Source organism: Magnetospirillum moscoviense, from assembly GCF_001650635.1.
In the GTDB taxonomy this organism is placed as follows: domain Bacteria; phylum Pseudomonadota; class Alphaproteobacteria; order Rhodospirillales; family Magnetospirillaceae; genus Magnetospirillum; species Magnetospirillum moscoviense.
Genome location: NZ_LWQU01000152.1, coordinates 57,672 through 115,342 on the forward strand (window position 1 = coordinate 57,672; position 57,671 = coordinate 115,342).

Here is a 57,671-nt window from a genome sequence, read left to right on the forward strand (position 1 = left end):
GTTCGCGCCATCTACGATTCGGTCCGGCTGGGCCACCCGCTGCCCGAGGCCACTCGGCCGCCGACCGATTCCGCCTCGTGCGTTTGGCGTGAAATGACCGGCCGCGAGGACGACATCGTCACCCGCCAGGCCAGGCTGCACGATCTGATTGTCATGGCCCGCCCGATCGACCACGATTCCGCCGCCAGCAATTCGCTCAACACCGTACTGCTAGATAGCGGCAAGCCGATCTTGCTGGTGCCGTCGGACAAGCGCACCGAAATCGCCCGCCACGTCGCCATCGCCTGGAACGGCAGCGCCGAGGCGGCCCGCGCCGTCGCCTATGCCCTGCCATTGCTGGCGGTCGCCACCAAGGTCACCATCCTGACGGCGGCCGAAAAGGGGGCCGAGGCGAGCGCCGGCCAGGAACTGGCGGACTCGCTGGCCTGGCACGGCCTGGCGACCAATGTCCACACCGTCGATGCGGCCCACCATGCCGGGCCGGCCCTGCTGGACGGTGCGCACGCCGTGGGGGCGGACATGCTGATCATGGGCGCCTACACCCACTCGCGCCTGCGCCAACTGATCCTGGGCGGCGTCACCCGCCACGTCATCGGCCACGCCACCTTGCCGGTGCTGTTGTGCCATTGATGGCAACGCGATGAAAAAAGGCCGTCCCGGGAAACCGAGACGGCCTTTTTTCTTGGGCTTTTGAAACCTCAGGCGTTGGCCTGGTTGCCTTCCTCGCCGTCGGGACCGGTCTCGCCGTCGGACTCGCCGTCGCCTTCGCCGTCGCCGTCACCCTGCTGGCCCTCGCCGTTCTCGTCGTCCTCGCCGGTCATTTCCTGCTGGTCGCCCGCCGGGGTCGGCAGGTTCTGCGGGCGGCGCTGGCCGTTGCTCTGGTTGTAGGCGTTGATCAGCCGGAAATAATGCTCGGCGTGCTGATAGAAATTCTCGGCGGCGACGCGGTCGCCCTGCGACGAGGCGTCACGCGCCAGCGCCAGGTACTTTTCCATCACCTGATGGGCGTTGCCGCGAATCCGACCCTCGGGACCGTTGGAATCGAAAACCTGGGTGCGGACGTTGATGTGCCGGGGCGCGCCGCCCGAATGGCCACCGCCACCGGTATGGGTGCGATTGGGATTGCCGCCATTGCCGCGGCCGCGGGAGCGTTGCTTGGGATTCACGTGTCCTGCCTTTTCAAATTCAACGTCATGATCTTGCTCATGCGACCACCCCTGCGGACGTCATCGTCCGGAAGGGTCGACAATCCTCGATTTACCGATCGGGAACGTCTGGATCGGCGAAGGCGGAGCGGTAAGCTCGACGCCTGCGGCCTTCAACCGCAGGCACCCTAGCGGGAGTAGGGCTTCTTTCCAATCATTTTTTTTACGCAGCCGCAATAACGCAGCGGCCGATTCCGGCAAGGTCGGCGACCACATCAGCTGCGCACAGGCCGGCTTGTTCCATCAACCGGGCGACGGCGCCATCCTGCCCCTGGCCGACCTCGAAGGCGACGATGCCGCCGGGCGCGGCCAAGGCCGCCATCTGCGGCGCCAGCAGGCGGTAGCAATCCAATCCGTCGGCACCGCCGGCCAAGGCGCCGCGCGGTTCGAACCGGGCCACTTCCGGCTCGAGCGCGTCGATGTCGCCATCGGGGATATAGGGCGGGTTCGAGACGATGACGTCGAACGGCCCGGCCAGGCCTTGGCTCCAGTCGCCCAGTTGGAAACCGGCGCGGCCGTCAAGATGGTTGGCCCGCGCGTTGGCCGCCGCCACCGCCAGCGCGCCGGCCGAGCGATCGATGCCTAAGCCGGTGGCGTTGGGCAACTCGCTCAACAGCGCCAGCAGGATGCAACCGGTGCCGGTGCCAAGATCCAGCAGGCGCAGGGGGGCCGTGCGATCGGCGATGCGGGCCAGCACCGCCTCGACCAGGGTTTCGGTGTCCGGGCGCGGCGCCAGCGTGTCCTGGGTGACCGCCAGATCCAGGGTCCAGAAGCCGCGATGGCCCAGCACATGGCTCATCGGCTCGCGCGCGGCGCGCCGGGCGGCCAGTTCCTCCAGCCGGGCGGCCTGGGCTGGGCTGACGGCGGTTTCGGGAAAGGCGGTCAGCCGACCGGGGGTGAGCCCCAGCACTTCGGCCACCAGCAGGCGGGCATCGAAGCGGGAATCCGATATGCCGGCGGCGGCGAAGCGCTCGGCCAGGGCCGCCACCCAGGCGCCGGCCAATATCATCTGTTCCCCCTGCAATCCGTCACCCCCGGGCTTGACCCGGGGATCGACAGTGGCGGCATTGGTGCCGACGGGGTTATGGATGGCCGGATCAAGCCCGGCCATGACGGAAAAAGCAGGATCAATCGCCCATCTCCGCCATCCGCTCGGCCTGGTCGGCGGCGATCAGCGCCTCGACCACCTCGTCGAGCGCGGTGCCGTTCATCACCTCGTCGATCTTGTAAAGGGTCAGGTTGATGCGGTGGTCGGTGACGCGGCCTTGCGGGAAATTATAGGTGCGGATGCGTTCCGAGCGGTCGCCCGATCCCACCTGGCTCTTGCGGTTGGCGGCGCGTTCGGCGTCCTTGGCCTCGCGCTCCATCTCGTAAAGGCGGGACCTGAGCAGCTTCAAGGCGGTGGCCTTGTTCTTGTGCTGGCTTTTTTCCTGCTGGCAGGCCACCGCCAGGCCGGTGGGAATGTGGGTGACGCGCACCGCCGAATCGGTGGTGTTGACCGACTGTCCGCCCGAGCCCTGGGACCGGTAGACGTCGAAGCGCAGGTCTTTTTCGTCCAGCTGGATATCGACATCCTCGGCTTCCGGCAGCACCGCCACGGTGGCGGCCGAGGTGTGGATGCGCCCGCCAGATTCGGTGGCCGGCACCCGCTGGACCCGGTGGACGCCGGATTCGAACTTCAGCCGGGCGAACACGCCGCGCCCGGTGATGGTGGCGGTGGCTTCCTTCATGCCGCCGATGCCGGTGTCGTTGGAATCCATCACCTCGAAACGCCAGCCCCGGCCCGAGGCATAGCGCTCGTACATGCGAAACAGCTCGGCGGCGAACAGGGCCGCTTCCTCGCCGCCGGTGCCGGCGCGGACTTCCAGGATGGCGTTCTTTTCGTCGGCCTCGTCCTTGGGCAGCAGCATCAGCTGCACCTCGCGCTCAAGCCCGGGCAGGCTTTCCTTCAGCGCGTAATATTCCTCGGCGGCCAACTCCTTCATGTCGGGATCGGCCATCATCTGCTCGGCCTCGATCATGTCGGCCCGGGCCTTCTTGAGGGCGCGCACGGCGTTCGCCACCGGTTCCAGATCCGACAGTTCCTTCGACAGCTTGGCGAACGAGGCGCCATCGCCCGCCGCCAGCATGGCGTGCAGTTCGTCGTAGCGGTAAAGGACCTTGTCCAGTTGGGCTTCCAGGTTCATCTCGTCTCAATCCAATCGGAACAGGGCTTTCAGCGTCTTTTCCATCGCCTTCCACTCGGCGCCTTCGGCCGCCGCCCCCTTCATCGCCTCGGTCGGCGCATGCAGCAGGCGGTTGACCAGCAGGCGAGTGGCCAGGGCAGCATCGGTGCCGGCTTCAGCCAGCACCGCCTCGCGGCTTTCCTCGAAGCGCTGGCGCAGGGCGACGATGGCCGGCACCGCGGCGCGGCCGGCCCGGCCCTTCAGGAAGCCGTTGATCTCATTGTCCAGCACGGTGCGCGCCGCGCGCGCCGCCTGCTCGCGGCCCGAACGGCCCTCAAGCGCTACCCGCTCCAGGTCGGACAGATCGTACAGGAAGGCGCCGTCCAGGCGGTTGACCGCCGGCTCGATGTCGCCGGGAATGCCGGCATCGACCAGAAAGACCGGCTTGCGGCGGCGCTTCTTCAGGGCGGCGCCGATCATGTCGGTGGTCAGCTGGACGGTGCGCCCGCCCATGGAACAGACGACGATGTCGGCCTCGGCCAGCGCCTCGCGCAAGGTCTCGAACGGCATGACGTGGGCGTTCAGCGCTTCGGCCAGCGTTTCGGCCCGGCTGGCCCGGGGCGCGGTGACCGCCAGCCACGACAAGCCGGCCGCCAACAGGCTTTCCGCCACCAGTTCGCCCATGTCGCCGGCCCCGACCAACAGCCCCTTGGCACGGCCCAGCTCGCCATGGACTTCGCGCGCCATCTGCACGGCGGCGGCGGCGATCGACACCGGGCCTTCGCCGATGCGGGTCTCGCTGCGCACGATCTTGGCGGCGCCATAGGCGGCCTGCAGCACGGTTTCCAGTTCCGGGCCGACCGTACCGGCATCGCGGGCCAGGCGGTGGGCGGTCTTGACCTGCCCCAGCACGTGTGGCTCGCCGATCACCAACGAATCCAGCGAGGCGGTGACGGTGAAGACATGGCGAACGGCGTCGGGGCCGGCCCATTCGTAAAGCTGGCCGGACAGCGCCGCCGGGGACAGCCCGGTGCGGGCGGCAAAGGCCTCGGCCACCAGGCGGGCGCACAGATCGTCGTCGTGATGCGACGCCCACACCTCGACCCGGTCGCAGGTGGACAGCACCAGCGCCTCGTGCAGGCCGGCCGCCTTCAGTCCCCCCAGGAAGGCGCCCACCATGGCATCGTCGATGAACATCTGGTCGCGCAATGACAACGACGCCGACCGATGGTTGGCGCCCACGACAAGCAGGCGGGGGGCGTGGGCCTGGCTCATCGGGCCAGCAGATGCTCCGTCAGACGGTCCAGCGCCACCTCGGTCTGGCTGCCGCTGTCCAGGTCGCGCACGGTGGCGGCGCCGCGCGCCATCTCGTCCTCGCCCAGGATCACCACCGCCCGGGCGTCGGCCTTGTCGGCGCGGGCCATGCGCTTCTTCATATTGCCGGAAAAGCCCAGCTCGACACTGATCCCCGCCGCGCGCAGGCGGTCGGCCAGCACCATCGCCTGGGGGGCGTTGCCCATGGGAACGATGGCCACCGGACGGTCGGTGGCGGCGATGTCGCCCACCAGCATCGACAGCCGCTCGACGCCCGCGGCCCAGCCGATGCCCGGGGTGGCCGGGCCGCCCATCTGGCCGATCAGGCCGTCATAGCGGCCGCCGGCCAGCACGGTTCCTTGGGCGCCCAAAGCCGTGGTGGTGAACTCGAAGGCGGTGTGACAGTAATAATCCAGGCCACGCACCAGCCGGGGATTGACGGTGAACGGCACGCCGATGTCGGTCAGACCCTGGCACAATTGATCGAAATAATCCTTGGCCGACGGCGTCAGGCAATCGGTCATCAAGGGGGCGGCGGCGACGATCTTCTTGTCGCCCTCATCCTTGGAATCCAGGACCCGCAGCGGGTTCTTGTCCAGCCGGGCGCGGCTTTCCTCGGACAGGCCCGAGCGGAACGGGTCGAGATAGGCGATCAGGGCGTTGCGATAGGCCTCGCGGCTTTCCTGGTCGCCCAGGGTGTTCAGTTCCAGCGTCACCTTGTCGCCCAGCCCCAGCGCTTCCAGGAAGCGGAAGCCCATGGACACCGTCTCGATGTCGGCCAGGGGGTCGGCGACGCCCAGGAACTCGACGCCGACCTGGTGGAACTGGCGCTGGCGGCCCTTTTGCGGGCGCTCGTGGCGGAACATCGGACCGCGATAGAACAGCTTCAGCGGCAGTGACTGGGCCAACCCGTTCGAGATGAAGGCCCGGGCCACGCCGGCCGTGCCCTCGGGCCGAAGGGTGATGGATTCCCCTTCCTTCATCGAGAAGGTGTACATCTCCTTGGTGACGACGTCCGAGGTCTCCCCCAGGGTGCGGGCGAAGACTTCGGTGAATTCGAAGATGGGCGTGACGATCTCGCCATAGCCGTAACGGCGAACCAGCTGAAAGGCGGTGTCCTCGACGTGGCGGTGGCGCCGGGAATCGTCGGGCAGCAGGTCGTGGGTTCCGCGAACGGGTTGCAGGCCGGCCAAGATGTCACCCCTTTTGTTTCGCCGCGTCCAGGGACGCCGCCTTACGTTCCACCAATTCGACGATGTGGTCCAGCATCGCCGGACTGTCGATCTTGTGATCGGGCGTACCGGCGACATAGACCATGTGCGCCTCGCCGCCGCCGCCGGTCAGGCCGATATCGGTCTCGCGCGCCTCGCCGGGGCCGTTGACGACGCAGCCGATGATCGACAGCGTCACCGGGGCGGTGATGTGGGCCAGACGCTTTTCCAGCGCCTCGACCGTCGAGACCACGTCGAAGCCCTGGCGCGCGCAGGACGGACACGAGACGATGCGCACGCCCCTGGCCCTGATGCCTAAGCTTTTCAGGATTTCATAGCCGACCTTGACCTCTTCCTCGACCGGGGCCGACAGCGACACCCGGATGGTGTCGCCGATGCCGGCCCACAGCAGGTTGCCGATGCCGATGGCCGACTTGACGGTGCCGCCGATCAGGCCTCCGGCCTCGGTGATGCCCAGGTGCAGCGGATAGTCGCAGGCCGCCGCCAGCCCTTGATAGGCCGCCACCGCCAGGAACACATCGGACGCCTTGACCGAGATCTTGAACTCGAAGAAATCGTTGTCTTCCAGGATGCGGGCATGCTCCAGCGCGCTTTCCACCAGCGCTTCCGGGCAGGGCTCGCCGAATTTTTCCAGCAGATGCTTTTCCAGCGAGCCGGCATTGACGCCGATGCGCATCGAGCAGCCATGGTCCTTGGCTGCCTGGACGACCTCGCGCACCCGGTCGGCGCTGCCGATATTGCCGGGATTGATGCGCAGGCAGGCCGCCCCCGCCTGGGCCGCCTCGATGGCGCGGCGATAGTGGAAATGGATGTCAGCCACCACCGGCACATGGACCTGGCGGATGATGTCGGCCAGGGCCTTGGTGGAATCCTCGTCCGGGCACGAGACGCGGACGATATCGACGCCGGCCGCTTCCGCCCGATGGATCTGGGCGACGGTGCCGGCGACGTCGGTGGTCAGCGTGTTGGTCATGGTCTGGACGGTGATGGGCGAATCGCCGCCCACCGGCACCGAGCCGACATGGATCAGACGCGACTTGCGACGATTGATCTGACGATAGGGGCGCGACGACATCGGTTGATCTGACACCTGCGGGGAAGGCCGGGCGCTTGATATAGCGCATTTGGCCTTGGAAAGTCACCCCAGAGCAGGCAGGTCGAAGGTGAAGCGGCTGCCTTGGCCGACTTCGCTCTCCACCGTAATGGCCCCGCCATGGCGCTCGACGATGCGCTTGACCACCGCCAGGCCGACACCGGTGCCGGAATAGACCTCGCCGTCGCAGGCACGCTGGAAGATCACGAAGATGCGCTGATGGTTGTCAGGCGCGATGCCGATGCCGTTGTCGGCCACGCTATAGAAGCAGCGGCCGTCATCCTGATGGCCCGAGATCACCACCTGGGCCGGTTGCCCCGGCTGACGATATTTCAGGGCGTTGGCGACCAGGTTCTGCATCAGTCGTATCAACTGGCCGCGATCGCCGATGGCCGGCGGCAGGGTCCCTTCGACGCGGACCTGCCCGCCTTCCTCCTCGATCGCCAAGGACAGCACCACCAGGACCTCGGCGACCAGTTGGTTCATATCGACCGGGGCGAACTCGCCGCCCCTGGTCTCGACGCGGGACAAATCCACCAGATCGGAAATCATCCGGCTCATGCGCTGGGCGCCATCGACGGCGAAGCCCATGAACTCCACCCCGTCCTTGTCCAGACGGTCGGAGTAACGCCGTTTGATCAGGCCGAGATAGGCGCTGACCATGCGCAACGGCTCTTGCAGGTCGTGGGACACCACATAGGCGAAGTCCTGCAGATCGCGGTTCGAGCGGGTCAGGCGTTCCATCAATTCGCCGGTCAAACGCTCGCTTTCAAGCCGTTCCGAAATGTCGTCGAACACCACCACCGCACCAAGGATCTCGCCATCCTCGACCACCGGGGTGGTGCGCAGGCTGACCGCCAATTCGCGACCGTCGGCGCACAGCAGCCGCTCGGTCGAGGTCTGGCGGGCCTTGCCGGAATGGATGGTGGCGCATCCCTTGCCGTCGCCGGGACAGAAATGATCCCCCCCTTCGCCGCACAACAGCAACTTGGACAGCCCCTGGCCCCGCACCTGGTCGGCCGACCAGCCCAGCAGATGCTCGGCCGCGGGATTGAAGAACGTGATGACGCAATGGGGATCGATGCCGACGATGCCCTCGCCGACCGATTGCAGGATCAATTCGTTGTGGTGCGACAGGCGCCTGAATTGACGGTCCTCCTCGACCTCTTCTTCCAGGCGGCGGCGGGTGCGGCTGCCTGCAAACGCGATTCCGGCGACACCCACCACCCAGATGGCCCCATGGGTGGTGAATTGGGCGCGCTCGGCCTTGGCCTGGATGGCGTAGAACCCGTCCATCGGCAGGGTGACGCCAATGCCGCCCCGGATATCGCCGGCCTGATAGCCTTGGGCGGCGTGGCACTTCAGGCAACCGGGCTCGGTGATCATCGCCCGCATCAGCCGCAATTGCGGCTGGCCGTCGATGGTGACCAACTCGAGTACCTCGTCGACCTCGAAACGCGCGAACTTTTCGAGCGCGGCGCGTTCCCACGGGTCGGGCGCATTGCTGGGATTCAACGGCCTTAAGCTGGTGATGCGGCCGCGCACACCATAGGCGTCCGAGAACTCATCCATCATCTGGCGGACCATATAGGCCGGATTCATCAAGGTCAGCATCCGCCCGGACGGCAATCTCACCTCGCGGTCGGCCATGTCGGGCAGGTACGGATTGGGGGGCGTGCGTTCGTCGATCGGCACATAGACGCCGCCATGGCGCGTGCCCCAGCGGCGGAAGGAATAGTCCTTGTTGAAATGGACGCGGGCCTCGCGGGTGGCCACGTCCAGGGTCTGACGCGCCTCGTTGTGCAGGTTCCACGCCAACGAACCGCCAACCAGCGCCGACCACCCGGCCAACAGGCCGACGATCAGCGCCCGCAAGCGCCGCAGACCAGGCCCTCCCTGCCGTTCATCGAGTGAAGCCATCGTGACCCCCTGCCACGCCCCTCATTTCAGCCAGATTACGCCTTTTGTATGAGCTTCGAAAGGGGCATCGACCCTAGATGGCGACAATGAACGCTGACACCAACACGGATAACAATCAACGCACAATAAGAACATTGATATAAAATTGGATAAAATTTTATCTTATTGCCTTTTTAAATAAAACGTTCTTGAGTATTAATTAGTACAGTACTTATTCATTTATATTTTTGTTGCAACACATTCACTTATGGCATATTTTCAATATCACGGTAGTCATGAGTACACGGAACAACCCAAGTTATTCACGACACACCACCGGGGGATGGGCCTCAATTCCGAGCCCTCCGTAGAAAAGGAGAAAAGCCATGTTCATGTTCCGCAAGATCCAGAAGGACGAGTCGGGCGCCACCGCCATCGAGTACGGCCTGATCGCCGCCCTGATCAGCGTTGTCATCGTCACCGCCGTGACGGCCGTCGGCGGCGGATTGAACACCGCCTTCACCGCCATCCAGACTGCCTTGGGCGGCTGATGGCCGGGACGGGCGAAGCCGGCGGCGCCAAACGCGCGCCGCCGCCGCCCGCGAGTGGGACAGACCCTTCTGACCCTCAACTCCCCGGCCTTGGGCTTGCTCGGGGAGTTTTCTTTTTGTGAGATGGAAGCTTAGGGATGGGCGATCTCCTCACAATCGGCGCGGAAGGCGCCTTCGTGGCCATGATGCTGGCCGCGGCGTTCATCGACGGATGCAGCTTCCGGCTGCCCAATCCGCTGACCGCTGTGGTAGCGCTGGCCTTCCTGCCGTGGGCATGGATCCGTTTCGACGACCCGTGGCTGCTGCTGGTGCACCTGGCCGCCGGCCTGGCGATCATGGCGGTGGCGGCCGTGGCTTTCGCCCGCAACATCCTGGGCGGCGGCGATGCCAAATTGCTGGCCGCCTGCGCCTTGTGGACCGGCTTCGACGAACTGGGCCGGTTCCTGATCACCACCAGCCTGGCCGGGGGCGTTCTTGCCCTGGCCGTCTTGTGCCTGCCCCCGGCCGGAGAATCCCGCCGGCTGCCTTACGGCATCGCCATCGCGGCGGGTGGGCTTGATTTCTGGCTGCGCAACAGCGCGGTCCTGTAGCGGGAGGAAGCCATGCGCCCCGTCACCTTGTTCCTGGTCGTCTTCGCCCTGGCCGTGGCCGGCCTGACCGCCTTCCTGGCCAAGCGCTTCCTGGACCAGAACAACCGCCCCGTCGCCGCCGAACGGGTGCTCGAGCCGGCCAAGTCGGTTCTGGTCGCCGCCCGCGACGTCGTCGCCGGAACGGCCTTGGCCTCGGCCGACGTGAAATGGCAATCCTGGCCGGTCGATGGCGACGACACCCGCTTCCTGGTCAAGGCCGAAGGCTCGGCCGACCCGCTGGCCGCCGCCATCGGCCAGCATGTCCGCCGGCCGCTGGCGGCGGGCGAGCCGATCCGCCGCGAGCTGCTGTTCAAGCCCGGCCAGGCCGGGGTGATGGCCGGCATGCTGACGCCCGGCGCCCGCGCCGTCGCCATCTCGATTGGCGCCAACAACGCCGCGTCCGGCTTCATCTTGCCGGGCGACCGGGTCGATGTGGTGCTGACCGCCGACCTGTCGCGCCTGACCGGAGCCACCCAGCCGCAGCCCGGCATCGCCGCCAAGTTCGCCGCCGAGACCATCCTGACCGACATCCGCGTCCTGGCCATCGACCAGGCGGTCAAGCCCGGCCAGGCCACCGACACCGCCCTGGTCGGCAAGATCGCCCTGTTGGAAGTCACCCCGGACCAGGCCGAGCAATTGGCCACCGCCGGCATGATGGGCGCACTTAGCCTGTCGCTGCGCAGCCTGGCGGTCGCTCAGGAATCCGCCCCGGCGACGGGGCGCCACTACACCTCGGACACCAGCCTTTCCAAGGCGCTCTCAGCCTATGCCGGCGGCCGCCCGCAACAATCGGGTGGCGGCAGTGGAATCCGCGTCAATCGCGGCGGCAAGCTTTCGGTCGAAGGGAACTGACCATGACCCGCACGCTTCCCCTGATGGCGTTGGCGTTGCTTCTGAGCCTGCCGGCTTCGGCCTCGGAACAGCCGCCCGCCCCCCTTGCCGCCCCGCGCCCCCAGGTCAACCAGGCGCCCTTGTCGGTCATCGCCCTGAAGCCCGGCCAAAAGACACCTGGCGGCCCGGCCCGCCAGGCCCCGGAAGTGATCGGCGTCGCGCTGAACAAGACCACCCAGATCGACCTGCCGGCCGCCGTGCGCGACATCATCGTCGGCAACCCCGAGGTGGCCGAGGTGCTGGTGCGTTCGAACACCCAATTGTTCCTGCAAGGGCGCAAGATCGGCGACACCAACCTGTTCGTGATGGATTCCGCCGGCCACCTGATCCGCCGGATCGAGGTCAACGTCCATCCCGACACCGACGCGGTCAAGGACGCCCTGGCCCGCCTGCTGCCCGACGACCGCCTGGACGTGGTCGGCACCGGCGACACCCTGGTCCTGTCCGGCTCGGTGCGGTCCGACGGCGTCGCCGCCCAGGCCCGCGCCATCGCCCGGCGCTTCGTGTCGGCCGACGACAAGGTGATCAGCATGATCAAGGTCGCCGCCGACCAGCAGGTGCTGCTGCAGGTCCGCGTCGCCGAGATGCAGAAGTCGGTGCTGAAGGAACTGGGCATGACCAACACCCTGACCTCGACCGGTCTGGGCGGCGGCTTGGCCGGCTCCTTGGCGCTGTCGACCACGCCCGTCGGCCTGGGCACCGAGATCGCCGGCGTGGTCACCGCCTCGGCGCTGAACAACCTGACCAACTCGTTGCGCATGCTGGAAAAGCAGGGCCTGGTCAAGAACCTGGCCGAGCCCAACCTGATGGCGGTGTCGGGCGAATCGGCCTCGATGCTGGCGGGCGGCGAATATCCGATCCCGGTGCCCGACAAGGACACCATCAAGATCGAGTACAAGCCGTTCGGCGTGTCGCTGTCCTTCCTGCCGGTGGTGCTGGATTCCGGCGCCATCTCGCTGAAGATCGCCACCGAGGTCTCGGCCCTGTCCTCGACCAACTCGGTCCAGGTGCCGTTCAGCACCGGTACCATCACCATCAAGGCCTTCACCGTGCGCCGGGCCAATTCCACCGTGGAATTGCCGTCGGGCGGCAGCGTGATGATCGCCGGCATGCTGCAAAACGACATCGTCAGCGGCCTGAACGGCATGCCCGGCGCCATGGACATCCCGATCATCGGCTCGCTGCTCAGGTCGTCCAGCTTCCAGCGCGCCGAGACCGAGCTGGTGGTGATGGTGTCGGCCATGCTGGCCAAGCCGGTCGATCCCAAGCAGATCGCCCTGCCCACCGACGGCTTCGCGCCGGCGTCCGACATGGATCAGATCTTCCTCGGCAAACTGCACGAGGTCTACGTCAAGCGTCCGCTCGACACCCGCGGCGGCAACCCGCTGCAGGGGCCGGTCGGCTATATCGTGGAGTGACCGTCATGAAGCGCTTTCTTGTCCCGCTCGCCGCCCTGACGCTCGCCGCCTGCGCCCAGCCGGTCGATCTGGCCGACTTCGACACCCGCCTGGCCCATCCCGTCAGCGTCCACCGCACCGAGGCCCGCCTGGTGGTCCAGACGCCGCTGCCGGTCGATGATGCCCGCCGCCTGTCGGCCTTCGCCGCCGATTACCTGCGCCGGGGCGCCGGCCCCTTGGAACTGGCCGTGGTGGCCGCCGGCGAAGACGATCCCCAGGCCCGGGACAGCGCCGAAAAGCTGGCCCAGGAATTGATGGCGCGCGGCGTGCGCGCCGCCGAGATCAAGGCCCGCCTGGTGTGGGATTCCAAACCCGGCGATACCGGCATGGCGGTGCTGTCCTATCCGCACCATGTCGCCAAGGCGCCCGAATGCGGCAGTTGGACCAACCCGCTAAACTGGAACAACGGCAACCGCAACACCGACAATTTTGGCTGCGCCGTCCAGCGCAACATCGCCCTGATGGCCGCCGACCCGCGCGACCTGGAATCGGCCCGGCCGGTCTCGGGCCGCGACGGCGAGCGCGCAGCCGACATCCTGGGCAAGTACCAGAAGGGCCAGACCATCGCCGCGCCCAAGGAGGTGGGGTCCTACACCACCACCACCACCCAGACCGGCAACACCACCAGCGGCAAGTGACGAGGTTCGCCATGATCCCCAAGCTCACCCTTGACGCCTTCGCGCTTTCGCCCGCGACATCGGCCGCGCTGGAATATTTGCCGGGCGACCGCGCCTTCCTGCGCACCACCCTGGCGATCCAGACCGGCGGCATCCAGGCCGCCACCGCCCATTACGGCCGCCATCCCTCGCCCGATATCCTGGTGGTGGAATCGGGGTCCGATGCCGAAGGCTTGATGGCCGAACTCGAGGCCTTGGCCGAAATGGTCGAGCCCGGCCTGAAGGTCGTGGTCATCGGCACCGTCAACGACATCGCCATCTATCGCCGCCTGATCGGCCAGGGGGTCGCCGACTATCTGCTGGCCCCGGTCGATGGCCCCACCCTGGCCGCCAGCGTCAAGGCGCTGTTCCGCGACCCCGCCGCCGCCCCGCGCGGCCGCCTGATCGCCACCATCGGTGCGCGCGGCGGCGCGGGCGCCAGCACCGTCGCCCACAATGTCGCCTGGGCGCTGGCCGACGGCGCCGGCCAGGACGTCGTGCTGGTCGATCTGGACCTCGCTTTCGGCACGGCGGCGCTGGCCTTCAACCTGGAACCGCGCCAGTCGGTGGCCGAAGCCCTGTCCCAGCCCGACCGTCTGGACGGCGTGCTGCTGGACCGCTTCATGGTCGAACGCGGCGACCATCTGAAGGTGCTGTCGACCGCCGGCAACCTGCGCGACTTCCCGGTGGTGACGGTGGACGCGGTGGAAAAGCTGGTGGACCTGGCGCGCCAGTCGGCGCCCATGGTGGTGCTGGACCTGCCGCATCTGTGGACCGACTGGACCGTCGCCCTGCTGGCCCAGGCCGACGAGGTGCTGGTGGTGGCCCGTCCCGACCTTGCATCCTTGCGCGATTGCCGCAACCTGCTGGACCAATTGTCCGCCCGGCGCGGCGGCGAGACCGGCCTGCGCCTGGTGCTGAACCAGCGCGACGCCGCCCGCAAGGTCCAGTTGACCGCCGCCGATTTCCAGGACACCTTGAAGATCAAGCCGACCGCCTGCCTGGCCTATGAGCCGCAGGCCGTGGGCGAGGCGGCCAATGCCGGCCAGATGATCGCCGAAAGCTGCGGGCGCAACCACCGCTTAAGCCAGGCCTTCACCGATCTGGCCGCCACGATCGCCGGCCGCCCCCTGCCGGCACGAGCCGCCAAGGGTCTGTCGGCCGACCGTCTGAACGAGTTGTTTCGCCGCCTGATCCCCGCCAAGGCCACCGCCTGATCGAAGGATTTCATCGATGTTCGGCCGCCGCGCCAGCCCCGCCCCCTCTCGACCCGCCGCGCCGGTGCGCGACGACAAGGTCGTGGCGGCGGCGCCGGCTGCGGTGGCGGCCGAGCCCGACCAGCGCCTGCAGGCCCTGAAGGCGACCGTCTTCGCCGACCTGATCGACGCGGTCGATGTCGCCGAACTGGCCCGGCTGGATCGCGGTTCGGTGCGCGAGGAAATCGGCGACATCATCGCCGAGATCATCACCATGCGCCAACTGACGCTGTCGGCGGCCGAGCAGCACAGTGTGGTGGCGGAAATCTGCGACGACGTGCTGGGCCTGGGGCCGCTGGAGCCGCTGCTGGCGCGCGACGACATCGCCGACATCATGGTGAACGGCTATGACAAGGTCTATATCGAGACCGACGGCCAGATCCAGCTGACCGACATCAAGTTCCGCGACAATGCCCAATTGATGAATATCTGCCAGCGCATCGTCTCGGCGGTCGGCCGGCGCGTCGATGAATCCAGCCCGATCTGCGACGCCCGCCTGGCCGACGGCTCGCGCGTCAACGTCATCGCGCCGCCCTTGGCCATCGACGGCCCGACGCTGACCATCCGCAAGTTCAAGCGCGACAAGCTGACCTTGGAAAAGCTGGTGGGCTTCGGCTCGATCAATCCGGCCGGGGCCAGGCTTTTGCAGATCATCGGGGCGTGCCGCATCAACACCATCGTCTCGGGCGGCACCGGCTCGGGCAAGACCACGCTGCTCAACTGCCTGACCCGCTATATCGACGAGGGCGAGCGCATCGTCACCTGCGAGGACGCCGCCGAGCTGCAATTGCAGCAGCCCCACGTGGTGCGCCTGGAAACCCGTCCGCCCAACCTGGAAGGGGTCGGCCAGATCACCATGCGCGACCTGGTCAAGAACTGCCTGCGCATGCGGCCCGAACGCATCATCGTCGGCGAGGTGCGCGGCCCCGAGGCGTTCGACCTGTTGCAGGCGATGAATACCGGCCATGACGGGTCGATGGGCACCATCCACGCCAACAACCCGCGCGAGGCCATCAGCCGCATCGAGAACATGATCGCCATGGGCGGCTATAACCTGCCGGCCAAGACGGTGCGCGAACACATCGCCGGCGCCGTGCAGGTGATCGTCCAGGCCGCCCGCCTGCGCGACGGCTCGCGCCGCATCACCCACGTCACCGAGGTCATGGGGATGGAAGGCGAGGTGGTGACGCTGCAGGACCTGATGGTGTTCGAAATCACCGGCGAGGACGCGCAAGGGCGCATCCTGGGCCGGCACCGTTTCACCGGCCTGCGTCCCGGTTTCTGGGAACGGGCCCGCTATTTCGGCCGCGAGCGCGAACTGGCCGAAGCGTTGGAGGACAGCCATGCCTGACCGCCAAGCCAACATGGTGCTGGACAGCCTGATCGAGGTGCTGAGCCTGGTGCCGACCTCGGTGCTGATGCTGGTGTTGGTCCTGTTGGCGGCGCTGATCGCGGCCGGCGCGCTGATGGTCCAGCACCTGACCGGGCCGCGCGCGCGCCTGAAGCGGCGCATCGGCGCCATTACCGGTCAGGGCGACAAGGCCCGCCCGCTGGCCGCCGGCCCCAGGAAACGCAACGTCGCCGCCAAGCTGAAGGCGGTCGAGGAAACCCGCCAATCCACCAGCCGCACCGGCCGCCTGCGCCAGGCGCTGATCCATGCCGGCCTGACCATCACGCCCGCCCGCTTCGTGGTGATGTCCATCGCCGCTGGCCTTAGCTTGACCGCATTGTGGTGGCTGGCCCGCCTGCCGGCCCTGGGCCTGCCGCTGATCCTGGTCTCGGGCCTGCTGGGCCTGCCGAAACTGACCTTGAGCATCCTGATCAACCGCCGCCGCGCCAGCTTCAACGCCTTGTTCGCCGACGGGCTGGACATCATCATTCGCGGTGTGCGTTCGGGCCTGCCGCTGGGCGAGTGCCTGATCATCGTCGGCCGCGAGATGCCCGACCCGGTCGGCGAGGAGTTCCGCCTGATCACCGAGGGCGTGCGGCTGGGCCTGACGCTGGATGAATGCCTGGCCCGCACCGTCGATCGCATGCCGACGCCGGAATTTCGTTTCTTTTCCATCGTGCTGTCGATCCAGCAGACCACCGGCGGCAATCTGGCCGAGACCTTGTCCAAGCTGGCCGACGTCCTGCGCAGCCGCAAGAAGATGCGCGACAAGGCCCAGGCGATGTCGAGCGAGGCCAAGGCCTCGGCCGGCATCATCGGCTCGTTGCCCATCGCGGTGGGCTCGCTGCTGGCGGTGATCGCGCCGCAATATATCGGCCTGCTGTTCACCACCAATGCCGGCAACCTGATGCTGGCCGGCGGCGGCCTGATGATGTTCATGGGCGCGCTGGTGATGCGCCGCATGATCCACTTCGACATGTAGGAGGCGGCGATGTCCCTGACCCTGCCCGACCTGATCACCGCCCTTTCCTTCCTGGCCGCCTTTTCGTCGGTGCTGGCGGTGGGCCTGCCCTTGCTGATCCGCAGCCAGCGCGGCTCGCGCCTGAAGGCGGTGGCCGCCCAGCGCGAGACCTTGTCGCAATCGCGCCTGGCCGGCTTCAACACCCGTGCCCGCCTGCAGCCCCATCGCCATGAAGGCCTGGTCAAGGCCTTGCTGGCCCGGCTGAAGCTGTCGGCCTGGCTGGACGACCGCAATCTTCGCCGCCGCCTGGCCCAGGCCGGCTGGCGCGGGCCGTCGACCATGCTGAACTTCCTGTTCGCCCGCCTGGCCTGCCCGGTCGGCTTCCTGGCTTTGTCGCTGCTTTATGTCTCGGGGGTGTTCGCCGACAAGCCGACCATCATGAAGCTGGCGATGGTGGCAGGCGCCACCTGGTTCGGCGCGGTGCTGCCGGCGATCTTGCTGACCAACGCCATCCAGAAGCGCCAGCAGGTGCTGACCCGGGCCTTCCCCGACGCGCTGGACCTGATGGTGATCTGCGTCGAGGCCGGCCTGTCGATCGAGGCCGCCTTCGCCCGCGTCACCGCCGAAATGGCCGACAGCAGCCCTGAAATGTCGGAAGAGATCGGCCTGACCGGGGCGGAACTGGCCTTCCTGTCCGACCGCCGCCAGGCCTTCGAGAATTTCGCCGACCGCACCGGCCTGGCCGCGGTGAAAAGCCTGACCACCACCTTGCTGCAGGCCGAGAAATACGGCACGCCGGTTTCGGTGGGCTTGAGGGTCTTAAGTCAGGAAAACCGCGACGCCCGCCTGACCGCCGCCGAGAAGAAGGCGGCGGCGCTGCCGGCCAAGCTGACGGTGCCGATGATCCTGTTCTTCCTGCCGGTGCTGTTCCTGGTCATCGCGGGGCCTGCGGGGATTCAGGTGGCGGGGATGATGAAATAAAGGGGTTCGGCAGAACGCCCCCCCTATTCCCGCGACATCCCCGCCGGCGGGAAACGGTCGCGGATGTGGCGCCACAATTCGTCCCGGACCTGGCGATAGGCGTCCAGCCGGGTCTCGCGGCTGCCTTCCACCGCCGTCGGGTCGAAGGTCGGCCAGTATTCCACCTCGCAGGCGAAGTGGCGGACCAGATCGACCGCCTTGTGCTGGGCCTCTGGGCTCAGCGACACCACCACGTCGAAGCTGGAATCCTCAAGATCGTCGAAGGTCCGGGGCTTGTGGCGCGAGACGTCGATGCCGATCTCGTCCATCACCGCCACCACGAAAGGGTCCAGCTCGCCATGCTTGACGCCCACCGAATCGATGAAGATCCGCTTGCCGTGCAGGCGTTTCATGATCCCCTCGGCCATCGGCGAGCGGACGGAATTAAAGGTGCAACAGAACAGGACGGCGCCTGGAAGGTCTGCCGCCATGACTATCCTCGGATATGCAGAACGCAGATCAACGTGAACAACCGGCGCGCGGTGTCGAAATCGACATCGATCCGCCCGGCCAGGCGGTCGCGCAGCAATTCCGAACCCTCGTTGTGCAGGCCGCGCCGGCCCATGTCGATGGCCTCGATCTGCGACGGCAGCGCCGTCTTGATGGCGCTGTAATAGCTTTCGCAGACCAGGAAGTAATCCTTCACGATCGACTGGAACTGCCGTAGCGGCAGCGGCACCTGGGTCAGCGGCTGGTCGTCGGGCTGGCGGACGTCGAAGATCAGCCGGTTGTCCTCGAGCCGAAGATGCAGATGATAGGGACCCGTGAAGTCGCCGCCCTGGGGAGCGAAATAATTCTCCTCCAGCAGGTCGTAGATGGCGATGTTGCGCTCGTGCTCGACCTCGGGCTTCCTGCGCACCATGGTCTTTTCGTCGAGCTGGATGTGACCCAGCCGTTGCCGATGCGGCATTTGGGTCAGCTCCTGGGAATGTTCAGGCGCAGCGCCACAGACAGGCCGTGGGCGCCCAAGCCCTCGGCCGCCGCCAGCGCCACCGCCGCCGGGCCGATGGCCCGCAACGATTGGGCGTCGCAGCCCAGCAGCGTGGTCCGCTTCATGAAGTCGTGCACCCCCAGCCCCGACGAGAAGCGCGCCGAGCGCGCCGTCGGCAGCACATGGTTGGGGCCGCCGATATAATCGCCGACCGCTTCCGGGGTATAGCGGCCCAGGAAGATGGCGCCGGCATTGGTGACCTTGGCGGCCAGGGCGTCGGGGTCGGCCACCGCCAGTTCAAGATGCTCGGGCGCGATGCGGTCGATCAGGGCCACCGCCTGGTCCAGGTGGGACACGGTGACGATGGCGCCGTGGGCGTTCCAGCTTTCCCGCGCGATGGCGGCGCGCGGCAAGGTCGCCAGATGGGTCTCGACGGCAGCGGCGACGCGCTCGCCGAAGGCCGCATCGTCGGTGATCAGGATGCTTTGGGCGGCGGTATCGTGCTCGGCCTGGGAGAGCAGATCGGCGGCGATCCAGGCCGGGTCGTTGGCGCCATCGGCCACCACCAGGATTTCCGAGGGGCCGGCGATCATGTCGATGCCGACCGCGCCGAAAACCTGGCGCTTGGCGGCGGCGACATAGGCGTTGCCGGGACCGACGATCTTATCGACCAGGCGGATGGTCGCCGTGCCATAGGCCAGGGCGGCCACCGCCTGGGCACCGCCGATGCGGTAGATCTCGTCGATGCCGGCCAGCCGGGCGGCGGCCAACACCAGCGGGTTCAACTGGCCGTCGGGGGTGGGAACCACCATCACCAAGCGGCCGACACCGGCCACCTTGGCCGGGATGGCGTTCATCAGCACCGAGGACGGGTAGGCGGCGGTGCCGCCCGGCACATACAGGCCGGCGGCCTGGACGGCGGTCCAGCGGCAGCCCAGCCGTACGCCGGCCGCATCGGTGTACTGATAGCCCTCGGGCAATTGGCGGCGGTGGAAGTCGCGAATCCGCTCGGCCGCCAGTTCCAGCGCGGCCATCAGCTCGGCCGGCACACGGGCCAGGGCGGCATCGACCTCGGCGGCGGGGATGGCCAGGCCCGAGGGCGTCAGGCCGGGCAGCCGGTCGAAGCGGGCGGTATAATCGATCAGCGCCTGGTCGCCCCGGGCGCGGACATCGGCGATGATGGCGGCGACGGAATCATTGACGTCGGCGGCGGTCTCGCGCTTGTCGTCCAGCAGGGCGGCGAAGGCCTGCTCGAAGTCGGCGGCGGCCGCGTCAAGCCGCTGCATCACGGCCCTCGCAGGCATTGCGGAAGGAATCGATCCAGCCGGTCATCTCGGCCGGACGGGTCTTCAGGGCGGCGCGATTGACGATCAGCCGGCTGGTCACCTGGGCGATCACCTCGACCTCTTTCAGGCCGTTGGCCTTCAAGGTCGATCCGGTCGAGACCAGATCGACGATGCGCGAGCACAGCCCCAGCGACGGCGCCAACTCCATGGCGCCGTTCAGCTTGACGCACTCGGCCTGGACGCCATGCTCGGCGAAATAGCGCCGGGTCACTTCCGGGTATTTGGTGGCGATGCGGACATGGCTCCAGCGGCGGGGATCGTCGGTCAGGGCCAGATCCACCGGCTCGGCCACCGACAGGCGGCAAGCGCCGATGCCCAGGTCCAGCGGAGCATAGATTTCCGGATAATCGAATTCCATCAGCACGTCGTTACCGGCGATTCCCAGATGAGCGGCGCCGAACGCCACGAAGGTGGCGACGTCGAACGAGCGCACGCGGATGATGTCGATATGGGGATGGTTGGTGGCGAACCGCAACAGGCGGGTCTTGGGATTGTCGAACTCGGCCTCGGGCTCGATTCCGGCGGCGCGCACCAGGGGCATCGCTTCGTCGAGGATGCGTCCCTTGGGCAGGGCAATCACCAGCTTGTCGTCCATCACCACGGTCACCTGACTCCAAAAAGGGGAGGTATTCTTACCTTTAATCCAAACGCTATACCAGTCCCGCGAGGCGTTCGGCCAGCCAGCGGCCGATCTTGGCCGCCCCTTGCGGAGTGTTGTGCAGGCGGTCGTAGAAGTCGCCTTGCTCGAACACCAACTCGCGGGCGAGGTCCAGGCACAACAGGCCTTCGTCGCGGCACACCTGCACGGTGGCGCGGTTCATCTCGGTCAGCAGGCGGTAATGATCGATCCCGTTCAGTCCGTCGGCGGCGGCCAGGCCCTGCACCTTGCCTCCGACCACCCGGTAATCGCCGCGCGGCTGGGTGACGAAGACCGGCACCGCCCCCATGGCGTGGATGCGCTCGGCCAGCAGCGCCAAGCGCTTGCGGTAGGATTCTGGATGCGAGGCGGTCTGATCGGACCGCCAATCGGGCTTGTTGGGCACGTCGGTCCATTGTGCCTTGGACCAATCGACCGGCTCGTGGGTCAGGCGCGCCCGTTTGGCGGCGACCAGCCCGGTCAATCGGTCGATCAGGCCCAGCACGGCGCTTTGCTGGCGGATGATCTTGACCAGCGATTGCTGCTTCAGGTCATCGACCCACGCCCCGGTGATGTGGATGTCGTTGATGCCGGCATAGACGATGACGAAGCGCGGCTTCAGGCCCGGCACATGGGGCAACCATTCCTCCATGGCCTTGAGGTGGCCGATGGTGCTTTGGCCATCGATGCCTGCATTGGCCACCACCACGCCGTCGCGGCCCAGTTCGACCAGACGCCGTTCCATCACCGCCAGCCAGGTCTGGTCTTCCGGCAAATAAAGCTGGTTGGTGGTGCTGCCGCCGATGGTGACGATGTTGACCCGGGCCGGATCGACCTCGCCGCGAAAGCCCCAGCGGTCACGGCGGAACGGGTGGGTGCCGCCGCCGGCATAAAGGCTGGAGGCATCGACGGTCGTCGCCACCCCGCGCGGCAGGCCCAGCTTGTCCAGCGGATCCGAGGACAGCCACGTCCCGAACCACAGCTCGGCCGCCGCCACCAGGGCCAGCAGCACCAGCAGGTTGATGGCGACGATCTTGAGTATCTTGGCAGCCTTGGCGAACATCGCCGGGTTATACCGCCGATGGGGGCCGTGGGCAATCGGGCTGGGCGGTGGGGCCTATTTCTCGATCAGTTCGAGATTGGCCTCGAAGTTCAAGGTCACCGGGCAGGGCGAGCGTTCCTCGCCGCCGACCTTGCAGATGGCCGGCCAGGCCCCGGCATTGCCGACGTCCAGTTTCAGGTATTGCGCCAGCTTGCACGAATAGATCCGCTCGATCGACTGGCCGGGGGCCACCTCGGCGGTCGGGATCAGCCACGAATTCAGCGGCACCTTATGGCTGTCGAAGGTGTGGATCATCAGGAACAGGCCGACCTTCTCGGTGCCGGTGTTGAAGGCGCGGGCCAACAGGCGGCACGCGCTGCGTTCCGGCACGCCGGGATAGCTGACCTGGGTGATGGCGACGCGGAAGCCGCCGATCGGGTCAAGCACGGTGGGGGCCGGCTTCAGCATCCGCTTCTGGATGGCGATCGAGGGCGGCGCCGGCTTGTCCGCTCCGCCGCCACCACCCGCCGCCCAGCCGGACATCGGCAGCAAGGTCGCCACCAGGACCGCGATCCAGGCGGCGGACCCGCGCATCAGCGCTCGTCCTCGTCGACTTCGGGACCGGCCTCGACATCGATGGGGATGCCCGGCTGGTGCTTGGAATTGCGGATGGCCAAGCTGCTCTTGACGTGGCTGATGTTGGGAGCCGCCGTCAGCTTGGTGGTCAGGAAACGCTGATAATCGTCCCAGTCATGGGCGACGATCTTCAAAAGGAAATCCGTCTCGCCGGCCAGCATGTGGCACTCGCGCACCTCGGGCCAGGCCAGCACCAGTTCCTCGAACGCCTTGAGATCGGCCTCGGCCTGGCTGTTCAGACCGACATGGGCGAAAACGGTGACGTTGAAGCCCAGGGCGTGCGGCTCGATCTCGGCGTGGTAGCCACGGATGTAGCCCGCCTCTTCCAGGGCGCGGACACGGCGCAGGCAGGGCGGCGCGGAAATGCCCGCACGCCGCGCCAATTCGACGTTGGTCATCCGACCGTCGGCTTGCAGATCCGCCAGGATACGGCGGTCGATCCGGTCGAGCTTGACCCGTTGCATTCAAGGGACTCCAAAAGGACGGTGTTTCACGAAATTATATTACCAAGCCTTCGCGCATCCGCCAAGCCCGCGATTCCGCCGACGCGAACTATTCCAACAAAGCCCGGGAAAGGTCGCTTCGACGGAAAGGTCTACCCAATCAGGGGATGGGAGCCACTTTACAATCATTCCACCTTGTACAACCACCGCGACCCAGCTAGATTATCGTCTCTGAATTCGCTTAACCCCATTTTGTATATGGAGACCGAAGGATGTCCGACGCCGTCAATCCGCTGAGCCTGGTGACCAAGGCCGCCCCCGACTTCACCGCGCCCGCCGTCATGCCCGACAATTCGATCGAGCAGGCGTTCAACCTGAAGTCCTATCTGGCCGGTTCGTATGGCTTGGTGTTCTTCTACCCGCTGGACTTCACCTTCGTCTGCCCGTCGGAAATCCTGGCCCACGACCACCGCGTCAAGGCCCTGGCCGAAAAGAACTGCAAGGTCGTCGCGGTGTCGGTCGATTCCCACTTCACCCACCTGGCCTGGAAGAACACTGCCGTCGAGAAGGGCGGCCTGGGCAACGTCCAGTTCCCGATGGTCGCCGACCTGACCAAGTCGATCGCCAAGTCCTATGGCGTGCTGATCAACGACGCCGTGGCGCTTCGCGGTTCGTTCCTGATCGACAAGGCCGGCAACGTGCAGGTCGCCCACGTCAACAACCTGCCGCTGGGCCGCAATGTCGACGAGATGCTGCGCCTGGTCGACGCCCTGCAGTTCCATGAAGAGCATGGCGAGGTCTGCCCCGCCGGCTGGCAGAAGGGCAAGGCCGGCATGAAGGCCAACCCGGCCGGCGTCGCCGAATACCTGGCCAAGCACGCCGGCGAGCTGTAATCCCCCTTTCAACAAGGGTCGATCCGAAAGGGCGCGAGTCACTCGCGCCCTTTTTTGGTTGTGCGCCGGCTTGCACGGACGCCGCCCTCGACTTATTCTCAGGCGATAAATCAAAGGGAATATCCATGGCTACCCATCGCACCAAGGTCCTGATTCTCGGTTCCGGTCCGGCCGGCTGCACCGCGGCGATCTACGCCGCGCGCGCCAATCTGGAGCCCATCCTGGTCGCCGGCCTGCAGCCGGGCGGTCAGTTGACCATCACCACCGATGTCGAGAATTTCCCCGGCTTCGCCGAAGCGGTCCAGGGCCCCTGGCTGATGGAGCAGATGCAGGCCCAGGCCGAGCATGTCGGCGCCCAGTTCCTCTACGACACCATCGTCGAGGTCGATCTGTCCAAGCGCCCGTTCGTGGCCAAGGGCGATTCCGGCGACGAATATATCGGCGACACCTTGATCGTCTGCACCGGCGCCACCGCCCGCTGGCTGGGCATCCCGTCGGAAAAGACCTATCAGGGCTTCGGCGTGTCGGCCTGCGCCACCTGCGACGGCTTCTTCTTCCGCAACAAGGAAGTGGTGGTGGTCGGCGGCGGCAACTCGGCGGTCGAGGAAGCCATCTACCTGTCGGGCATCGCCTCGAAGGTGACCTTGATCCATCGCCGCGATTCGCTCCGCGCCGAAAAGATCGCCCAGGACCGCCTGTTCGCCAACCCCAAGGTAGCCGTGGTGTGGGACAGCGTCGTCGATGAGATCCTGGGCTCGGGCACACCGCCGGTGGTCACCTCGGTCCGCCTGAAGAACGTCAAGACCAACGCCACCAGCGAACTGTCGTGCGACGGCGTGTTCGTCGCCATCGGCCATTCGCCCAACACCGAATTGTTCAAGGGAAGGGTGACCATCGACGACGAGGGTTATATCATCACCACCCCCGGTTCGACCGCCACCAACCTGCCCGGCTTGTTCGCCGCCGGCGACGTTCAGGACAAGGTGTTCCGCCAGGCGGTCACCGCCGCCGGCACCGGCTGCATGGCTGCGCTCGAGGCGGAACGCTTCCTCGCCGCACATGGACATGGGTCTTAAGTTCCGGCACAGTGTTTCCCTAACCGGCCGGCCCCATCCATGGGACCGGCCGGCAATAACGACAAGTCAGGCCGGGGGGCCTTCCAGGGATCATGGATTGGGATAAACTCAGGGTCTTCCACGCCGTGGCCGAAGCGGGCAGCTTCACCCACGCCGGAGAGGTCCTGAACCTCAGCCAGTCGGCGGTCAGCCGCCAGATCAGCGCGCTGGAAGAAAGCCTGAACCTGCCGCTGTTCCATCGCCACGCCCGCGGCCTGATCCTGACCGAGCAGGGCGAGCTGCTGTACAAGACCGCCCGCGAAATCTTTTCCAAGCTGGCCATGACCGAGGCCCTGCTGACCGAAAGCCGCGAACGGCCGCAAGGCCCGTTGAAGGTCACCACCACCGTCGCCTTCGGCAGCCTGTGGCTGACGCCGCGCATCAAGGATTTCCTGGACCTATATCCCGACATCGCCCTGACCATGGTGCTGTATGACGGCGAGTTGGACCTGGCAATGCGCGAGGCCGATGTCGCCATCCGCATGATGCCGCCGCGTCAGCCCGACCTGATCCAGCGCCATCTGCTGACCATGAATTACAACGTCTACGCCTCGCCGGAATATTTGAAGAAGCATGGCGTTCCGACCACGCCCGAGGATTTGGACAACCACCACATCATCGTCTATGGCGACGATGCGCGCGTGTCGCCGCCGGTATCCAACGTCAACTGGCTGCTGGAAGCCGGCGCCCAGCCGGCGCGGCCGCGCCACCCGGTGCTTGAGGTCAACAACATCTACGGCATCTACCGTGCGGTGAAGTCGGGCCTGGGCATCGCCGCGATGCCCGACTACCTGTCGACCGAGGCCGACGCCCTGGTCAATATCCTGCCCGAACTGAAGGGCCCCAAGGTCGACGTCTATTTCGTCTACCCGGAAGAACTGCGCCATTCCAAGCGCATCACCGTCTTCCGCGACTTCCTGCTGCACAAGATTCAGGAATCCCTTTAATTCCCCCTGCCGCCAGGATGTTCTGACCATTGGTATGCGTCAAACGCATGGCATGGCTGAATTTATTTGCATAGCAACAATATGCGTTATCCCGTACATATCAGGGCACAGGTTGCTGCGGCGCAGCACCTCGCAAGTTTAGGCGGATTTTGTACCCTCCCGCCGAGTTTCCCAGGCCGTTTGCCTGGGTTTCCAGGGCCTTCGGGTCCTACGTCTCCTAGACGTGAAGCCTCCCTGTTAGACTTTACCCCCCGGTGCATAACCGGGGGGTTTCTTTTTGTGCCGGCCGGTTCACAACAAGCCCAGCCCGCGCCCGAACGAGCGGGTCAGGCCGTCGGCATCCTCGTCTTGCAGGACGGAGCCGAACGCCTGCGTCGTCTTGGGGCCGATCCAGTTGTCCACCTTCAGCGGTTCCCAGTCGTCGCGTTTGCGCGAGCCGAGATCGTTGAGGGTTTCCTGCAACACCCCGCCCTCCACCTTGGGCGTTTTGTCGTCGCCTGATCCCCGGAACAGCGGGCCGAAGATGGAATGGGTCTTGTCCTCCAGCCCGTCCGGGTTGCCGTTCTTCTGGGCATTGCGGGCGAAGGTGTTGAAGCGGCCGAGCGCCAGGCCATCCTCGACCTTGGCGGGGCCGAGGCGGGCGGTGGCGTGCTTCAGGGCGAAGTCGGTCTGCGGGCCGTACTTGCCGTCCTCGTCCACCGGACCCAGTCCGGTATAGGGGCCATAGGCCGGCGAGCGTTTGGGCAACGGGTTGGATGCGTTCAGCATGTTGAGACCGCGCTGCAACCCGGTCACTGCGTTCGCATAGCCGTCGCTGCCGGCGGCGTCGGCCACCTTGGAGCCGATGCGGGCGGTGGCCTGCCACAGATCCTCGCCGTTCGGCGTGGTGTGCGGGCTGGGCTGCTCGGGGATCGGGCGGATGGGCGTCTGCTCGATGGGCTTGCCGCCGTCATATTGTTGCGGGCCGTCGCCGTACATGGCGGCGTGCCAGTCCTGCACCTTCTCGTAGGTGTGGTATTTCAGCGGATCGCCCGAGCGATGCCCGCGATAATCGCCCTGGGCGTGGTTGATCATGTCCATCATCTCGGGCTGGGTCAGGTTCTCGACCGGCTTCAAGAGCGCCGCGCGGCCGGGATTGTCCACCGGCTTGCCCGCCATCTCCACCATCGCCGCCACCTGGGGATCGGCGGGGCCTTCGGACTGCTTTTGTTCCGGCTCTGGTGCCGACGCAGGTTCCGCCGGGGCGGAATCAGCCGTGACGGTGTCGCTGCCAGCCCCGCCAAGCAGGGTGCCATTCCCCGCCCCGGCGACCAGGGTGTCGTTATCGTCGGCTCCATCCTCCAGCGCTCCAGCCTGCGGGTTCTTCTTAGGTGACGTGCCGCCGGGCGCTGGCGGGGCAGCCTTGTCGTTGGAGTGGTCGATGAGGGTTCCTTTTCCCTTTTCCGGCCCCGAGCTTTCATACTCCCGAATGGCCCCCATGAATTTGTCGTATTCTTCGGCAGACAATTCATCGACCTTCTTCGATGTGTCTATCCCCGTCTTCTGTTTTATGAACTCAAGATAGGCCTTGGTGTTGTTCTCGTTCGGTGGCGCATAGAGATGCATCGCCTCGGAGATGGTCGTTCCTTTGTATTTCCTATCGACCTTCATCAGTTTCGTCTTGGCACCCAAGCCGTCCTCCCGCTCTGGGAAGACCGCAAAGGTCCCGTCCGAACCGATAGCACCCAGCTTGTCCTTGAAAAATTCCGGATCGCGCTTGCCATCCCACTTGATATTGCCGGGATTGTTGTTGCGCCACGCCGCCTCACCATCGACATGCGTTTTTGTTTTGTTCCCACCCTCATCGTAGTATTCGACCACGCGCTTGCCGTTTTCCCGTCTCGTCTTAACGCTCTTGTTGCCCATTTTCATCTCCTGTCGTCACTGGTGTCTGGATTCGAAACGCCGAACTCACCTCGAAATGCCTCATTGGCACCGCAATAGGCCTTCTTGGACCTCACCTCGCCGACCAAGCGAAAAGCGATGCCGACGAAGTTCTGAACCTCGTCATCACCGACATCCTTGGCCCGAAGCCATTTGAACACCCGGAACGTGAACGGCCGTTCGTCACCGAACCCTTCGCCTGTTTCGCGTTCGGCGATCACGGCCAGGGTTTCAGTCTTTGGCGCCTTGCCGTGGGTGAAGAGGCGGAGGTCCCGCAAAATGCAGTCCGCACCTTCGTGGGTAACAATGCTCTCAAATCCGTGGGGCTGATCCCGCCTGCCGTCAATGAAAGGAACCAGATGCCAATCGGGCCCCTCGTAGCGGAAGGGGTCGTTGGAACCCAGGTGTCGCTGGATGCTGTAGACAGAGGCGCTATGGGGGCCGTTTATCTCCCACCGCGACTTCACCACCAGATCCTTGCGTCCGTCCCCGTCCAGATCGACCCAATTAGGACCGTGGGTGATAGGCACCAAGTCCTTGGCATCGAGACGCGGAAGACGGTCGGCGGCAGAGAGATGTTGCGACGTCAGCATCGCACAGATGAAGGCGACCATGCCCGCATGGGGCCACCCCCTAAAAAATGTCCGCACCACCACCTCCTCATGACCACGCCAAGTCGGATGGGAACAATGCAGGAACTTTGTCCGCAAGTCAAGGCCGCTCTGCTACTTCTGAGATATGTGGCCGGTCGCCATGACACCCCATGGGATAAGTGGCTTTTCATACTGAGTTGCCCTCGTGCTTATGGCCGCAACCTGACCGCCGTCAGATCACCCCGTCCCGGATGCCGAGCCGCCTTGCAAGCGCCTACAGACCAAAGAATCACCCGCCCCGCCGCCTTGGCGATTGACAGGGTTTTCAGAAGCTCACTTACTGTCCAGCTGCATTGAAACACGCTGGTTCGGGGTTGGTGATGGCGCGCTTCTTCTCTCGTCCGATCGTCGGGATCGCCTTGGTTCTGGCCACGATCCTGGGGGCGGGAATCTATTTCGCCTCGCGCCAGACCGCCCCCGCCCCCGCTTCTGCCGCCCCACAGGCCGGCGGTCCCGGCGGTGCGCCGCCGGTGACGGTGTCGGCCCCGGTCAAGCGCTCGGTCACCGAATGGCTGGAATTCACCGGCCAGTTCGCCGCCGTCGATCATGTCGAGCTGCGCGCCCGGGTCGGCGGCTATCTGACCGACATCCACTTCGCCGACGGCCAGATGGTGCAAAAGGGCGACCTGTTGTTCACCATCGATCCCCGCCCCCATGAAATCGCCCTGGCCTCGGCCCGGGCCAAGCTGGACCAGGCATCCAGCAGCCGCGACTTCGCCGGCCGCCAATTGTCCCGCGTCGACGAGTTGCAGCGGCGCGACTACGCCCCCCAGACCCTGCTGGACCAGCGCCAGACCGAGTCCAAAGGCGCCGGCGCCGCCGCCGAAGCCGCCCGTGCCGCCGTGCGCGAGGCCGAGTTGAACCTGCAATTCACCCGCATCACCGCCCCGGTGTCGGGCCGGGTGGGTGCGCGCCAGATCAGCATCGGCAATCTGGTGTCGGCGACCACCACGCCGACCTTGCTGACCACCATCGTCTCGCAGGACCCGCTTTACTTCACCTTCGACATGAGCGAGGCCGACCTGCTGGCCTTCCAGCGGGTACACGGCGCGGTGTCGGCCCAGGGCCAACTGGACGTGCCGGTCGAACTGCGCCTGATGGACGAGAAGGCCTGGGGCCGCAAGGGTCGCCTGACCTTCATCGACAACCAGTTGGACAAGGCCAGCGGCACCATCCGGGCGCGGGCCACCATCGCCAATACCGACAATTTCATCGCGCCCGGCGCCTTCGGCCGCATCCGCATGCCGGCCACCGCTCCGTTCGAGGCGCTGCTGCTGCCCGATGCCGCCGTGGTGACCGACCAGAACCGCAAGATCGTGATGACCGTCACCCCCGACGGCACGGTGGCGCCGCGCCCGGTCGAGATCGGCGGCCTGATCGACGGCCTGCGCATCGTCCGGTCGGGGATCGGCCCCGACGATCAGGTGGTGATCAACGGCCTGCTGCGGGCCAGACCCGGATCGAAGGTGACGGCCCAGCCCGGCACCATCAAGTAGGGGGCGCCAGTCATGCGCCTTTCCCACTTCTTCATCGACCGCCCGATCTTCGCGACCGTGGTGTCGGCGCTGATCACCATCATCGGCGCCATCGCCTATTTCACCCTGCCGGTGGCGCAATACCCGGAAATCGCGCCGCCGACCATCATCGTCTCGGCATCCTATCCCGGCGCCTCGGCGCGGGTGGTGTCGGAAACGGTGGCGACGCCCCTGGAACAGCAGATCAACGGCGTCGAGAACATGCTGTACATGAGCAGCCAGGCCACCGGCGACGGCAACCTGCGGCTCACCATCACCTTCGCGCTGGGCACCAATCTCGACACCGCCCAGGTGCTGGTGCAAAACCGCGTCGCCATCGCCCAGGCCCGCCTGCCCGACGAGGTCAAGCGCATCGGCGTCACCGTGGCGAAGAACTCGCCCGACATGCTGATGGTGATCCACATCTCGTCGCCCGATGAATCGCGCGATCAGATCTATCTGTCCAATTATGCCACGCTGCAGATCATGGACGTGCTGGCCCGCCTGGACGGTGTCGGCGACGTTCGCGTGTTCGGCGCCCGCGATTATGCCATGCGGGTGTGGCTGGACCCCGACAAGGCGGCGGCGCGCAACCTGACCGGCGGCGAGGTGGTGCGCGCACTGCAATCGCAGAACGTCCAGGTCGCCGCCGGCATGCTGAACGCGCCGCCGATGCCCGATCAGGGTGCCTTCCAGTTCAGCGTGCAGACCCAAGGCCGCCTGACCGAGCCGGCCCAGTTCGGCAACGTCATCGTCAAGACCGATGCCGAAGGCCGCGTCACCCGCCTGAAGGACATCGCCCGCATCGAGTTGGGAGCCCAGGATTACAGCCTGAACGGCTATCTCGACCGCCGCCCGGCGGTTCCGGTCGCGGTGTTCCAGCGCCCCGGTTCCAACGCGCTGGCCACCGCCGAGCGCCTGTTGAAGAAGATGGAGGAGCTGTCGAAGGCCTTCCCGCCCGGGGTGCGCTATGACGTGCCCTACAACCCCACCCAGTTCATCGCCCAGTCGGTGTCGGCGGTCAACACCACCATCTTCGAGGCCATGGCCCTGGTGGTGGTGGTGGTCGTGCTGTTCCTGCAGACCTGGCGGGCCTCGGTGGTGCCGGTGGTGGCGATCCCTGTGTCGCTGGTCGGTACCTTCGCGGTGCTGTCGGCGCTGGGCTATTCGCTCAACAACCTGTCGCTGTTCGGGCTGGTGCTGGCGGTCGGCATCGTCGTCGATGACGCCATCGTCGTGGTGGAAAACGTCGAGCGCAACATCCGCGAGGGCATGAGCCCCCGCAACGCCGCCCACGTCACCATGGACGAGGTGGGGTCCGCGCTGATCTCGATCGCCCTGGTGCTGTGCGCGGTGTTCATCCCCGCCGCCTTCATCCCCGGCATCTCGGGCGCCTTCTTCAAGCAATTCGCCGTGACCATCTCGGCCTCGACCATCATCTCACTGATCGTATCACTCACCTTATCCCCAGCCCTGTGCGCATTGCTGTTCCAGGCCCATCACGCCGAGCCCAAGCTGTCCGGGCCGGCCTGGACCCACCCTGTGCACAATTTCTTCGCCGCCTTCAACAAAGGCTTCGACCGCCTGGCCGGCGGCTATGGCAGCCTGACCCGCAAGGTGCTGCGGATGAGTGTCTTGATGCTGGTTCTCTATGGTGGACTGATCGGTGTGGCCGGGTGGCAGTTCGCCACCACGCCCAAGGGCTTCATCCCAGACCAGGACCAGGGCTACCTGATCAACATCGTGCAATTGCCGGCCGGCTCGTCCCTGGCCCGCACCGACAAGGTGGTCCGCCAGGCGGTCGAGATCATGCTGGCCACCCCCGGAATCGCCCATGCGGTGCCGTTCGCCGGACTGGACGCCTCGACCTTCACCAACGCCTCGAACGCGGCGGCGATCTTCGTGCCGCTGAAAAGCTTCGAGGAACGGGCCGCGCAAGGGCTGCATTCGTCGGTCATCGCCGCCGATCTGAAGAAGCGCATGGGGGCGATCCAAGAGGCGATGATCATCACCGTGCAGCCGCCGCCGGTGCGCGGCATCGGCAGTGCCGGCGGCTTCAAGATGATCTTGCAAGACAAGGCCGGGCGCGGATCGAAGGCGCTGGAAGAGGTTGCCGTCGACATGATGATGGCGGCCAACAAGGTGCCGGGCCTGATGAACGTCTTCACCCTTTACAACACCCGCACCCCGAACGTCTTCGCCGATCTCGACCGGGTTCGCTCCCAGATGCTGGGCGTGCCGGCCGACCGCGTCAACGAGGCGCTGCAGGTCTATCTGGGCTCGGTGTTCGTCAACGAATTCAACTTCCTCGGCCGCACCTACCGGGTCACCGCCCAGGCCGATTCCCCGTTCCGCGACGACATCCGCGACATCGCCACGCTGAAGGTCAGGAACGACAAGGGCCAGATGGTGCCCATCGGCTCGGTGGCGTCGTTCAATTACGACACCGGCCCCTACCGCGTGCCGCGCTATAACCTGTACCCGGCAGCCGAGTTGCAAGGTGCTGCGATGCCCGGCTATTCCTCGGGCTATGCGCTGGATGCCATGCGCACCTTGGCCAATGAACGGCTGCCGGAAGGGTTCGGCTTCGAATGGACCGAACTGGCCTTGCAGGAAATCCTGGCCGGCAATAACGGTCTTTTGGTGTTCGCCGCCTCGGTGTTGTTCGTCTTCCTGCTGCTAGCCGCCCAGTACGAAAGCTGGTCCTTGCCGCTGGCGGTGGTACTGATCGTTCCGATGTGCCTGCTGGCCGGCATTTCCGGCCTGCTGGTGCGCGGCCTGCCCATCAACATCCTGGCCCAGATCGGCTTCATCGTGCTGATCGGACTGGCGGCCAAGAACGCCATCCTGATCGTCGAGTTCGCCCGTCAGGCCGAAAGCGTCGACGGCATGAACCGGATCGACGCCGCCGTGCATGCCGCCCGCACCCGCTTGCGGCCGATCCTGATGACCTCGCTGGCCTTCGTGCTGGGCGTCGCACCGCTGGTGTGGGGTATCGGCGCCGGTGCCGAGATGCGCCAGTCGTTGGGGACCGCGGTGTTTTCGGGAATGCTGGGCGTCACCTTGTTCGGCCTGATCTTCACGCCGATCTTCTATGTGGTGATCCGCGCCATGGTGGCCCGCTGGTACGGCCGCGAGCATCCCCACTAAGCTCACAGGCCATTCATCGGCGGTTCGCCTTCGCGCGATAGGCTATTCATACTTCCGGGTTATAAAGGCATCATTGAGTTTGGCCTCGCGAGCCGGAAAGACGGGGATGCGGACAAGATATCGGGCAACAGCGACCTTCGCCCTGACCGGACTGACGATGCTGCTGGTGGCGTTCTTCGCCACCATGACCATCAGCCTGCGCATGGCCTTGAACGGCATCGAAACCTCGTCGGTCGCCGCCAACCATTCTTTGTCGCACAGCTTCCTTAACCTGACCTGGCCGCTGGTGCGCCCGCTGCTGCCGCCCCCCGATAGCCGCACGCCCGCGATCCTGCGCGAATGGCCGGACAACGACTATATCGACGAATTGATGCGCCGCTTCGCCCGGCGCTCGGACATCATCAAGGTGGTGGTTTACGATCCCACCGGCATCACCCTTTATTCCACCAACCGCGAGCAGATCGGTGCCGACAAGTCGATGTACCCGGGCTTCTTGCAGGCTCGCTCGGGCCAGATGTCGGCCGAAATGTCGTTCCGCAAAAGCTTCATGGCCGCCGAAGGCGAACTCACCAACCGCCATGTGGTCGGCAGCTATGTCCCGGTGCTGACCGATCAAGGCGAGGTCGAGGCGATCGTCGAGATCTATTCCGACCGCACCAATTCGGTCGAGGCCGCCAAGGACGAGCAGCAATCGCTGGGTTTCGGCCTGGCCGGTATGTTCCTGACGGTCTATGGCGTGCTGGTGGTCGTGGTATGGCGCCTTGACCGGGAGCAGCAGCAAAAAGCCCTGCAATTGACCCAGCTGGCCGACGAGAACGCCACCGCGCGCGCCGCCGCCGAAAGCGCCACCCGCGCGAAATCCGAGTTCCTGGCCACCATGAGCCACGAGATCAGGACGCCGATGAACGGGGTGATCGGCATGACCGGTCTGCTGCTCGACACGCCATTGACGGCCGAGCAGCGCCATTTCGCCGAAACCATCCGCGAATCGGGCGAATCGCTGCTGACGGTGATCAACGACATCTTGGATTTCTCGAAGATGGAGGCCGGCAAGTTCGACATCGACGACACCGAGTTCGAACTGGTACCGCTGATCGAAAGCGTGGTCGATATCTTGTCGCCGCGCGCCCACGCCAAGGGCATCGACATCACCTGCCAACTGGACACAGCGGTCAGCCTGATGGTCCAGGGCGACCCCAGCCGCCTGCGCCAGATCCTGATGAACCTGGCCGGCAATGCGGTGAAGTTCACCCAGTCCGGCACGGTGCGCATCGAAGCCGCCATCGAGATTGCCGACGAAAACCGCCCGACCTTCCGCTTCGCCGTCCACGACACCGGCATCGGCATTCCCGCCGAGGCCCAGGCCCGGCTGTTCTCGATGTTCACCCAGGTCGATTCCTCGACGGCGCGCCGCTTCGGCGGCACCGGACTGGGCTTGGCCATCTCGAAGCGCCTGACCGAGCTGATGGGCGGCACCATCGGCCTGGACAGCGAGGAAGGCAAGGGCAGCACCTTCTGGATCCACCTGCCCTTGACCAAGAAGGGCGAAGTGGCCCCCTCCACCGCCGAGTTGGCCGGAAAGAGGGTCCTGGTGGTCGATGACAACCCGGCCAATTGCGAAATTCTGGTCCGGCAATTGCGGTCGGCCGGCATGACGGCTGAGGCCAAGCCCACCGGCAACGAGGCCTTCGCCACCCTGGTGATGTCGGCAATGACGGCAACGCCGTGGGACGCGGCCCTGATCGACCTGCGGATGCCCGACATCACCGGGCCCGACCTGATCCGTTTGATCCGCTCGGAACCGACCATCCGCGACGTACGCCTGATCCTGACCTCGTCGCAGGGAGGATTGCGCGACGACAAGGTGGCGGCGATGATTGACGGCTTCCTGCACAAGCCGCTGCACCAGGGCGCGGTCATCCATGCGCTGGAAAGCGTCCTGTCGGACCGAGGACGCAACGATCCGACCATCATGGCCGCACCGGCGGCGGGACCGGCGGCGGCCGAATGCGCGCTTCGCATCCTGGTCGCCGAGGACAATCCGGTCAATCAGCAGGTCGCCACCGGCTTGCTGCGCAAGCTGGGCCATTTCGTCGATGTCGCCAGCGATGGCCAGGAAGCGGTCGAGGCGGCGCGGTCGTTCCCCTATGACCTGATCCTGATGGACGTGCAGATGCCGGAGATGGACGGCCTGGAAGCCACCCGCGTCATTCGCGGCCTGCCTCTGCCGGCGGCGGCCATCCCGATCGTCGCCATGACCGCCAACGCCATGCAGGGCGACGACCAGATTTGTCTGGCCGCCGGCATGAACGGCTATATCAGCAAGCCGATCGACCGGACCAAGCTGATCGAGCTTCTGGCCCGCTACGCCCAGTTGCCGCCCAGCCTGTGCCGACCGGCCGAGACGAACGTTCCGGCCGCTTCCGAGCGTGTCGATTTCGCAGCACTAACCTCGCTGGCCGAGGACCTTGACACCGACACCGTGGCCGGATTGCTGACCGGCCTACGCGCCGACGCCATCCACCGGGCCGAGGAGATCGTGCGGGCTCGCCAGGCCGGCGATTGCGACACCGTGCGCCGCCAGGCCCACACCATCAAGGGCGCCGCTTCGAACCTGGGCCTGATCGCACTGACCGAGGCGGCGCGCGAAGCCGAGGATTGTGCCCGCGCCGGCCGGATCGATGCCGAGGCGCTGGACCGGCTGGCTGCCGCCGTCGCCGCCATCGACGCCGACCTGGCCGGAACGCCCTTCGCGCTGCCGACCCAGGCTTAGACCACCCTGCGCCAAGCGTGGCGCTGTGTGATCTAATATTTTGATTGCCCCTCTGCCTAAGCGTAGCCATCCGGCCGCTTGGCCGCTGTGTGCGGAGCACACGTCTGCGACTCCGCTCAATGCTCGCCAGAGCCGCGCGCCTTAGATTAAAGGCGCGCGGCTCTAAGGTTGCACCTGAAAGGACCGGGTGCTAACGTCCCGACCGTTTTACCGCACCTTTTAAAGTTTGCCGGAGTATCCCCTCGCATGTCGCTGGACAAAGGCACCGTGCGCGCCATCGCTGAATTGGCCCGCATCGACGTCCCCGAAGACGAACTGGATCATCTGGCCGGCGAATTGTCCGGCATCCTGACCTTCGTCGAGCATCTGTCGGAAGTGAATACCGACGGAATCGCCCCGATGAACTCGGTGGCCGACCTTGGCCTGCCGATGCGCGCCGACATCGTCACCGACGGCAACCAGGCCGAGGCTGTGCTGGCCAACGCCCCCGATGCCATGGACGGCTTCTTCACCGTGCCGAAGGTGGTGGAATGATGGAGCGTAGCGACTGGGCCCCGCCGGCTTCGCCGGCATTCATCGGATGCGTGCTTCGCACGCAGGCCCCGCGAGCCAATGCGAGCGTAAGCCCAGCGCGCGGATGCGCGCGCCCGGCGTTTGAGGGCCAAACAAAATGACCAACCTCACCAAGCTCACCATCGCCGGCGCGCTGAACGGCCTGTCCAAGGGCGAGTTCACTGCCGAGGAACTGACCGAGGCCCACATCAAGGCCACCGAGGCCAAGCGTGCCTTGAACGCCTTCATCACCGAAACGCCGGACATGGCCCGCGACCAGGCCAAGGAATCCGACGCCCGGCGCCAGGCCGGCAAGGCCGGCGCGCTGGACGGCATTCCGCTGGGCATCAAGGATCTGTTCTGCACCAAGGGCGTGCTGACCAGTGCGGCCAGCCACATCCTGGACGGCTTCACGCCCCAATACGAATCCACCGTCACCGCCAATCTGAAGGCGGCCGGCGCGGTATCCTTGGGCAAGCTGAACCTGGACGAGTTCGCCATGGGCTCGTCCAACCTGACCAGCTATTACGGCGGCGCCGTCAATCCCTGGACCAAGACATCCGATCCGTCGGCCAAGCTGGTGCCCGGCGGCTCGTCGGGCGGTTCGGCGGCGGCCGTGGCGGCGCGCATGGTCATGGGCGCCACCGGCACCGATACCGGCGGCTCGATCCGCCAGCCCGCCGCCTTCTGCGGCATCACCGGCATCAAGCCGACCTATGGCCGCTGCTCGCGCTGGGGCGTGGTCGCCTTCGCCAGCTCGCTGGACCAGCCCGGCCCGATGGCCCGCACCGTGGAAGATTGCGCCCTGCTGCTGGGCGCCATGGCCGGCCATGATCCCAAGGATTCCACCTCGGCCCCGGTCGCGGTGCCCAACTTCGCTGCCGCGCTGACCGGCGACATTCGCGGCCTGAAGGTCGGCATCCCGCAGGAATACCGCCCCGACGGCCTGAACGCCGAGGTGTCGCAGGCGTGGGAGCAGGGAATCCAGTGGCTGAAGGATGCCGGCGCCACCCCGGTCGAGATCAGCCTGCCGCACACCAAGTACGCCCTGCCGGTCTATTACATCGTCGCCCCGGCCGAGGCCTCGTCGAACCTGGCCCGCTATGACGGCGTGCGCTTTGGGCTGCGCGTGCCCGGTACCTCGCTGGACGACATGTACAAGAAGACCCGCGCCGCCGGTTTTGGCAAGGAAGTGCGCCGGCGCATCATGATCGGCACCTACGTCCTGTCGGCCGGCTATTACGACGCCTATTACGCCAAGGCCCAGAAGGTGCGCCGCCTGATCGCCGAGGATTTCACCAAGGCGTTCCAGACCGTCGATGTCATCTTGACCCCGACCGCGCCGTCGGCCGCCTTCGGCATGACCGAGACCACCGACGATCCGGTGACCATGTGGCTGAACGACGTGTTCACCATCCCGACCAGCCTGGCCGGCCTGCCCGGCCTGTCCTTGCCGGTCGGCCTGAACTCGGATGGGCTGCCGCTGGGCCTGCAATTGATCGGGCGCCCATTCGACGAGGAAACTTTGTTCAAGGTCGCCGGCGTGATGGAGACAGCCGCGTCCTTTACCGCCGTGCCGGAGGGTGTGTGAGATGGCTTACGTGATCCAGGGCGAGACCGGCGATTGGGAACTGGTCATCGGGCTTGAGGTGCACGCGCAAGTCATCTCGAAGGCCAAGCTGTTTTCCGGCGCCGCCACCGAGTTCGGCGCCGAGCCCAACAGCCAGGTCAGCTTCGTCGATGCCGGCTTTCCCGGCATGCTGCCGGTGATCAACGCGCTCTGCGTCGAGCAGGCGGTGCGCACCGGCCTGGGCCTGAAGGCCCAGATCAACCTGACATCCGTGTTCGCCCGTAAGAACTATTTCTATGCCGACCTGCCGCAGGGCTATCAGATCAGCCAGTATGAACTGCCGATCGTCGGCGAGGGTACACTGCTGATCGACCTGCCCGACGGCACGACCAAGGCGGTGGGCATCGAGCGCCTGCATCTGGAACAAGATGCCGGCAAGTCGATGCACGACCAGCACCCGACCAAGTCGTTCATCGACCTGAACCGTTCGGGCGTGGCCTTGATGGAAATCGTCTCGAAGCCCGACATGCGCAGCCCGGAAGAAGCCGGTGCCTATCTGACCAAGCTGCGCACTATCCTGCGCTATCTGGAAACCTGCGACGGCAACATGCAGGAAGGCAGCATGCGCTGCGACGCCAACGTCTCGGTCCGCCCGGTCGGCGAGCAGGGCCTGCGCACCCGCTGCGAGATCAAGAACGTCAACTCGATCCGCTTCGTCCAGCAGGCCATCGAATACGAGGCCCGGCGCCATATCGACGTCTACGAATCGGGCGGCGACATCCGCCAGGAAACCCGGCTGTTCGATTCCGGCAAGGGCGAGACCCGCTCGATGCGGTCGAAGGAACACGCCCACGATTACCGCTATTTCCCCGACCCCGACCTGCTGCCCCTGGTGATCGGGCAGAATTTCGTCGATGGCATCAAGGCCACCCTGCCCGAACTGCCCGACGACAAGAAGGCCCGCTTCATGGCCGATTTCGGCCTGAACGCCTATGATGCCGGCGTGCTGGTGGCCGAGCGCGCCTCGGCCGACTTCTTCGAGGAGGTCGCCAAGGGCCGCGATTCCAAGATGGCCGCCAACTGGATCATGGGCGACTTCTTCGCCACCATGAATTCCGGCGATTATTCGTGGGAGAAGCCGCCGGTCACCGCCGCCAACCTGGGCGGCATGATCGACCTGATCAAGGACGGCACCATCTCGACCCGCCTGGCCAAGGACGTCTTCATCTTCATGGTGGAATCCGGCAAGAGCCCGGCCGCCATCGTCGAGGAAAAGGGCCTGAAGCAGGTCACCGACACCGGCGCCATCGAGAAGGCCATCGACGAGGTGTTCGCCGCCAACCCCGACAAGGTGGCCGAGGTCAAGGGCGGCAAGGACAAGCTGATGGGCTGGTTCGTCGGCCAGGTGATGAAGGCCACCCAGGGCAAGGCCAACCCAGCCATGCTGAATGAATTGATCGCCAAGAAGTTCAAGGAGTAGCATTCTAGGGAGGGGCGCGAAGTTTCTTGACTCAGGTCATAAAACTGTCACAAACGCCCTTCCCTTTCTCCTGCCTCGGCGGTCCCTCGTTGCCAGCCCACAGCCAAGGAATCCAATTCGCCGCGCTTCCTTACAAGGTCGAGGACGGCAAGGCGTTGGTCATGCTGGTCACCTCGCGTGAGACCAAGCGGTGGATTCTGCCCAAGGGCCAGCCGGAAAAGGACCTGAAGCCGCACGAGGTGGCCAAGGCCGAAGCCTATGAAGAGGCCGGCCTGAAGGGCAGCATCGCCAAGAAGGCCTTCGCCTCCTTCGCCAGCACCAAGCGGCTGAAAAGCGGCACCGAGCGCCCGGTCCTGGTCAAGGTCTACCTGCTCCGCGTCGAGGCCGAGCGCGGCACCTGGCCCGAGCAAAACCAGCGCGAACGCCGCTGGTTCACCCCCGCCGAGGCCGCCACCATCGTCGGCGAGCCCGAATTGGTGCCGATCCTGCTGGATTTCGGCTCGCGCTGGGCCTGACTCGCTGCATCGCGGGAAGACGAATGCCGACCAATGTGATATGACGATTTTGTGACACCATCACGGGGACAGCCATGTTTCTTCGCCTGCTTCGCAAGCTCATGCCGAAGGAAGAGCAATTCGTCGAGAATTTCACCGCCCATGCCGCCTGCATGGTGTCGGGCGCCCAGGCGCTGACGGCGATGATGCAGGCGTCTGGCCCCGACCGCGACGCCAAGTTCAAGGAAGTCTGCACCATCGAAGGCCAGGCCGACGCCATCGCCCGCGACACCTTGGTCTCGCTGCACAAGGCCTTCATCACCCCGTTCGACCGTTCCGACATCCACGCGCTTTCGACCGCCCTGGACGACGCCATCGACCTGATCGAGGAAGTGGCCCAGCGCGCCGCTCTGTACCGGCTGGAGACCTTCAGCCCGCGCATGCTGGAACTGGCGGCGATGATCGAGAAGTCGGCCGTGCTGCTGACCCAGGCCATCCCGCTGCTGCACGACGTCAACCGCAACGTCGCCACCATCAACGGCCTGTGCGAGCAGGTCGGCAAGATCGAAAGCGACGCCGACCGTCTGCTTCGCACCGCTCTGTCGGAACTGATCGCCAATGGGCCGTCCTCGATCGAGTTCCTGGGCCGCAAAGAGGTCTATGAACTGCTGGAGACGGTCACCGACCGTTGCGACGATGTCGCCGACCTGATCGAAGGCATCCTTCTGGATCACGTGTGATCCCATGGACGCGGTCACGCTCAGCCTGCCGGCCCTGATCGCCATCATCGTGGTGGCGCTGGCCTTCGACTTCATCAACGGCCTGCACGACGCCGCCAACTCGATCGCCACCGTGGTCTCGACCCGGGTGCTGCCGCCGAAATACGCCGTCGCCTGGGCCGCCTTCTTCAACTTCATCGCCTTCCTGTTCTTCGGCCTGCATGTGGCCAAGACCGTCGGCACCGGCATCGTCCAGCCCAGCGTCGTCGATCCGTTCATCATCCTGGCCGCCCTGGTCGGCGCCATCTTCTGGAACCTGTTCACCTGGTGGCTGGGCTTCCCGTCATCGTCGTCGCACGCCTTGATCGGCGGCCTGGCCGGTGCGGCGATCGCCAAGGCCGGTCTGGGCGGGCTGTCCAGCGCCGGCTTCACCAAGACGGCGCTGGCCATCGTCGGCTCGCCGTTGTCGGGCTTCATGCTGGCGGTGATGCTGATGATCCTGGTCAGCTGGGCGCTGCGCCGGGCGACGCCGTTCCTGGTCGATCGCGGATTCCGCCATTTGCAATTGGTGTCGGCTGCGCTGTATTCGCTGGGTCACGGCGGCAACGACGCCCAGAAGACCATGGGCATCATCGCCGTCCTGCTGTTTTCGCAAGGCTATCTGGGCGACAGCTTCTATGTGCCGTTCTGGGTGGTGATGGCGGCGCAGACCGCCATGGGCCTGGGCACCTTGATGGGCGGCTGGCGCATCGTCAAGACCATGGGCTCGAAGATCACCGACCTGAAGCCGTTCCAGGGCTTCTGCGCCGAAACCGCCGGGGCCATGACCCTGTTCGGCGCCACTTGGCTGGGCATTCCGGTTTCCACCACCCACACCATCACCGGCGCCATCGTCGGCGTCGGCTCGATCAGGCGGGCCAGTGCGGTGCGCTGGGGCCTGGCCGCCAACATCGTGGTCGCCTGGGTCTGCACCATCCCCGCCGCCGGCCTGGTCGCCGCCTGCTTCTATTGGCTGGTGACGTAAGCCCAAAAAAAGGGCGGCGCGAGGGCCATCGCCTCGCGCAGCCCCTTTCGGGAAACGACAATTCCTAGTTCGGGTTAACCGGGAAAATTCCGGTGACCGCGACGCAGGCGGTCATGGCCAGTTCGGGAGGAATCATGTTGATCACCATGTTCTTGAACTCGGCTCCATTCTGGTAGCCGCCGGCGATGGAATTGACCACCGTGGGTCCGCCCGCAGTCGATGGCAGCCCGCTAAGGGCAATGGAAATTCCGCCGACATTGACCGGATTGGTCATGGTCCCGGTCCAGGTCTTCCTGGCCGACGGGCCTCCGCCCGGCGAACCGGCCAGATAGGGATAGGCATCCGACGGCACCGCCGCCGCCGCCGCGGTGTTGTTGCTGACGACCTGCAGCTTGGGTTGCAAAGTGACCGGCGTGACCTGGCCGGTGAAGGTCGCAGCGTGGGTATGGGCCGGCATTTGCGCCTGGGTCAGTGCCAGCGATTCGACGCCGCGCAGTTGCCCCAGATTGACTTTGGACGGCACGTTGGGATCGGCGGGGGAGACTAGACCGGCCCCCACCGGCGCGCGCGACAACAGGTTGGGCAGGCCGAAGGTGGTGCCGCCATTGCCGCCATAGATGTTGCCGTACAACGCAAACAATGCCTGATAATCATTGACGTTCACGACCCGGCCATCGGCGGGAAGAAAGCCAACCGGGCAGAACTTTTCCGCAACGAAACACACGGTTCCCATATAGGGCTGCGCGTCGCAGGCCAGGGCCGGATTTGCCGCACCGAAGGCACCTGCGGCCACCGCCGCGGCCAGCACCCGGAACGATAGGGCTTTGCTGCTTGTCATGGATGATCTCCTGTCACTTCCTGGCGAGGCCGCTTAGTTGGGCCGTTCCGGATAGGTGTAGCCCGAGCCGGCCACGCACATGGTCAGCACCAACGACGGCGGCTGAATGGAAAAGGCCGCACCGTTACCGACGACGGCATTGGCCACCGTTCCGCTGGCGGCACCGCCGCTCAACGCCACGGACAGTCCCTCGATCACGATAGGCGCGGAAAGCGTCGGCACCCACATCGGAAACGGTGCCCCGGCGATATTGGATGCGGTCGCCGACGGAATGTTGGTGGTGGCCGGCGCCGACGAAGCCTGCAAGGTGATGGTCGGCGGCGGGGTCTGGGAAAGGTTGATGCCGAAGGTCGCGGAATGGCTGTGCGGCGGCATGGCAGTAAAGGGCATGATCTGGGTTGTATTGCCCAGGGTGGTCCCAACGGCGGTCTGCACGAACCCCCCGGCGCCGGACGGATTGGCCCCCACCGCGATTTTGCCCTGCAGATCCGGTACCTTGTAGGTCATCGTCGAGGGCGACGAGCCAGACCCGCCGTAGGTCTGGCCAATCAAACTAAAAAGGACCTGGTCCTGATAGACGGTCAGTGAGCTCCCGTTGGCGTAGTACATTCCAGCGGGACAATAGCTGGCTGCGGTGAAGCACACCGACCCGACCATGTAGTCCGGGCCACAAGCTTGGGCCGGACCAGGGGCCAGGATGGACAGCCCCGCGACCACGGAAAGGACTCCGCAGACCGGCGCAATCGCAAATGCGGATTTCTTCATCTTCGTCTCCGATCATTCAGTCTGGGAACGGTGTCAGGGGCGCGGCGGATAAACGCCGGACACGGCGATGCAGTAGGTCAGCCCCTGCTGCGGCGAGATGGTCGGCACCGGCTTGCTGCCCCCCGCCACGTCGTTGATCACCTGCCCGACGATGGTGCCGCTTTGCGCAGCCGTCAGACCGCCGACCGACACCAGGGCGGTCTGCGGCTCGGGAGCCCACATCTTGGTCGGCGCGGCGTTACCGGCCATGATGTTGCTGGTCGGCGTCGGCGCGTTGGTGCCGCCGGACGCGCTGTTGGCCGCGACGCCGGCCACCTGCATGGTGGCGGTGGCCTGGATCGCGCCGTTGACGCCCGGGGTGAAGGTGGCGGTATGGGTGTGGGACGTCAGGTTGGCGGTGGTCAGCGTGACGGCTTCCGCCCCCAGCTTGAAGCCCCGGTTGGAGCCGGACGAGTTCAAGCCGACGGCCACGCGATCCCGCATGTCCGGAAGGTTGAAAGTTGTTTTACCATCACCACCAAAGACTGTGTATAACAACGAATAGAGCGCGGCATTGTTGCTGATCAGCAGGGAACGCCCATCGGCGGGCAGATAATCTTGCGGACAATAACTGGTGCCGATGGTGCAGACCGTGCCGATATAGGGCTCGGACGGACAGGCGTTGGCGGGCGACGACGACACCGACAAAAGCACCGCCGTCAGTACGGCGGTGGCAGCGGCGGACCCGAACACCCTTGGCGAATTAGAGATCATGGATACCCCCTCCAGGTTACCGATATGAAGCGATCAATCCGCACACGACACCGCTTTTGGTTCGGTATAAAAGCGGTATGCCATGCTTTTTCGACTGACAACTCAATCAAGGACTACCTTAATGGGTATTACCATAACATCGCAACAATGTCTGGTACACGCTCAAAATCGCCGCGATGCTGTGTCGAGTTGTGACGACTTGCATCGACAGGTGACGCGCTCGCTATTCAGTTGATCAATCAAGCCATGAGCGCTATCCTCGCCGCTGGAAAACCAACCAATGGCTGCCGCGTGTCTATTCATTTCCCCCTCGGCATGTCCCATAACCGCTTGATGCACAGAGAGTGAAGTCATGATCCATCAGTCACGATTGGCAATGGCACTCGAGCCCCGCTTCATGTTCGACGGGGCTGCCGTTTCCACCGCGACCGATGCCGTTTCCGATTCCACCGAGCGGGCCGTGCAGGCCGAACCGCCGGCCGTCGCCCCGCCGGCCGAACGCAAGGAAGTGGCCTTCATCGATTCCGCTGTGGCCGATATCCCGACGCTGGTGGCGTCGTTGCGTGCTGGGGTCGAGGTGGTGACCATCGAAGCCGGCCAGGACGCCCTGGCGAAGATGGCCGAATGGGCGGCCAGTCATTCGGGTTATGACGCCATCCATCTGCTGAGCCACGGCGGCACCGCACATCTTGACCTGAGCGGCAACGATATCGGTGCCGCCGACCTTGCCGACGCCGCCACGCGCGCTGAATTGGCGATATTGGGCCAGGCCTTGAAGCCTGATGGCGACATCTTGCTGTATGGCTGCGACGTCGCGTCGGGCCAGGCCGGCCAGGATTTCATCGCCGCCTTGGCCGACGCCACCGGCGCCGACGTCGCAGCCTCTGACGACGTCACCGGCGCAGAGCATCGGGGCGGCGATTGGGACCTGGAGGCGAGCACGGGTTCGATCGAGGCCGAACGGGCCGTCACCGCCGGCGGCGCCACCGACTGGGATCATACGCTGGCAACGTTCGACTTCACGACCGCCGCCACCAATTCCGGCACCACGACCACGACTGTCAGCACCATCACCCTGACGGCGACCAGCACGGCCGGCACGCAGACCATCGACAGCACGAACTTCGGCACACTCTTGGGCGATTGCCTGATCAAGACCGATACCGGCGGGGATCCAGCCGGCCTCACCTCGGCGGCTTTGACCATCTCGTTCAGCGCCGCCGTCGATATCACGTCTCTGCAGGCGGGTTTTTGGCTTACACCTTCCATTGACGGCTTCAGCGCGAACATGCGCTTCACCCCGACCGGGGGTTCCAACTCGGTGGTCAATCAGGCCTTCACCAACGTCAACAACGAAACGTTCTCAGTCAGCCTGAACTGGACCGGCGTCACGTCGTTCACCGTCACGCGGACCGATGGCGGTTCAGACAACAATCGCTTCAATTCGGCGATCGACAGCATCATCTTCGCCGCCGCCGCGTCGAACGTCGCCCCCACCTTCGTCGGCGGCACCACCACGCTGAATGTCAACGAAGGCGCCTCGGCCACCGACATCAAGGGGCTGCTGCACGTCTCGGATTCCGATTCCGGCCAGACCGAGACCTGGACGCAAAGCTCGGCTCCGTCCAAGGGCAGCCTGTCGTTCTCGTCGGCCACTGCCAGTTCGGGATCGACCGACATCACGCCCGGCGGCACCATCACCTATACACCGACCGCCAACAATACCGGGGCCGACAGCTTCGTCGTCCAGGTGTCCGACGGCAATGGCGGCACGGCGACGCGCACCATCAACGTCACCATCGCCGACGTCGATCCGAGCATTTCCAACGCCTCGGTCAACCTGGCGGAAAACAGCACCAATGGGTCGGCGGTGACCACGGTCACGGCCAGCAACGACACCAACGGCCTGAGCTATGCCATTACCGCCGGCAATGGCAGCGGCGCCTTTGCCATCAACAGCTCGACCGGCGCCATCACGGTGGCCAACGGATCCTTGCTGAACTTCGAGGGCGGCACCACCAGCTACAGCCTGACGGTGACCGTCGATGACGAGGACGCCGACACCACCGCCGATTCCACCGCCACCATCACCGTCAACATCACCGACGTCAACGAGGCGCCGACGGCGGTCGATAACACCGGATCGGCCACCGAAACCGGCACGGCGGCCGGTTCCAACGCCACCGGCAACGTGCTGACCAACGACACCGACCCCGATGCCGGCGCCACCAAGACGGTGACGGCCATCCGCGTCGGCGATACCGAGGGCGCAGGCACCTCCGGCACGGTCGGGCAGGCGCGGGCCGGCACCTATGGCTCGCTGACGCTGAATTCCGACGGCACCTACACCTATGTGATCGACAATTCCAACGCGACCGTCGATGCGCTGGCATCCGGCCAGACCCTGACCGACAGCTTCAACTACCTGCTGTCGGACGGCACCAACACCGACACCGCCGTCCTGGTGGTCACCATCAACGGCGCCAACGACGCGCCGACGGTGGGCACCAATGCCGGCATGACCCTGAACGAGGGCGCCACGGCGACCGTCACCACGGCTCTGCTGTCGATTTCCGACGTCGATAATGCGGCGGCCAACCGCACCTTGACGGTCGGCACCGCGCCGGCCAATGGCACGCTTTACAAGTCGGGCGTGGCGATGAATGCCGCCAGCACCTTCACCCAGGCCGACATCGCCGCCAATTCCATCACCTATACCCACAATGGCGGCGAGACCACCAGCGACAGCTTCACCTTCACGGTGGCCGACGGCTCGGGCGGGACCATCGGCTCGACCACCTTTTCCATCACCGTCAACGCGGTGGACGACGCACCCGCTTTCACCGGCCTGAACGGCACGCCGGCCTTCACCGAGGGCGGTACGGCGGCGGTGCTGGATTCCGACGTCACGGTGTCGGACGCCGAGTTGACTGGCTCGAATTATGACGGCGCCACCCTGACCATCGCCAGGAACGGCGGCGCCAGCAGCCAGGACGTGTACTCCTCCACCGGCAATCTGGGCACCCTGACCGAAAGCGGCAATCTGGTGCTGTCGGGGGTGACCATCGGCACGGTGACCACCAATTCGTCGGGCACGTTGCTGCTGACCTTCAACACCAGCGCCACCCAAGCCCGGGTCAACGAGACGCTGCAATCGATCCGTTATTCCAATTCGTCCGACGACCCGACCGCCAGCGTGCAGTTGAACTGGACCTTCAGCGACGGCAATTCGGGCGCCGCGCAGGGCTCGGGTGGGATCAAGACCGGCACCGGCTCGACCACGGTGACGGTGACAGGGGTCAACGACGCGCCGACCGCCTCGATCACCGCCTCGAACCCGACCTACACCGAGAACGGGGCGTCCCAGACGCTGTTTTCCGGCGCCACCCTGTCGACCGTCGAATCGGGGCAGACCATCAATTCTGTGGTGGTGACGGTCGGCAACCTGGCCGACGGCAGCGCCGAGAAGCTGGTGATCGACAGCGAGCAGATCGCCCTGACCAACGGGACCACCGGCACCACCACCGCCAGTTCCATCGGCTATTCGGTATCGGTGACCGGCTCGACCGCCACGGTGACCTTGACCAGGGCCACCAGTGCCGCCAACTGGCAGACCACTCTGAACGCCCTGGGCTATCTGACCAGTTCGGAAAACCCCACCACGGCCGGCGGACGCACCGTCACCCTGGTCTCGGCCACCGATTCCGGCGGCACCGCCAATGGCGGCGCGGCCACCGTCACCATCAACACCGCATCAAGTGTCACCATCACCGCCGTCAATGACGTGCCGACGCTGACCAATCTGAACGGCGACAGCGTGAATTTCAGCGTCGGCGGTTCTGCCGTCAGCCTGGATGCCAGTTCCAACGCCACCGTCGCCGACCTGGATCATGCCAATCTGAACGGCGGCAACGTGACGGTGTCGATCACCGCCAACGGCCAAACCGCCGAGGATGTGCTGGGCATCACCAACCAGGGCACCGCCGCCGGGCAGATCGGGGCGTCGGGCGGCAACGTCACCTATGGCGGCACCACCATCGGCACCTATACCGGCGGGTCAAGCGGCAACAATCTGGTGATCACCCTGAACGCCAACGCCACGCCGACGGCGGTGCAGGCCCTGGTCCGCGCGCTGACCTACAACGACACCGACGCCAACACCGCCAATACCACGTCCCGCACCGTGCGGGTGACGGTCAATGACGGCACCGGCAGTTCCAGCAACCAGGACATCACCGTGGCGCTGGTCCGCGCCCCGATCATCGATCTGGACGGCGACGATTCGTCGGGCGGAACCAATGGCGGCTATAGCGGCGCCTTCACCGAGAACAACGGCAACCTGTCGATCATCGACAGCGACGCCACGCTGACCGACGACGGCGCCAACCTGAACCAGGCGGTCATCACCCTGACCAACGCCCAGACCGGCGACATCCTCAGCCTCAACGGCTATGCCGACGGAAGCACCACCAACGGCATCCTGGCCACCTACACGTCCAGCTCGGTGATCACCCTGTCGGGATCGGGCGCCAAGGCCGACTATCTGACCTTGCTGAAGGCGGCCCGCTTCAACAACACCTCGGAAGCACCCAACACCACCGCACGCAGCATCACCTTCGCCGGGCGCGACACCGACAACAATACCGGCTCGTCGGTCACCGCCACCATCAGCGTCACCGCCGTCAACGACGCACCGGCGCTGTCGGGCAACCTGACCCTGTCGGCGGTCAACGAGGATACGGCGTCACCGGCCGGCGCCACCATCGCCAGCCTGGCCAACGGCATCTATTCCGATCCCGACAACGCGGCCGAGACCATCAACGGCCTGGCCATCATCGGCAATACCGCCAATTCCTCGACCGAGGGCGCCTGGCAATATTCCACCGACGGCACCAACTGGCACGCAATCGGCACCGTGGCCGACAATTCCACCGCGCTGGCGCTGTCGGCCGCCACCAAGCTGCGCTTCGTGCCGGTGGCCAATTACAACGGCACGCCGACGGCGCTGTCGGTCCGCGCGCTGGACGCCACCTATTCCGCCGGCTGGACCAGCGGCGCGACCCGCACCACGGTCGATACCACCACCACCGGCACCACCACCGCCATCGCCGCGACGGCGCGCAGCGTCACGACCTCGATCACCTCGGTCAACGACGAGCCGACGCTGTCGGCCACCGCCAGCAGCCCTAACTTCACCGAGGGCGGCACCGCCGTGACCTTGTTCTCGGGCGCGGCCATCTCGGCGGTGGAAGCCGGCCAGAACATCAGCGAACTGCGCCTGACGGTGACCAACGTCGCAGGCACCGGCGCCACCGAATCCGTCACCATCGATGGCACCAGCGTGGCGCTGACCAACGGCAACACCGGCAACACCGCCACCAACACCTTCGCCTATTCGGTCGCGTTGGCCGGTGGAACGGCGACGGTGACCATCACCAAGACCGATACCGCCGCCAACTACCAGACCCTGGTCAACGCGCTGGCCTATCGCAACACGGCGGCAGATGTCGATGCCAACACCCGCGTCGTCACCCTGACCTATGTCAAGGACGATGGCGGCACGGCCAATTCCGGCGACGACACCAATTCGGCACTGGCGGTGGCCTCGACGGTGACCAACGTCAACGTCAACGACGAGCCGACCCTGACCGCCACCGCCGCCAGCCCGACCTATACGGAAAACGCCGCTACCGGCGCCGCACCGTTCTCCGGTTCGGCCTTCGGCACGGTGGAAAGCGGTCAGAACATCACCGAAATGGCCTTCACAGTCGGCAATCTGGCCGACGGTACGGCGGAAACCCTGACCCTGGACGGCAGCACCATCACGCTCACCAACGGTGCCAGCGGCACCACCACCGGCGGCGCCTCGATCGGCTATGCGGTGTCGGTGACCGGTTCCACCGCCACCGTCACCCTGACCAAGACCGCCACCACCGCCACCTGGAACGGCTATTTGGACGGGTTGCGCTACAAGACCACCAGCGACAATCCCACCACCACCGGCGGGCGGGTGTTCACCATCACCTCGGTGAAGGATTCCGGCGGCACCACCAATGGCGGCGACGACACCAACACCGCCACCGGAGTGGCCGCCTCGACGGTCACCATCACCGCCGTCAACGATTCGCCGACGGTGACGGCCGGCGGCACCGCCACCGTGTTCTCGGGCACGGCTGTCGCCGTCGATTCCGGCCTGACCCTGGCCGATGCCGACAGCACCAACCTGATCCAGGCGGTGATCACCATCACCAACCTGGCCAATGGCGCCTCGGAAGCGCTGGCCCTGACCAGTGCCGCCACCACCGCCGCCGGCAATTATGGTCTGACCGTCGGCGCCTATAATACCGGCGCCGGCACCCTGACCATCACCGGCACCGCCACCAAGGCGCAGTACCAAGAGGTGCTGCGCGGCGTGACCTATGCCAATTCGGCCAGCCCCAAGACCGGCACCAGCCGTACCGTCAGCTTCGTGGTGCGCGACAGTTCGGGCGACGCCGGGACCCGGGATTCGGCGGCCACCAACAAGACGGTGTCGTACAACAGCAGCCCCTCGGCCACCGGCACGCTGACCCCGCCTGCCGGTCAGATCGGCACGGGTTACGGCTTTACCCTGCCGGGCGGCACCTTCAGCGACCCCGACAACGACACGCTGACCTATAGCGCGACGGGACTGCCGCCCGGCGTCACCATCAACGCGACCACCGGTGCCCTGAGCGGAACGCCTTCGGGGACCGGAACCTTTGCCGTCACCATCACCGCCACCGATCCCGGTGGACTGACGGCGACGCGAACAATGTCCGTCACGGTCAATCCGGCGCCAGCCCCAGCACCACCGCCACCGCCGCCGCCACCGCCACCGCCGCCGCCGCCGCCAGCGCCGTTGCCGCCGCCGGACCCGCCAAAGCCACCGCCGGCTCCTCCGGCCCCGCCGGCCCCGCCGCCGACGGTCGCAGTCGCGGCGCAGCCGACCGGCGGCCTGACCGCCGCCGCGCCGAACGCCTTCCAGGTGGTGGTCGCCGCCAAGGCGACCGGGGCGGCCGATTCATTGGTCGCCGTCAAACCGGTGGTGCCGGTGGCGCTGGGCAACGACGGCAGGGTCAACTTCACCCTGCCGAACGACACCTTCGCCCACACAAGGGCCGACGCCACGGTGCAACTGAGCGCCGCCCAGGTCAACGGCCAGGCCCTGCCGGGCTGGCTGGCCTTCAACCCGAAGACCGGCGCCTTCGTCGGCCAGCCGCCTGCTGGCATGACCGGTGAAGTGGTGGTGCGCGTCATCGCCCGCGACCAGCAGGGCCGCGAGGCCGTGGCGGTGGTGCGCATCAACGTCGCCGTTGGCGGCGGTGCCGCGCAGCCGGGTCAGGGCCAAGGCCCGCAGGGCGGTGAAGGAAGGGGCCAAGGCCAGCCTGGCGGCGAGGGCCAGGGCCAGCCCCCCGGCGGCGAAGGCCAGCCGAATGGCGGTCCGCGCCAATCGGGCGAATTGGCCCCGGACGCCGATGTCGTGCCGATCCGCCTGGGCAAGGCCGGCTTCAGCGAACAATTGCGCGCTGCAGGGCGCTCCACCTTGGCCGGACGCCACGCGGCATTGCTGGCGGCCGCCCAGCAAATCACACGTCTGTCTTCTTAAGCATGATGAAGGTTCAGGGGGTATTGGGTTTCATGACGATTTCGACCGGTTCCGCTTCCCGCGCCGCCCGCCTGTTGGCCGCGGCCTCGACCCTGGTGCTGCTGTCGGCCTGTGCGGTAACGCCCGAGCCCTTCACGCCGTCGGACTTCCAGGCGGCGGCCCAGGCCGACCGCAAGGCGATGTTCGAGGGACAGCCGGCGCTGACCAAGCCGCTGACCCTGGAAGACGCCTTGGCTCGGGTGCTGAAATACAATCTGGACAAGCGCGCCAAGATGATGGAGGAAACGCTGGCCCTGGGGCAGCTGGACCTGTCGCGCTTCGACCTGTTGCCCAAGATCGCCGCCAATGCCGGCTATACCGGCCGCTCGGAAGCCAACGCGACGCGCTCGCGCGATTACTATACCCAGACTACCAGCAGCACGTCGAACCCGACCTATTCGGCCGACCGCGACGCCATCACCGCCGATCTGGGTCTGACGTGGAACATCCTGGATTTCGGCGCCAGCTATTATTCGGCCAAGCAGAACGCCGACCGCGCCCTGATCGCCGCCGAGCGTCGCCGCAAGTCGGTGGCCAATCTGGCCCAGGAGGTGCGCTTCTCGTTCTGGCGGGCCGCCGCCGCCCAGGTCATGAAGGACCGGGTGGTCGGCGTGATCACCCTGGCCGAGAACGCCCTGAACGACGCCGAGAAGGTCGAGAACGAGCGCCTGCGCAACCCGACCGAATCCCTGCGCATCCAAAAGACCCTGCTGGAAAGCATCCGCCAGCTCGAAGCCATCGACCAGGAGCTGACCAGCGCCAAGGCCGAATTGGCCGCCCTGATCAACGTGGCCCCGGGCAGCGATTTCCGCTTAGCGGTGCCCGCCGCCTCCGCCATGCCGATCCCGGAATGGTCGGCCTCGCTGGAATCCATGGAAGAGCAGGCGCTGGCCAACAACCCCGATGTGCGCGAGCAGGATTACCAGGGCCGCATCACCGCCGACGAGACCCGCAAGGAAATCCTGAAGCTGCTGCCCGGCATCAATTTCAGCCTGTCGCGCCAGTACGACCACAATTCCTTCCTGATGGAAAACCGCTGGTACGAAGCCGGCGCCAAATTAAGCTGGAACCTGCTGAACCTGCTGTCGGCGCCCGACCGGTTGGACCATGCCGACAAGACCGAGCAGGTGGCCACCGCCAAGCGGCTGGCCCTGCGCATGGCGGTGCTGGCCCAGGTCCATGTGGTGTCGCACCAGTTCAAGTCGGCGGCGCGCCAGTTCGAACGCGCCGACAAGCTGTGGAGGATCGAGACCCGGCTGGCGGCGGCGTCCGACAACCAAAGCCGTGGCGGCACCACCAACGAAATCGAGCGCGTCACCACCGAGACCTCGGCCATTGCCGCCGAGTTGCGCCGCTACCAGACCTATGCCCAGATGCAGTCGGCCTTCGGCAAGCTGCAGGCCACTATCGGAAATGACCCGCTGCCCGCCGAGGTGGCCGGCCACGATCTGGAATCCTTGAGCGAAAGCCTGGCCGCCGTCCCGGCCGAACCGGCTGCGCAAGCCACGCCCGAGCCGGCGAACAGGGCTGAACCGGCCCCCGTGGCCGACCGACTGAAGGGTCTGATCGAGTCCATCGGCGAATGGCTGTCGGCCAAGCCCGAGCCCCAGGAACAGGCGATGCGCGACCACATTCAAACCCTGGTGGCCGAGTCGAACCCATGATGTACCGGGGTGCCGTGATGGCGCTTTGCCTGCTGGCCGCCGCCCCGGCCGGCGGGCAGGAAGCGGTCATCCCGGTCCAGTTGGTCGCGGTTCAATACACCACCTTGTCGTCGGAACTGGCGGCCAAGATCGACCGCATCGCCGTCAAGGAAGGCGAACGCTTCCGCGAGGGCCAGGTGCTGGTGGCGCTGGATTGCACCATCCAGCGCGCCCAGTTCGACGAGGCCCAGGCCGTCCTGGCGGCGGCCGAACGATCGAAGACGGTGCACAAGCGCCTGCTGGAACTGAACTCGGCCGGTCAGTTGGAAACCGAGAAGGCGGCATCGGAAGCCGCCGTCGCCCAGGCCAAGGCGCAATCGGCGCGGGCGATCTTGTCCAAATGCACCATTCACGCCCCCTTCTCGGGCCGCGTGGTCGAGCAGAAGGCCAGACCCCACCAATATGTCCAGGCCGGCCAGCCGGTGCTGGAGATCCTGGACGATTCCACCATCGAGGCCGAGTTCATCGTGCCGTCGGCCTGGGTCAGAAGCGTCAAGCCGGGGGCCTCCATCCAGGTGGCGGTCGAGGAAACCAAGAAAAGCTATACCGCCAAGGTGGTGCGCATCGGCGCCAAAGTCGATGCCGTCAGCCACTCGGTCAAGGTGGTGGCCGAGATCAAGGCCGACAGTCCCGAATTGATGGCCGGGATGACCGGGCGGGTGACCGGGGCACCCGGCGCGCCGTGAGCGCCGAGCGGTCGCCGCTGGCCGCCCTGCTGGCGCTGGAACAACAGATCCGCACCGCCGAGAATGCGGCCGCCCTGCACTTCGTCATCGTCAACGACACCCGCATGCTGGTCGAGTACCGCCAGGCGGCACTGTTTTCCGCCGACGGCGCCCTGATGGCGGTGTCGGGCGTCGATGCGGTCGAGCGCTCGTCGCCCTTCGCCCAATGGGTCGAGCGGGCCTGCCGGCATCTGGCCGCCGACCGCCCGCAGGTGGCCGGGGCCGAGGCCTTGAGCGGCCAGGACGGTGCCGAATGGGGCGATTGGCTGCCGGCCTGCGCCTTGTGGCTGCCGCTGACCGGGCCGGACGGGCGCACGTTCGGCACCTTGCTGCTGGCCCGCGAGGCGCCTTGGACCGAGGCCGACCTGACCCTGACCGAGCGGGCGGCATTGATGGCCGCCTTCGCCCTGGCCGCCCACGACCGGCCGGCGCCATGGCAGACCTTGGTGCGGCGCATCCGCCAGACCCCGCGCCTGCGCCTGGCGGCGGTGGCGGCCTTGGTGCTGGCCCTGATCTTTCCGGTGCGGTTGTCGGTGCTGGCGCCGGCCGAGATCGTCGCCAGCCGGCCGGCGGTGGTTCGCGCCCCCATGGACGGCACCATCGAGGCGATCATGGTCACCCCCAACCAGGCGGTGGCGGCCGGCGCCTTGCTCGCCAGCCTGGATCGCACCACCCTGGAAGGCCGCGCCGAGGTGGCGCGCAAGGCGGTGGCCACCGCCCAGGCCGAGTTGGATCAGGTGACCCAGCAATCCTTTTTCGACCCCAAGGCCAAGGCCCAGGTGGCGGTGATCAAGGCCCGCATCGAGGAACGCAGCGCCGAACTGGCGCAATTGGCCGACCAGTTGGAGCGCAGCCGGATCAAGGCCCCGCGCGCCGGCACCGCCATCTTGGACGATCCGGCCGAGTGGCAGGGCCGGCCGGTGGCGGTGGGCGAGCGCATCCTGGCCATCGCCGACCCCGGCGAGGTCGAAATCGAGGCCTGGTTGGCCCCGGCCGACCTGATCCTTCTGGAAGCCGGCGGGCCGGTGACGGTGTTCCTGAATTCAGATCCGCTGTCGGCGCTGTCGGCGTCGCTGCTGTACGTCACCTACGAGGCCATCGCCCGCCCCGACGGCCAGATGGCCCATCGGGTCAGGGCCAGGCTTGCCCCCGACAGCCATGCCCGGCTGGGGCGCAAGGGCACCGCCCGCCTGGATGGCCGGCGGGTTCCGCTGATCTATTGGCTGGCCCGGCGACCGCTGGGGATCATCCGGTCCAGCCTGGGATTCTAACGATGCAGGCGGCGATCCTCGAGAAAGCGCGATCCCTCGCCCCAATCATTGTTGATCAATATCAGGTCGATGGTGGCGGCGCGCATCCGGTCGGGCTGTCTGGACCGGGCATCCTCGGCCAGCATCATTTCGGCCTCGCGCAGGGGCTCGGGCCGGACGTCCTTGTCAAAACGCTCGAGCGTCACCGCGATCTGACGGTTCGAAGAGCCAACCTCGCCGGCCCATGCCGGCCAAGCCGCCACCAGGGCGGCGATCACAGCCAGGCGCCACATCGTCGTCACTCCGTGTCGCGACCATCGCATCGAGGTCGCCCATGACATCAGATATGGTGATGCTGCCGCCCCTTCGCGAGGAGCTGTCGTTGCATTGCGGCCCGGCGGCCCATGACGGCTCGCCCACCTGGACCATCCGCGACCCGGTGCGCAATCGCTTCTACCGCATCGGCTGGGCCGCCTTCGAGATGCTGAGCCGCTGGCATTTGGGCGACGCCCGGGCGGTGGCGCAGGATTTGCGCGACCACACCACCTTGCAGGTCGAGATCGAGGACGTCGCCCAGATGGCCCAGTTCCTGGCCGGCCACCTGTTGACCCGGCCGATGGGGCCAAACGACACCGCCCGGCTGATCGAGCGGGCGGCGGCGCAGAAACATTCGTGGTGGAATTGGCTGTTGCACCATTACCTGTTCTTTCGCATCCCGCTGGTCCGCCCCGACCGCTGGCTGGGGGCGACCTTGCACCATGTGCGCTGGCTGGGCGGCCGGGGCTTCATGATCGCCACCGCCTTGGCCCTGCTGGCCGGGCTGGTGCTGGTGGGGCGCCGCTGGGACGAATTCGCCGCCACCTTGGTCGATACCTTCTCGCTGTCGGGCCTGGCCGCCTATGGACTGGCGCTGACCGTGGTCAAGGTGACGCACGAACTGGCCCACGCCTATACCGCCCGGCATTACGGCTGCCGGGTGCCGACCATGGGGCTGGCCTTCCTGGTGATGTGGCCGGTGCTCTATACCGACGTCAACGAGGCGTGGATGCTGGCGTCGCGCCGCCAGCGCCTGCGGGTCGGCTCGGCCGGCATCATGGCCGAGCTGGCCATCGCCGCCTGGGCCACCCTGGCCTGGGCCTTCCTGCCCGACGGAGCGGCCCGGCAGGCGGCCTTCGTGCTGGCGGCGCTGTCGTGGGTGTCGTCCTTGATCATCAACCTGTCGCCGTTCATGCGGTTCGACGGCTATTTCCTGCTGATGGACGGGCTGGAGCTGCCCAACCTGCATCCCCGGTCCTTCGCCATGGCGCGCTGGTGGCTGCGCGAGGTCTTGTTCGACCTGGGCGAGCGGGCGCCCGAACCGATGGCGCCGCCGCAACGCGCCGCGATGATCGCCTTTGCCTTTCTGGTGTGGATCTATCGGCTGACCTTGTTCCTGGGCATCGCCGTGCTGGTCTACCACTTCTTCATCAAGGCGGTCGGCATCATGCTGTTCGCGGTGGAAATCGGCTGGTTCGTGCTGATGCCGCTGGTCAGCGAAATCCGCGAATGGATCAAGCGCCGCCCGCTGATCGAGAAGCGGCAACGCTGGCGCCTGACCGGCGGGCTGCTGGGGGCTCTGCTGGTGGCGTTGGCCCTGCCGTGGCCGACCCGCATCGAGGCCCCGGCCATCATCCGCGCCCATCCGGTCACCATTCTTTATCTGCCCGGCCCGGCCCGGTTGGCCGAGCGACTGGTCGGCCCCGGCCAGATGGTGCGGGCCGGCCAGATGATCTATCGCTTCGATTCACCCGACCTGGAACGGCGCCTGGCCATCGTCGACGCCCGCCTGGCCGGTCGCCAGGGCGAGTTGGAAACCGCCCGGCTGGATATGGCCTACCGCGAGCGCTTGTCGGTCCTGACCGAGGACATCGCCCGCCTGCAGGCGGAACATGCCGCCCTGGTCGCCGAGCGCGAACGCCTGAACATCACCGCCCCCCATGACGGTCGCCTGGTCGATCTGCCGCCGGCCCTGGATGTCGGCGACTGGGTGTCGGTGCACCTGCCGCTGGGTTTGGTGCAAGGACAAGTGGGCGCGGTCGCCACCGCCTATGTCGCCGAACATGATCTGGGTCGCATCGCCCCGGGGGCCGAGGTGACGGTGGTGCCGACCAGCCTGGACCATGACCGCCTGAGCGGGAAGGTCGCCACCATCGAGCCGGCCCCGGTCAAGCTGCTGGCCGACACCAGCCTGGCCAGCCAGCAAGGCGGCCCGATCGCCACCTTCGCCAGCCAGGCCGGCCCGATCCCGGAAAGCCCGTGGACCCGGGTGACCATCAGCTTGAATCAGCCGCCGCCGGCCCACGAATTGCCGGCCACCGCCCTGATCGACGCCGAATCGGCCAGCCCGCTGGGGCGACTGGCCCGCTCGGTG

General features: G+C 66.1%; 47 protein-coding genes (2 of these 47 cut by a window edge). 27 read left to right on the top strand and 20 right to left on the bottom strand.

What is annotated here, in order from left to right; genetic code table 11:
* On the top strand, positions 1–630 hold the 3' portion of the coding sequence (locus tag A6A05_RS13350; protein ID WP_068501983.1) for a universal stress protein. 231 nt of this gene lie to the left of the window's left edge; the window shows 630 of its 861 coding nt (coding positions 232–861); its start codon lies beyond the left edge, outside the window; it ends in the stop codon at positions 628–630.
* Positions 631–698: 68 nt separating this feature from the next.
* On the opposite strand, the gene A6A05_RS13355 is transcribed toward A6A05_RS13350, so the two are convergent.
* From A6A05_RS13355 to A6A05_RS13385, 7 genes are all read right to left on the bottom strand, one after another.
* A complete protein-coding gene (locus A6A05_RS13355; RefSeq protein WP_068501986.1) occupies positions 699–1,166 on the bottom strand; it encodes a DUF4167 domain-containing protein in 468 nt (155 codons plus the stop codon).
* 202 nt (positions 1,167–1,368) lie between these two features.
* The gene (gene prmC, locus A6A05_RS13360; RefSeq protein WP_342670022.1) at positions 1,369–2,316 is read right to left on the bottom strand and encodes a peptide chain release factor N(5)-glutamine methyltransferase; all 948 of its coding nucleotides are present in this window, start codon (positions 2,314–2,316) and stop codon (positions 1,369–1,371) included.
* A 16-nt stretch (positions 2,317–2,332) separates the two neighbouring features.
* Positions 2,333–3,391, bottom strand: a complete 1,059-nt coding sequence (prfA, locus tag A6A05_RS13365; protein WP_068501991.1) for a peptide chain release factor 1 — start codon at positions 3,389–3,391, stop codon at positions 2,333–2,335.
* A 6-nt stretch (positions 3,392–3,397) separates the two neighbouring features.
* Positions 3,398–4,645: a glutamyl-tRNA reductase gene (gene hemA, locus A6A05_RS13370; RefSeq protein ID WP_068501994.1), complete on the bottom strand. Its 1,248-nt coding sequence runs from the start codon at positions 4,643–4,645 to the stop codon at positions 3,398–3,400.
* Positions 4,642–5,877, bottom strand: coding sequence for a histidine--tRNA ligase (gene hisS / locus A6A05_RS13375; RefSeq protein ID WP_068501996.1), 1,236 nt, complete (start codon positions 5,875–5,877; stop codon positions 4,642–4,644). The genes hemA and hisS overlap by 4 nt, the downstream gene beginning before the upstream one ends.
* Before the next feature lie 4 nt (positions 5,878–5,881).
* On the bottom strand, positions 5,882–6,991 hold the full coding sequence (ispG, locus tag A6A05_RS13380) for a flavodoxin-dependent (E)-4-hydroxy-3-methylbut-2-enyl-diphosphate synthase (protein ID WP_068501999.1): 1,110 nt from the start codon (positions 6,989–6,991) through the stop codon (positions 5,882–5,884).
* Between the two features lie 63 nt (positions 6,992–7,054).
* Positions 7,055–8,929, bottom strand: coding sequence for an ATP-binding protein (locus tag A6A05_RS13385; protein WP_082910955.1), 1,875 nt, complete (start codon positions 8,927–8,929; stop codon positions 7,055–7,057).
* A gap of 365 nt (positions 8,930–9,294) precedes the next feature.
* On the opposite strand from A6A05_RS13385, the gene A6A05_RS13390 reads away from it, so the two are divergent.
* The 9 genes from A6A05_RS13390 to A6A05_RS13430 all read left to right on the top strand — a co-directional run bounded on the left by A6A05_RS13390 (position 9,295) and on the right by A6A05_RS13430 (position 17,680).
* Complete coding sequence (locus A6A05_RS13390; protein WP_068502005.1) at positions 9,295–9,459, top strand: Flp family type IVb pilin; 165 nt, start codon at positions 9,295–9,297, stop codon at positions 9,457–9,459.
* A gap of 137 nt (positions 9,460–9,596) precedes the next feature.
* A complete protein-coding gene (locus A6A05_RS13395; protein ID WP_068502008.1) occupies positions 9,597–10,049 on the top strand; it encodes an A24 family peptidase in 453 nt (150 codons plus the stop codon).
* A 12-nt stretch (positions 10,050–10,061) separates the two neighbouring features.
* Positions 10,062–10,940, top strand: a complete 879-nt coding sequence (gene cpaB, locus A6A05_RS13400) for a Flp pilus assembly protein CpaB (RefSeq protein WP_068502011.1) — start codon at positions 10,062–10,064, stop codon at positions 10,938–10,940.
* Positions 10,941–10,942: 2 nt separating this feature from the next.
* The gene (locus A6A05_RS13405) at positions 10,943–12,397 is read left to right on the top strand and encodes a type II and III secretion system protein family protein (RefSeq protein ID WP_068502013.1); all 1,455 of its coding nucleotides are present in this window, start codon (positions 10,943–10,945) and stop codon (positions 12,395–12,397) included.
* 5 nt (positions 12,398–12,402) lie between these two features.
* A complete protein-coding gene (locus A6A05_RS13410; protein ID WP_156521055.1) occupies positions 12,403–13,074 on the top strand; it encodes a CpaD family pilus assembly protein in 672 nt (223 codons plus the stop codon).
* Between the two features lie 11 nt (positions 13,075–13,085).
* Entirely contained in the window at positions 13,086–14,309 is a 1,224-nt protein-coding gene (locus tag A6A05_RS13415; RefSeq protein WP_068502019.1) for a CpaE/TadZ family protein, read from the top strand.
* 16 nt (positions 14,310–14,325) lie between these two features.
* Positions 14,326–15,699, top strand: coding sequence for a TadA family conjugal transfer-associated ATPase (locus A6A05_RS13420; RefSeq protein WP_068502022.1), 1,374 nt, complete (start codon positions 14,326–14,328; stop codon positions 15,697–15,699).
* Entirely contained in the window at positions 15,692–16,720 is a 1,029-nt protein-coding gene (locus tag A6A05_RS13425) for a type II secretion system F family protein (protein ID WP_245644298.1), read from the top strand. The genes A6A05_RS13420 and A6A05_RS13425 overlap by 8 nt, the downstream gene beginning before the upstream one ends.
* Positions 16,721–16,729: 9 nt before the next feature.
* Positions 16,730–17,680: a type II secretion system F family protein gene (locus A6A05_RS13430; RefSeq protein ID WP_068502026.1), complete on the top strand. Its 951-nt coding sequence runs from the start codon at positions 16,730–16,732 to the stop codon at positions 17,678–17,680.
* A gap of 23 nt (positions 17,681–17,703) precedes the next feature.
* On the opposite strand, the gene A6A05_RS13435 is transcribed toward A6A05_RS13430, so the two are convergent.
* From A6A05_RS13435 to A6A05_RS13465, 7 genes are read right to left on the bottom strand one after another with little or no spacing between them, the layout of a single operon-like run.
* A complete protein-coding gene (locus A6A05_RS13435; protein ID WP_068502029.1) occupies positions 17,704–18,150 on the bottom strand; it encodes an arsenate reductase ArsC in 447 nt (148 codons plus the stop codon).
* Positions 18,151–18,152: 2 nt separating this feature from the next.
* Positions 18,153–18,629 (bottom strand): UPF0262 family protein, encoded by a 477-nt coding sequence (locus tag A6A05_RS13440; protein ID WP_068502030.1) that lies wholly within the window; start codon positions 18,627–18,629, stop codon positions 18,153–18,155.
* 5 nt (positions 18,630–18,634) lie between these two features.
* Entirely contained in the window at positions 18,635–19,939 is a 1,305-nt protein-coding gene (hisD, locus tag A6A05_RS13445) for a histidinol dehydrogenase (protein WP_172822281.1), read from the bottom strand.
* Positions 19,923–20,597, bottom strand: coding sequence for an ATP phosphoribosyltransferase (gene hisG, locus A6A05_RS13450; protein WP_156521058.1), 675 nt, complete (start codon positions 20,595–20,597; stop codon positions 19,923–19,925). The genes hisD and hisG overlap by 17 nt, the downstream gene beginning before the upstream one ends.
* A gap of 49 nt (positions 20,598–20,646) precedes the next feature.
* On the bottom strand, positions 20,647–21,696 hold the full coding sequence (locus A6A05_RS13455) for an SGNH/GDSL hydrolase family protein (RefSeq protein ID WP_068502041.1): 1,050 nt from the start codon (positions 21,694–21,696) through the stop codon (positions 20,647–20,649).
* Positions 21,697–21,750: 54 nt separating this feature from the next.
* Positions 21,751–22,269 (bottom strand): hypothetical protein, encoded by a 519-nt coding sequence (locus A6A05_RS13460; protein ID WP_068502043.1) that lies wholly within the window; start codon positions 22,267–22,269, stop codon positions 21,751–21,753.
* Positions 22,269–22,775, bottom strand: coding sequence for an Lrp/AsnC family transcriptional regulator (locus A6A05_RS13465; protein ID WP_068502047.1), 507 nt, complete (start codon positions 22,773–22,775; stop codon positions 22,269–22,271). The genes A6A05_RS13460 and A6A05_RS13465 overlap by 1 nt, the downstream gene beginning before the upstream one ends.
* Positions 22,776–23,026: 251 nt before the next feature.
* On the opposite strand from A6A05_RS13465, the gene A6A05_RS13470 reads away from it, so the two are divergent.
* The 3 genes from A6A05_RS13470 to A6A05_RS13480 all read left to right on the top strand — a co-directional run bounded on the left by A6A05_RS13470 (position 23,027) and on the right by A6A05_RS13480 (position 25,709).
* The gene (locus A6A05_RS13470) at positions 23,027–23,647 is read left to right on the top strand and encodes a peroxiredoxin (protein ID WP_068502050.1); all 621 of its coding nucleotides are present in this window, start codon (positions 23,027–23,029) and stop codon (positions 23,645–23,647) included.
* 125 nt (positions 23,648–23,772) lie between these two features.
* Positions 23,773–24,723, top strand: a complete 951-nt coding sequence (trxB, locus tag A6A05_RS13475) for a thioredoxin-disulfide reductase (RefSeq protein WP_068502053.1) — start codon at positions 23,773–23,775, stop codon at positions 24,721–24,723.
* 92 nt (positions 24,724–24,815) lie between these two features.
* Positions 24,816–25,709: a LysR family transcriptional regulator gene (locus A6A05_RS13480; RefSeq protein ID WP_068502058.1), complete on the top strand. Its 894-nt coding sequence runs from the start codon at positions 24,816–24,818 to the stop codon at positions 25,707–25,709.
* 291 nt (positions 25,710–26,000) lie between these two features.
* Here A6A05_RS13480 and A6A05_RS13485 read toward each other — a convergent pair whose 3' ends face one another.
* Positions 26,001–27,614 (bottom strand): hypothetical protein, encoded by a 1,614-nt coding sequence (locus A6A05_RS13485; RefSeq protein WP_068502061.1) that lies wholly within the window; start codon positions 27,612–27,614, stop codon positions 26,001–26,003.
* Positions 27,615–27,616: 2 nt separating this feature from the next.
* Positions 27,617–28,246, bottom strand: coding sequence for a hypothetical protein (locus tag A6A05_RS13490; RefSeq protein WP_068502064.1), 630 nt, complete (start codon positions 28,244–28,246; stop codon positions 27,617–27,619).
* Between the two features lie 359 nt (positions 28,247–28,605).
* Between A6A05_RS13490 and A6A05_RS13495 the strand changes: the two genes are divergently transcribed.
* The 9 genes from A6A05_RS13495 to A6A05_RS13535 all read left to right on the top strand — a co-directional run bounded on the left by A6A05_RS13495 (position 28,606) and on the right by A6A05_RS13535 (position 41,561).
* Positions 28,606–29,781: an efflux RND transporter periplasmic adaptor subunit gene (locus A6A05_RS13495; protein WP_068502068.1), complete on the top strand. Its 1,176-nt coding sequence runs from the start codon at positions 28,606–28,608 to the stop codon at positions 29,779–29,781.
* A gap of 12 nt (positions 29,782–29,793) precedes the next feature.
* On the top strand, positions 29,794–32,949 hold the full coding sequence (locus A6A05_RS13500; protein WP_068502070.1) for an efflux RND transporter permease subunit: 3,156 nt from the start codon (positions 29,794–29,796) through the stop codon (positions 32,947–32,949).
* Positions 32,950–33,055: 106 nt separating this feature from the next.
* Positions 33,056–35,722, top strand: a complete 2,667-nt coding sequence (locus A6A05_RS13505; protein ID WP_082910956.1) for a response regulator — start codon at positions 33,056–33,058, stop codon at positions 35,720–35,722.
* Positions 35,723–35,968: 246 nt separating this feature from the next.
* Positions 35,969–36,256, top strand: a complete 288-nt coding sequence (gene gatC / locus A6A05_RS13510) for an Asp-tRNA(Asn)/Glu-tRNA(Gln) amidotransferase subunit GatC (RefSeq protein WP_068502076.1) — start codon at positions 35,969–35,971, stop codon at positions 36,254–36,256.
* 136 nt (positions 36,257–36,392) lie between these two features.
* Complete coding sequence (gene gatA / locus A6A05_RS13515) at positions 36,393–37,865, top strand: Asp-tRNA(Asn)/Glu-tRNA(Gln) amidotransferase subunit GatA (protein WP_068502078.1); 1,473 nt, start codon at positions 36,393–36,395, stop codon at positions 37,863–37,865.
* A 1-nt stretch (position 37,866) separates the two neighbouring features.
* Positions 37,867–39,324, top strand: a complete 1,458-nt coding sequence (gene gatB, locus A6A05_RS13520; protein WP_068502081.1) for an Asp-tRNA(Asn)/Glu-tRNA(Gln) amidotransferase subunit GatB — start codon at positions 37,867–37,869, stop codon at positions 39,322–39,324.
* Positions 39,325–39,413: 89 nt separating this feature from the next.
* Positions 39,414–39,839 carry an NUDIX hydrolase gene (locus tag A6A05_RS13525; RefSeq protein ID WP_068502084.1) on the top strand — a complete coding sequence of 142 codons (426 nt, stop codon included), beginning with the start codon at positions 39,414–39,416 and terminating at the stop codon, positions 39,837–39,839.
* A 74-nt stretch (positions 39,840–39,913) separates the two neighbouring features.
* Positions 39,914–40,558, top strand: a complete 645-nt coding sequence (locus tag A6A05_RS13530) for a DUF47 domain-containing protein (protein WP_068502087.1) — start codon at positions 39,914–39,916, stop codon at positions 40,556–40,558.
* Positions 40,559–40,562: 4 nt separating this feature from the next.
* Positions 40,563–41,561 (top strand): inorganic phosphate transporter, encoded by a 999-nt coding sequence (locus tag A6A05_RS13535; RefSeq protein WP_068502090.1) that lies wholly within the window; start codon positions 40,563–40,565, stop codon positions 41,559–41,561.
* Positions 41,562–41,625: 64 nt separating this feature from the next.
* Here the strand turns inward: A6A05_RS13535 and A6A05_RS13540 are convergent, their stop codons facing one another.
* From A6A05_RS13540 to A6A05_RS13550, 3 genes are read right to left on the bottom strand one after another with little or no spacing between them, the layout of a single operon-like run.
* Positions 41,626–42,399 (bottom strand): phage tail protein, encoded by a 774-nt coding sequence (locus tag A6A05_RS13540; RefSeq protein WP_082910957.1) that lies wholly within the window; start codon positions 42,397–42,399, stop codon positions 41,626–41,628.
* A gap of 33 nt (positions 42,400–42,432) precedes the next feature.
* Positions 42,433–43,164, bottom strand: a complete 732-nt coding sequence (locus tag A6A05_RS13545) for a phage tail protein (protein ID WP_082910958.1) — start codon at positions 43,162–43,164, stop codon at positions 42,433–42,435.
* Positions 43,165–43,197: 33 nt separating this feature from the next.
* Positions 43,198–43,917, bottom strand: a complete 720-nt coding sequence (locus A6A05_RS13550) for a phage tail protein (protein ID WP_082910959.1) — start codon at positions 43,915–43,917, stop codon at positions 43,198–43,200.
* Positions 43,918–44,293: 376 nt separating this feature from the next.
* Between A6A05_RS13550 and A6A05_RS13555 the strand changes: the two genes are divergently transcribed.
* From A6A05_RS13555 to A6A05_RS13570, 4 genes are read left to right on the top strand one after another with little or no spacing between them, the layout of a single operon-like run.
* Complete coding sequence (locus A6A05_RS13555; protein ID WP_068502102.1) at positions 44,294–51,544, top strand: DUF4347 domain-containing protein; 7,251 nt, start codon at positions 44,294–44,296, stop codon at positions 51,542–51,544.
* Between the two features lie 32 nt (positions 51,545–51,576).
* Positions 51,577–53,247, top strand: coding sequence for a TolC family protein (locus A6A05_RS13560; protein WP_082910968.1), 1,671 nt, complete (start codon positions 51,577–51,579; stop codon positions 53,245–53,247).
* Complete coding sequence (locus A6A05_RS13565) at positions 53,244–53,972, top strand: efflux RND transporter periplasmic adaptor subunit (RefSeq protein ID WP_216635802.1); 729 nt, start codon at positions 53,244–53,246, stop codon at positions 53,970–53,972. Before A6A05_RS13560 ends, A6A05_RS13565 begins: the two co-directional genes overlap by 4 nt.
* The gene (locus tag A6A05_RS13570) at positions 53,969–55,282 is read left to right on the top strand and encodes an efflux RND transporter periplasmic adaptor subunit (RefSeq protein ID WP_068502108.1); all 1,314 of its coding nucleotides are present in this window, start codon (positions 53,969–53,971) and stop codon (positions 55,280–55,282) included. The genes A6A05_RS13565 and A6A05_RS13570 overlap by 4 nt, the downstream gene beginning before the upstream one ends.
* On the opposite strand, the gene A6A05_RS13575 is transcribed toward A6A05_RS13570, so the two are convergent.
* Positions 55,279–55,554 (bottom strand): hypothetical protein, encoded by a 276-nt coding sequence (locus tag A6A05_RS13575; protein WP_068502113.1) that lies wholly within the window; start codon positions 55,552–55,554, stop codon positions 55,279–55,281. The two genes, A6A05_RS13570 and A6A05_RS13575, sit on opposite strands and share 4 nt — an antisense overlap.
* Before the next feature lie 41 nt (positions 55,555–55,595).
* Between A6A05_RS13575 and A6A05_RS13580 the strand changes: the two genes are divergently transcribed.
* Positions 55,596–57,671, top strand: the 5' portion of a protein-coding gene (locus A6A05_RS13580; protein ID WP_068502115.1) for an HlyD family efflux transporter periplasmic adaptor subunit. It continues 33 nt past the right edge of the window; 2,076 of the gene's 2,109 nt are visible here — the first part of the coding sequence; it begins with the start codon at positions 55,596–55,598; its stop codon lies off the right edge, out of view.

Bases quoted from the DNA above. Each gene is read 5' to 3' on its own strand.
- prmC (WP_342670022.1), bottom strand. From the start codon at position 2,316: ATGGCCGGGCTTGATCCGGCCATCCATAACCCCGTCGGCACCAATGCC.
- prfA (WP_068501991.1), bottom strand. From the start codon at position 3,391: ATGAACCTGGAAGCCCAACTGGACAAGGTCCTTTACCGCTACGACGAA.
- hemA (WP_068501994.1), bottom strand. From the start codon at position 4,645: ATGAGCCAGGCCCACGCCCCCCGCCTGCTTGTCGTGGGCGCCAACCAT.
- ispG (WP_068501999.1), bottom strand. From the start codon at position 6,991: ATGTCGTCGCGCCCCTATCGTCAGATCAATCGTCGCAAGTCGCGTCTG.
- A6A05_RS13385 (WP_082910955.1), bottom strand. From the start codon at position 8,929: ATGGCTTCACTCGATGAACGGCAGGGAGGGCCTGGTCTGCGGCGCTTG.
- A6A05_RS13390 (WP_068502005.1), top strand. From the start codon at position 9,295: ATGTTCATGTTCCGCAAGATCCAGAAGGACGAGTCGGGCGCCACCGCC.
- A6A05_RS13395 (WP_068502008.1), top strand. From the start codon at position 9,597: ATGGGCGATCTCCTCACAATCGGCGCGGAAGGCGCCTTCGTGGCCATG.
- cpaB (WP_068502011.1), top strand. From the start codon at position 10,062: ATGCGCCCCGTCACCTTGTTCCTGGTCGTCTTCGCCCTGGCCGTGGCC.
- A6A05_RS13405 (WP_068502013.1), top strand. From the start codon at position 10,943: ATGACCCGCACGCTTCCCCTGATGGCGTTGGCGTTGCTTCTGAGCCTG.
- A6A05_RS13410 (WP_156521055.1), top strand. From the start codon at position 12,403: ATGAAGCGCTTTCTTGTCCCGCTCGCCGCCCTGACGCTCGCCGCCTGC.
- A6A05_RS13415 (WP_068502019.1), top strand. From the start codon at position 13,086: ATGATCCCCAAGCTCACCCTTGACGCCTTCGCGCTTTCGCCCGCGACA.
- A6A05_RS13420 (WP_068502022.1), top strand. From the start codon at position 14,326: ATGTTCGGCCGCCGCGCCAGCCCCGCCCCCTCTCGACCCGCCGCGCCG.
- A6A05_RS13425 (WP_245644298.1), top strand. From the start codon at position 15,692: ATGCCTGACCGCCAAGCCAACATGGTGCTGGACAGCCTGATCGAGGTG.
- A6A05_RS13430 (WP_068502026.1), top strand. From the start codon at position 16,730: ATGTCCCTGACCCTGCCCGACCTGATCACCGCCCTTTCCTTCCTGGCC.
- A6A05_RS13435 (WP_068502029.1), bottom strand. From the start codon at position 18,150: ATGGCGGCAGACCTTCCAGGCGCCGTCCTGTTCTGTTGCACCTTTAAT.
- A6A05_RS13440 (WP_068502030.1), bottom strand. From the start codon at position 18,629: ATGCCGCATCGGCAACGGCTGGGTCACATCCAGCTCGACGAAAAGACC.
- A6A05_RS13455 (WP_068502041.1), bottom strand. From the start codon at position 21,696: ATGTTCGCCAAGGCTGCCAAGATACTCAAGATCGTCGCCATCAACCTG.
- A6A05_RS13460 (WP_068502043.1), bottom strand. From the start codon at position 22,269: ATGCGCGGGTCCGCCGCCTGGATCGCGGTCCTGGTGGCGACCTTGCTG.
- A6A05_RS13465 (WP_068502047.1), bottom strand. From the start codon at position 22,775: ATGCAACGGGTCAAGCTCGACCGGATCGACCGCCGTATCCTGGCGGAT.
- A6A05_RS13470 (WP_068502050.1), top strand. From the start codon at position 23,027: ATGTCCGACGCCGTCAATCCGCTGAGCCTGGTGACCAAGGCCGCCCCC.
- trxB (WP_068502053.1), top strand. From the start codon at position 23,773: ATGGCTACCCATCGCACCAAGGTCCTGATTCTCGGTTCCGGTCCGGCC.
- A6A05_RS13480 (WP_068502058.1), top strand. From the start codon at position 24,816: ATGGATTGGGATAAACTCAGGGTCTTCCACGCCGTGGCCGAAGCGGGC.
- A6A05_RS13485 (WP_068502061.1), bottom strand. From the start codon at position 27,614: ATGGGCAACAAGAGCGTTAAGACGAGACGGGAAAACGGCAAGCGCGTG.
- A6A05_RS13490 (WP_068502064.1), bottom strand. From the start codon at position 28,246: ATGGTCGCCTTCATCTGTGCGATGCTGACGTCGCAACATCTCTCTGCC.
- A6A05_RS13495 (WP_068502068.1), top strand. From the start codon at position 28,606: ATGGCGCGCTTCTTCTCTCGTCCGATCGTCGGGATCGCCTTGGTTCTG.
- A6A05_RS13500 (WP_068502070.1), top strand. From the start codon at position 29,794: ATGCGCCTTTCCCACTTCTTCATCGACCGCCCGATCTTCGCGACCGTG.
- A6A05_RS13505 (WP_082910956.1), top strand. From the start codon at position 33,056: ATGCGGACAAGATATCGGGCAACAGCGACCTTCGCCCTGACCGGACTG.
- gatC (WP_068502076.1), top strand. From the start codon at position 35,969: ATGTCGCTGGACAAAGGCACCGTGCGCGCCATCGCTGAATTGGCCCGC.
- gatA (WP_068502078.1), top strand. From the start codon at position 36,393: ATGACCAACCTCACCAAGCTCACCATCGCCGGCGCGCTGAACGGCCTG.
- gatB (WP_068502081.1), top strand. From the start codon at position 37,867: ATGGCTTACGTGATCCAGGGCGAGACCGGCGATTGGGAACTGGTCATC.
- A6A05_RS13530 (WP_068502087.1), top strand. From the start codon at position 39,914: ATGTTTCTTCGCCTGCTTCGCAAGCTCATGCCGAAGGAAGAGCAATTC.
- A6A05_RS13535 (WP_068502090.1), top strand. From the start codon at position 40,563: ATGGACGCGGTCACGCTCAGCCTGCCGGCCCTGATCGCCATCATCGTG.
- A6A05_RS13540 (WP_082910957.1), bottom strand. From the start codon at position 42,399: ATGACAAGCAGCAAAGCCCTATCGTTCCGGGTGCTGGCCGCGGCGGTG.
- A6A05_RS13545 (WP_082910958.1), bottom strand. From the start codon at position 43,164: ATGAAGAAATCCGCATTTGCGATTGCGCCGGTCTGCGGAGTCCTTTCC.
- A6A05_RS13550 (WP_082910959.1), bottom strand. From the start codon at position 43,917: ATGATCTCTAATTCGCCAAGGGTGTTCGGGTCCGCCGCTGCCACCGCC.
- A6A05_RS13555 (WP_068502102.1), top strand. From the start codon at position 44,294: ATGGCACTCGAGCCCCGCTTCATGTTCGACGGGGCTGCCGTTTCCACC.
- A6A05_RS13560 (WP_082910968.1), top strand. From the start codon at position 51,577: ATGACGATTTCGACCGGTTCCGCTTCCCGCGCCGCCCGCCTGTTGGCC.
- A6A05_RS13565 (WP_216635802.1), top strand. From the start codon at position 53,244: ATGATGTACCGGGGTGCCGTGATGGCGCTTTGCCTGCTGGCCGCCGCC.
- A6A05_RS13575 (WP_068502113.1), bottom strand. From the start codon at position 55,554: ATGTGGCGCCTGGCTGTGATCGCCGCCCTGGTGGCGGCTTGGCCGGCA.